This window comes from Stenotrophomonas sp. CASM114 (assembly GCF_049384325.1).
Taxonomy (GTDB): Bacteria; Pseudomonadota; Gammaproteobacteria; order Xanthomonadales; family Xanthomonadaceae; genus Stenotrophomonas; species Stenotrophomonas muris.
This window is the reverse complement of sequence record NZ_JBMRGJ010000011.1, coordinates 1-57,671: the sequence shown is the minus strand read 5'-3', so window position 1 is coordinate 57,671 and position 57,671 is coordinate 1. Positions and strand designations below refer to the sequence as shown.

Sequence of the window (57,671 nt, the reverse complement as noted above, 5' to 3'; positions counted from 1 at the left end):
TGCTCGGGCTGGATGATGGCGTTCAACTTGCCGTGCTTGGTCCAGAAGTGGAAGTGCTCGGTCAGGCGGTAGGTGGTGGCCACATGCGGGAACTCGTCCGGCGAACCGATCTGTGCGCGATCGCTGGCGAATACGCGGGCGGCCGGGTTGTTCAGCGTCAGTGCCTGGCCGGGGCTGAGCGGATTGCTGCGCAGTGGCGTGTCGAATGGCTCGTAGTGCTCCGGGAATGGCCCTTCGGCCATGCCGGCCTTGGCGAAGAAGCGGGCGATGCCTTCCGGGTTCATGATGAACGGGCCCATCCCGCCGGCGGGATCTTCGTCGGCCTTGAAGTCCGGTACGTCCACGCTGCCCCAGTTCTTGCCGTTCCAGGCCAGCAGCGTGCGGCGCGGGTCGAACGGCTGGCCGGCCACGTCGCACGACGCGCGGTTGTACATCACGCGGCGATTGGCCGGCCACGCCCAGGCCCAGCCCAGCGTGTTGCCGATGCCGGTGGGGTCGCTGTTGTCACGCCGCGCCATCATGTTGCCGGTCGGGCCCCAGGCACCGATGTAGATCCAGCAGCCCGACGCGGTGCTGCCATCGTCGCGCAGGTCGCCGAATGCGGCCAGCTGCTCGCCGGCCTTGCGCACCAGCCTGGTCGGATCCTTCGGATCGAACACGTCGGCCAGCGCCTTGCCGTTGTATTCCATCGCCAGCTCTTCCGGCGTCGGCAGCTCCGGGTTGGAATACTTCCAGGCCAGGTCGCGCACCGGCTCCCACCACGCACCGCCGTCCTTCTCGTACATCGCCTTGATGCGATGGAACAGCTCGGACATGATCTCGATGTCGCTGCGCGCTTCACCCGGCGGATTGGCGCCCTTCCAGTGCCACTGCAGCCAGCGCGAGGAGTTCACCACCGCGCCGTTCTCCTCGGCGAAGGACGTGGTGGGCAGGCGGAATACTTCGGTCTGGATCGTGCTCGGGTCGACGTCGTTCAACGCGCCGTGGTTCTGCCAGAAGGCGATGGTCTCGGTTTCCAGCGGGTCCATGCTGACCATGAACTTCAGCTTGGAGAACGCGCTGATCAGCTTGCCCTTGTTAGGCGCCGAGGCCAGCGGGTTGAAACCCTGGCAGATGTAGCCGTGGATCTTGCCCTCGTTCATCAGCTCGTACGCCTGCAGCATGTCGTACGGCTTGTCGAGCTTGGGCAGGTAATCGAAGCACCAGTTGTTGTCGGCGGTGGCGGCATCGCCCCACCACGATTTCATCAGGCTGACGTGGAACTTCGGATAGTTCTGCCAGAACGACATCTGGTTGGCGCGCAGCGGCTTCTGCGTGCGCTTGGCGATGTAGGCGTCGTAGTCCTGCTCGTCCTGCCTCGGCAGCGTCAGGTAGCCGGGCAGCAGGTCGGACATCAGGCCGATGTCGGTCAGGCCCTGGATGTTGGAATGCCCGCGCAGCGCGTTCATGCCGCCACCGGCCACGCCGATGTTGCCCAGCAGCAGCTGCACCATGGTGCCGGCACGCACGTTCTGTGCGCCGATCGAGTGCTGCGTCCATCCCAGCGCGTACAGGATGGTCATCGCCTTGTCCTTGCCGGCGGTGGACGCGATCATGTCCCAGATCTGGCGGATGCTGTCGGCCGGCGTGCCGCAGATGCGCTCGACCATCTCCACGGTGTAGCGCGCGTAGTGTTGTTTCAGCAGGTTGTAGACGCAGCGCGGGTCCTTCAGCGTCGGGTCGCTGCGTACGTAGCCGTCGTCACCGTAGGCGTAGTCCCAGCTGGAACGGTCGTAGCTGCGCTTCTCTTCGTTGTAACCCGAATACAGGCCGTCCTTGAAGGCGAATTCGTCCTTCACCAGGAACGGCATGTCGGTGTAGTTCAGCACGTACTCGTGCTGGATGCGGTCCTCGGTCAGCAGGTAGTTGATCAGGCCGCCCAGGAACACGATATCGGTACCGGTGCGGATCGGCGCGTACACGTCGGCCACCGCGGCCGAGCGGTTGAAGCGCGGATCGACCACGATCAGCCGGGCCTTGTTGTGTGCCTTGGCCTCGGTCACCCATTTGAACCCGCACGGGTGCGCCTCGGCGGCATTGCCACCCATGATCAGGATCAGGTCGGCATTCTTGATGTCGACCCAGTGGTTCGTCATCGCACCACGGCCTAGCGTCGGGGCAAGACCTGCCACCGTCGGGCCGTGTCAGACACGTGCCTGGTTGTCGAATGCCAGCATGCCAAGGGAGCGGACGACCTTGTGGGTCAGCACCGCAGTTTCATTGCTGGTGGCCGAGGCCGCCAGCATGCCGGTGGTCAGCCAGCGGTTGACCGTCTGCCCGGCCTCGTTCTTCTGCACGAAGTTGGCATCGCGGTCTTCCTTCATCAGCCGCGCGATGCGGTCCAGCGCATCGTCCCAGCTCAGCCGCTTCCACTCGTTCGAGCCCGGCGCGCGGTACTCGGGGTAGAGCAGGCGCGACTTGCTGTGGATGATGTCGGCCAGGCCGGCGCCCTTCGGGCACAGCGTGCCGCGGTTCACCGGATGGTCCGGGTCGCCTTCGATATGGAAGATGCTCGGCTCGGCGTTCTTGGCACCATCGCCGAGGCTGTACATCAGGATGCCGCAGGCCACCGAACAGTAGGTACAGGTGTTGCGGGTCTCGGTCGCGCGGGTCAGCTTGTACTGCCTGACCTCCGCGAGCGCGATGCCGGGCGCGAAGCCCATCAATGCCAGGCTGGAGCCGACCAGGGTTGTCCCGGTCACTTTCAGGAACTGGCGGCGGCTCATCGATGGCATGCCGTTCTCCTGGGATGGCGGGGAGGCACGGGCCTCCGGGCTGTCGTTGGGTACGGCCCGGTTATAGCACAGGCCCCCGCACGCCCATGTGGCACAAGGCCCGGCGCCGGCGGGGCGGGCGCGCAACGGGGCCGCTCTGGTAAAGTTGCGTGCCCGCCCCCCGGGGAAGCGTCTGCCGGGCCTGGTTCCAGGATGTTCCGCGCAGCCCCCGCCGTCCTGGCGCGATCCTCCGCGCCGGATCTGGAACACCGAGGAAAAATTTTGCGAAATCAACCCGTTGGATCCCCCGCATGAGCGCCCCGTCGAAGCCGTCGGACGCCGTTGCGCGCGGCACGCTGTACATCGTTGCCGCCCCCTCCGGCGCCGGCAAGAGCAGCATCGTCAATGCCACCCTGGCGCGTGACCCGCAGATCGCGCTGTCGATCTCCTTCACCTCGCGCGCGATGCGCCCGGGTGAGGTGAACGGCCAGCACTACCATTTCGTCTCTGCGGAAAAGTTCGAGGAAATGATCGCCGCTGGCGACTTCTTCGAGCATGCCTGGGTGCACGGCGACTGGAAGGGCACGGCCCGGCAGTCGGTGGAGCCGCAGCTGGCCGCCGGCCAGGACGTGCTGCTGGAAATCGACTGGCAGGGCGCGCAGCAGGTGCGCCAGCTCGTGCCGGGCACGGTCACCGTGTTCATCCTGCCGCCGTCCAGGCAGGCCCTGCAGGATCGCATGCGCAAGCGCGGCCAGGACAGCGAGGCGGTCATCGCCCAGCGCCTGGGCGCGGCGCGCGATGAAATGCTGCACTTCAACGAGTTCGACTACGTCATCGTCAACGAGGTGTTCGACACCGCCGTGGACGAGTTGTGCGCCATCTTCACCGCCAGCCGCCTGCGCCGGGAGGCCCAGAAGGTCCGCCACGCCGGCCTGATCCAGGCCCTGCTGACTCCCGATCCGGGCGCAACTGACTGATTCCAAAAGAATCGGGTAGGGGTTGGCTTGATTTTGTCCAGCCCCTGCCAGTACACTCCGTCCCCTTTCCCTCATTCGACTGAGCGGCCGACCGGTCGCCGGGAGCCCGTATGGCCCGCATCACCGTAGAAGATTGCCTGGAAGTCGTTAACAACCGTTTCGAACTGGTCATGATGGCATCCAAGCGTGCCCGCCAGCTCGCCAACGGCGTGCAGGCCACGCTGGACAACAGCGAGACCGAGGACAAGCCGACCGTGCTGGCGCTGCGCGAAATCGCCGCCCGCAAGATCGACAACGCGCTGATCGACGAAGTCGAGAAGGCCGAGCGTGAGCGCGCCGAGCGCGAAGCGCTGGAGTGGGCTGCCGCCGAAGTGGTCGCTGACGAAGACATGTCCAAGAACGACGATTGATCGCATCGATCAACGTAATCGTTGGATACACCGAACAGCCCGCCCCGTGCGGGCTGTTTCGCATTCAGGATTTGCCGTAAACGTCGCGCTGGAATAGGCTGCGGGCATGAACCCAGGCCCCACTGCCAAGGTCGCCGCAGCCCCCACTGCCGCCGTACCCGACTACGTCCTCCAGCTTGAACGCGCCGCCCATTACCTGCCGCCGGAACAGCTGCCGCTGTTGCGCCGTGCCTGGGAAGTCGGAGCCTCCGCGCACGCTGGGCAGACGCGCAAGTCGGGTGAGCCCTATATCACCCACCCGGTGGCGGTGGCCCAGGTGCTGGCCGAGCTCGGCCTGGACGTGGAAGCGCTGATCGCCGCGATCCTGCACGACACCATCGAAGACACGCCGCTGACCCGCGAGGCGCTGGCCGCCGAGTTCGGCGAAGCCGTGGCCGAACTGGTCGACGGCGTCACCAAGCTGGACAAGCTGAAGTTCCGCGACCGTCAGGAGGCGGCCGCCGAGAGCTTCCGCAAGATGCTGCTGGCGATGTCGCGCGACCTGCGCGTGATCATGATCAAGCTGGCCGACCGCCTGCACAACATGCGCACGCTGGGTGCGCAGAGCCGCGAAGCGCGCGGCCGCATCGCCCGCGAGACGCTGGAGATCTACGCGCCCATCGCCCAGCGCCTGGGCATGAGCCTGGTCAAGAGCGAGCTGCAGAACCTCGGTTTCAAGGCGCTGTACCCGTGGCGCCACGCCATCATCGAGAAACACATCCGCAGCCAGCCGGTGGTGCGTCGCGAGGCGATGGCGCAGGTGGAAGTGCAGCTGTCGCAGCGCCTGGCCAAGGAGGGGATCGAGCATCGGCTGATCAGCCGCATCAAGACCCCGTGGAGCATCTACAACAAGATGCGCGACGAGAACAAATCCTTCGACCAGGTGATGGATGTGTTCGGCTTCCGCCTGGTCGTGCGCAGCGTGCCCAGCTGCTACCACGCGCTGGGTTCGGTGCATGCCACCTTCAAGCCGCTGGATGGCCGCTTCCGCGACTTCATCGCCATTCCCAAGGCCAACGGCTACCAGTCGCTGCACACGGTGCTGTTCGGGCCGTATGGCTCGCCGATCGAAGTGCAGATCCGTACCGAGGAAATGGACCTGATCGCCGAACGCGGCGTGGCCGCGCACTGGACCTACAAGTTCGGCGGCGATTCGCCCAACAGCGCACAGAGCCGTGCCCACGCGTGGATCGTCGAGCTGATCGACTCGCAGCGTGCCGCCGGTTCCTCGCTGGAGTTCCTGGACAACGTCAAGGTCGACCTGTTCCCGGACGAGGTCTACCTGTTCACCCCGAAGGGCAAGATCCTGGCCCTGCCGCGCAATTCCACCGCGCTCGATTTCGCCTACGCCGTGCATACCGACGTCGGCAACATGGCGGTGGCCTCGCGCGTGGACAAGAAACTGGTGCCGCTGCGCACCAAGCTGGTGTCGGGGCAGTCGGTGGAGATCATCACCGCACGCTCGGCCACGCCGAAACCGCAGTGGCTGGAATTCGTGGTTACCAGCAAGGCGCGCACCGCCATCCGCCACCAGCTCAAGCAGCTGGAGCACGAGGATGCCGTGCAGCTGGGCCACCGCATGCTCGACCGTGCGCTGGAGGCGATGGATTCGTCGCTGGAGCGGCTGCCGAAGGGGCGTCTGGATGCGTTCCTGGCCGAACACCGCTTCCCGCGCCTGGAAGCCCTGCTGGCCGAGGTCGCACTGGGCAACTGGATGCCGACCCAGGCCGCGCAGGCGCTGATGGCCTACGCCGAACTGCGTGGCGGCCCGCATTCGCGCCACCACTCGCAGGAAAAGATCCTGATCAACGGCAGCGAGCGTGGCGTGGTCACCTTCGCCGGCTGCTGCCAGCCGATTCCCGGCGACGAGATCATGGGCTACCACACCGCCGGCAAGGGCATCGTGGTGCACCGCATGGACTGCCCGAACCTGGCCGAGCTGCGCAAGTCGCCCGAGCGCTGGGTGCCGATCGGCTGGGACACCACCGTCTCCGGTGACTACGACACCTCGCTGGTGGTGGAAGTGGAGAACGGCACCGGCGTGCTGGCACAGCTGGCCGCTGCCATCGCGCAGAGCCACTCCAACATCGAGCGCGTGGACTACCTGGATCGCGATTTCAACGCCGCCGTGCTGGCGTTCAACATCCAGGTGCGCGACCGCAACCACCTGGCCGAAGTGATGCGCCGCCTGCGCCGCCTGTCGGTCGTGCAGTCGGTACGCCGCCAGTAGGTCCACGCCATGCGTGGATGACGTTCCGCGCACACGACATACGGGGTCGGATCCGGTTACCGCCGGGAAACGGATCCGACCCCCAGCCGATGCCGCGCCCACCCGGTACAATCACCGCTCTGTTTTCCCCCAAAGCACCGGAGCGACCCATGTCCCGCCAGATCATCAACACCGAAAAGGCCCCCGCCGCCATCGGCCCGTACTCGCAGGCCGTGCGCGCCGGCAACACCGTGTACTTCTCCGGCCAGATCCCGCTTGACCCGGCCACCGGCGACATCGTCGGCGCTGGCGACGTCGAAGCGCAGGCCCGTCGCGCCTTCGACAACCTCAAGGCCGTGGCCGAAGCCGCCGGCGGCTCGCTGGACAAGGTCGTGCGTCTGGGCCTGTACCTGACCGACCTGGGCGAGTTCGCCAAGGTCAACGCGGTCATGCAGGACTACTTCCAGGCCCCGTACCCGGCCCGTTCCACCATCGAAGTCTCCGGCCTGCCGAAGGGCGCCAGCTTCGAGGTCGACGCGGTGATGGTCATCGACTGACCACCACGTGGCACGCAAGGCGGCGGTCACCCCGGTCCTGTCACCGTCCGGCGAAGCATCCCTGGCGATGCTCGCCGGCGTCGGTCCGGCCGTGGCCGCCAAACTGCAGGCGCGTGGCCTGGCCACCCTGCAGGATCTCTGGCTTCACCTGCCCCTGCGCTATGAAGACCGGACCCGGCTGACCCGCATCGAAGACCTGCGCAACGGCGTGCCGGCGCAGGTGGAAGGGCGGGTGGTCGCGGTCGAGCGCGGCATGCGCTATCGACCGATGCTGAAGGTCGCGGTGGAGGACGAAGGGCAGGGCACCCTGGTGCTGCGCTTCTTCCATTTCCGCCAGCAGCAGGTCGGCCAGTTCGCGGTCGGCAACCGGCTGCGCTGCTTCGGCACGCCCAAGCCCGGCCACCTCGGCCTGGAAATCGTCCATCCCAGCTACCAGGTGCTGGGCCGCAACGATGATCCCGAACTCGGCGACCGCCTCGACCCGGTGTATCCCACCGTCGAAGGCGTGGGCCCGATGACGATGCGCAAGCTGATCGGCCAGGCCCTGGATCGCCTGCCCGAGGAGAGCACGCTGGAACTGCTGCCCAGCGGTTGGCTCGATGGCCTGGGCCTGCCGTCGCTGCGCAGCGCGCTGCTGACCGTGCACCGGCCACCGCCGGATGCCGACCTCGCCGCGCTGGCCGCCGGCACCCACCCGGCGCAGCGCCGCCTGGCGATGGAAGAACTGCTGGCCCACCACCTCAGCCTGCGTCGCCAGCGCATTGCCTTGCAGGCACACCATGCGCCGCCGCTGGCTGGTCCTGGCAAGTTGGCCAAGGCGCTGCTGAAGCAGCTGCCGTTCGCGCTCACCGGCGCGCAGGCGCGCGTGTTCAAGCAGATCCGTGAAGACCTCGCGCGCCCCAGCCCGATGCTGCGGCTGGTGCAGGGCGACGTCGGTTCCGGCAAGACCGTGGTGGCCGCACTGGCGGCGATGCTGGCGGTGGAGCAGGGCAAGCAGGTCGCATTGGCAGCGCCCACCGAACTGCTGGCCGAACAGCATCTCAACAACCTGCGCGGCTGGCTGGAGCCGCTCGATGTGCGTATCGCCTGGCTGGCCGGCAAGGTCACCGGCAAGGCGCGCGCCAAGGTGATGGAGCAGGTCGCCAGCGGCGAAGCGCAGGTGGTGGTCGGTACCCACGCGCTGATGCAGGAGGCGGTGGTGTTCCAGGATCTGGCCTTGGCCATCGTCGACGAACAGCACCGCTTCGGCGTGCACCAGCGCTTGGCGCTGCGCGACAAGGGCGCGGGCGGCAACAGCGTGCCGCACCAGCTGGTGATGACCGCCACGCCGATTCCGCGCACGCTGGCGATGTCCGAGTACGCGGACCTGGATGTGTCGGCCATCGACGAGCTGCCGCCGGGCCGCACGCCGGTACAGACCGTCGCCCTCAACAATGACCGCCGCCCGGAGCTGATCGAGCGCATCGCGCTGGCCTGCCAGGAAGGGCGGCAGGTCTACTGGGTGTGCACGCTGATCGAGGAAAGCGAAGAGCTGGATGCCACTCCGGCGCAGGCCACCTACGAATCGCTGCAGGCACTGCTGCCCGGCGTGCGCGTGGGGCTGGTGCACGGGCGGCTGAAAGCGGCCGAGAAGCTGGCGACGATGGTGGCCTTCAAGGCCGGCGAGATCGACCTGCTGGTCGCGACCACGGTCATCGAAGTGGGTGTGGACGTACCGAATGCTTCGCTGATGGTGATCGAGAACGCCGAGCGCCTCGGCCTGGCCCAGCTGCACCAGCTGCGCGGCCGCGTCGGCCGTGGTTCGGCGGTGTCGCGCTGCGTGCTGCTGTACCAGGCTCCGCTTTCGCAGATGGCGCGCGAGCGCCTGCAGACCATGCGCGAAACCAACGATGGGTTCGTCATCGCGGAGAAGGATCTGGAACTGCGCGGCCCCGGCGAGCTGCTGGGCACCCGCCAGACCGGCCTGGCCGGTTTCCGCATCGCCGACCTGGCCCGCGACGCCGGGCTGCTGCCCGGCGTGCACGCACTGGCCGAGCGCCTGCTGGAGCAGCAGCCTGCACTGGCCGATCGGGTGGTGCAGCGATGGATCGGCACCGCCGTGCGCTACGCCTCGGCGTAAGCACCCTGGGGTCAGAGCCCTTTGCGCAGCAATGGCCTCTGACCCCATTTCCGGCACGCTCATCCACGCACGGCGTGGATCTACTGTAGAGCCGAGCCCACGCTCGGCTGCCGTGCGCGCTGCGCGCGGGAGTCGAGCATGGCTCGACTCTACAGAGAGCTCTTCCCTGCCATCCGCGGGAAACCCGTTTTCGGCGTTGCTGTTGAAGTTGTCGGCCAGCGGCCGGCACTACCGCGGGTGCAGGTCGCAGCCCTGCCGCCCCCCATACTTGCAACGGTCATCATCCCGGTCCACACTTCGTTGCCGATCTGAAGACGGCAACGATGACCCATAAGATCCCCCTGTTGATCGACACCGACCCCGGTGTGGACGACGCCCTGGCCCTGCTGATGGCCTTTGCCGATGAACGGCATGACGTGGTCGCCCTGACCATCGCCGCCGGCAATGTCGGCCTGCAGTACACCGTCCGCAACGCCCTCAAGCTCTGCGACATCGTCGGCCGCACCGACGTGCCGGTGTTTGCCGGCAGCCCGGATCCGCTGCTGCATCCTTCCGTAGACGCTGCCCACGTGCATGGCCGTGATGGCTATGGCGACGTGGACCTGCCGCCGCCGAGCCGCCAGGCCGAAGCCGAGCATGCTGCGCTGGCCATCCTGCGCCTGTCGCACGCGCATGCCGGCGAACTGATGCTGGTGATGCTTGGCCCGCTGACCAACCTCGCGCTGGCACTGAAGCTGGACCCGACCCTGCCCCAGCGCATCAAGCGCATCGTGGTGATGGGCGGCGCGGTCACCTGCCACGGCAACATCACCCCGGCGGCCGAATTCAACATCGCCTTCGATCCGGAAGCGGCGCATGTGGTGTTCACCTCGTTCAAGCACCTGCTGGTGTCGGACTGGGAGGCCACCGTCGCCCACGGCCTGCCGCTGGAAGAAGCCGAGAAATGGCTGCAGGCCGATTCCGATCGCGCCCGCTTCTACGAGCTGATTTCGCGCAAGACCCGGGGCCTGTCCGAAGACAGCAAGGGCGGCCGCTGGTACACCGCCGACGCGGTTGCCATGGCCTGGGCACTGAACCCGGAAGGGCAGCTGCGGGTCGAGTCGCGTCCGCTGAACGTGGAGCTGAATGGCACGTTCAGCCGCGGCGCCACCATCGTCGACTGGAACCGCCAGACCGGCCAGCCGGACAACTGCGATCTGCTGATGGCCTACGACCAGCAGCGTTTCGAGACCCTGGTACGCCAGGCCCTGGGCGCGGACTGAAGCCGATTGACCGGCACCGGTTGCCCCGGGCGGCAACCGGTGCTTATAATGCCGCTCTTGACCACCAGCCCATTTACGGTGTGAGCCCATGAAGGCCGATATCCATCCGAACTACCGCGACGTCGTCTTCCATGACGTCACCTCCGATTTCAAGATCCTGACCCGCTCGACCATGGCGACGAAGGAAACCATCAAGTGGGAAGACGGCAACGACTACCCGCTGGTGAAGGTTGAAATTTCCTCGGCTTCGCACCCGTTCTACACGGGCAAGCACAAGGTCATCGACACCTCGGGCCGTATCGACAAGTTCCAGAAGCGCTACGCGCGCTGATCTGTCGATCCAGCTTCGAACCGACGGCCGCGCTCTGCGCGGCCGTTTGTTTTTCCCCAACGCCAACCCAACGGGCGTTTGGATGGACAGAACACTGCGTTCGTGTGACAACGCTTTTGCCGATCCGGGCCGCTTGCTGGCCGGGTTCTGGCCGCCTGCCGTCTACGACTTCTGTCTAGCGCCGGGCAAATGCTGCTGTGCGATAATGGCATGATCCCCGGCACAGGCCGAGGACGTCATTCACGTGCCTGACCAATGCGCTTGGGCAGGCGCCTTCCCATGAAGGAGCGCACACAGTGTCCGATCTTGATCAGGTCACGCTCAACGCCGGCGATAAGTCCGTCGTTCTGCCCGTCATCAAACCCACCCTTGGCAACGACTGCGTCGACATCGCGAAGCTGACCAAGGAAACGGGGTTTTTCACCTACGATTCCGGCTTCACCGCGACGGCCAGCTGCAAATCCGCCATCACTTACATCGACGGCGACAAGGGCGTGCTGCTGTATCGCGGCTACCCGATCGAGCAGCTGTCGGAAAAGTCGAGCTACGTCGAAGTGGCCTACCTGCTGATCAACGGCGAGCGCCCGAGCGCCGAGCAGCTGAAGGCCTTCACCGATGAGCTGACTGCCGAAGCCAATGTCGACGACTCGATCAACACCCTGATCGGCAGCTTCGCCAAGGACGCCCACCCGATGGCCATACTGGCTGCTGCGATCGCGCAGCTGTCGGCCATCTACCACGACTCGCTGGACCTGTCCGACGCCGAACAGCGCCGCCAGGCCGCCGTGCGCCTGATCGCCAAGGTGCCGACCCTGTCGGCGCTGATCTACCGCCATGGCAAGGGCCTGCCCGCCAACAAGCCGGACACCTCGCTGGACTACGTCAGCCGCTTCCTGAAGCAGACCTTCGAGTCGGCTGACGGCCAGTACGATCTGAACCCGGACGTGGTCAAGGCGCTGGACCTGCTGTTCATCCTGCACGCCGACCACGAGCAGAACGCCTCGACCTCGACCGTGCGCCTGGTCGGTTCGACCGGTGCCAACCCGTACGCGTCGGTCGCCGCTGGCGTCACCGCGCTGTGGGGTCCGGCCCACGGCGGTGCCAACGAAGCCGTGCTGAAGATGCTGGAAGAGATCGGCAGCGCCGACAACGTCGAGTCCGCCGTGGTCAAGGCCAAGGACAAGACCTCCGGCTTCCGCCTGATGGGCTTCGGCCACCGCGTCTACAAGAACTTCGATCCGCGCGCCAAGGTCATCGGCGAGATGACCAGCAAGGTGCTCAAGCAGCTGGGCGTGCAGGATCCGCTGCTGGACGTGGCCGTGAAGCTGGAACAGGCCGCGCTGCAGGACGAGTACTTCGTCGCGCGCAAGCTGTACCCGAACGTCGATTTCTACAGCGGCATCATCTACAAGGCGCTGCAGATCCCGACCGAAATGTTCACCGTCATGTTCGCCCTGGGCCGTACCTCCGGCTGGGTCTCGCATTGGCTGGAACAGCAGGTCGATCCGGAAATGAAGATCGGCCGTCCGCGCCAGGTCTACACCGGCAGCGACGTGCGCGACTACCAGGGCTGATCGCCCGCGTAGGTTGTGCCGAGAGCGCCCCGCATCCGCGGGGCGTTTTTTTTGGAGCGGACCTGGTAGGTGCGGACCGTTGGTCCGCACGATTTCGGCGCCCACGAAAAATCATCCACGCATGGCGTGGATCTACCACCGCAACCGCCTTCGGTAGGTGCCAACCTTGGTTGGCACGCTCTTCACCGCGCCAAGACCGCGTGATTCAAGGGTCTCGCCAGCTTCACAACCGCTCGCGCAGCCTCAGGACACCAACTGCATCCGCAGCACCTGAAATGGAGCATCCATCCCGATGAGTACCCGATTCGACCCACCCGAGCGCGGCCCGCTCGGCCCAGACGTCGCCACTGTCGTCACCGCCCCCATCGTCGCCCCTCCCAGCGAAAGCGCCGTGTCCTGGGGCGCGATCTTCGCCGGCGCCGCCGCTGCCGCTGCACTCTCCCTCATCCTGCTGATTCTCGGCGTGGGCCTTGGTCTGTCATCGGTGTCACCGTGGTCGTTCGAAGGCGTCAGCAAGGAAACCTTCGGCTGGTCCAGCATCATCTGGCTCACCTTCACCGCGCTGGCCGCTTCCGGCCTGGGCGGTTATCTGGCCGGTCGCCTGCGCACCAAGTGGACGCAGATCCACGGCGATGAAACCTACTTCCGCGATACCGCGCACGGCTTCGTGTCCTGGGCCGTGGCCACCCTGCTCACTGCTGGCCTGTTGACCTCGGCCATCGGTGGCGTGCTGGGCGCTGGCGCAAAGGTTGCCGGCGCCACTGCAGGCGCCGCTGCATCCACGGCCGGCGTTGCCGCCGCGGGTGCCGGTAGCGCCGCTGCGGCCGCACCGGAAGGCGACCTCAACTATTGGGTGGACTCGCTGTTCCGCAACGCCACCCATGCAGACCCCGCAGCTGCGAGCGCGCCGCCGGCCCCGGGCGCCGCCGACGCTACGCCGGGCGTGCCGCCCATGGGCCCGGCCACGCCTTCCCCGGTCGCCAGCGTCGGCCCACGTGACGCCCGCACGGCCCCGCCGCCGCGCCCGATGTTGGGCAATGGCCCGATGGGTGACCGCCGCGAACTCCGTGCCGAAGTGAACCGCATCATCGTCAACAGTCTGCAGGGCGATGGCCTGGATCCGGCCGATACCCAGTACCTGTCGCAGCTGATCGCGCGCGAGACGGGCATGAGCCAGGCTGAAGCGCAGGCCCGTGTGACCGACGTGCAGACCCGCATGCGTGCTGCGCTGGAAAAGGCCAAGAACACCGCCAAGCAAGCTGCCGACGATGCGCGCAAGGCCACGGCCTATGCCGCACTGTGGCTGTTCATCACCCTGCTGATCGGCGCGTTCTTCGCCAGCCTCAGCGCCACCTGGGGCGGCCGTCGCCGCGACCTGTAACCCCATCTGATGCAAGGAGACCTGCCATGAAAACGCTTCTGCTCTGGTTCCTGGGTGTGCCGATTCCGCTGTTGATCCTGTACGCGATCTTCTTCTAGGCACCGCACCGTTCATCGCATCAGGCCGCCGAAAGGCGGCCTGATGCATTTTGGCGTCAGTGCAATGAGGGTTGTTGCAAAGGACTGGTGAGGACAATTGCATAGCCCTCAAACATTGAACGCCTTCAAGGAATCTCCTTAACACGCATCTATTTAGGAAAGCTTGAATGGCCGCAGGGTAGGGCGCTGCCTACCATTCTCTCCGTCGCCCGCCCCCACGCAGGCGGGTGATGCCTCCGCACTGGAGGCCTCATATCCCACCGTCCGAGAGAGACACCATGAACTCCATCCTGAAGAAGGCCGCGCTCGCTGCAGCGCTGGCTACCGTTTCGCTGTCCGCCAATGCATTTGACGCCGACATCAAGGTCTGGGCCAACGTCGATCCGACCCTGGCCCTGCTCAAGGCCGATGGCACGGCGCTGGATTCGGTGGTCAACATGGTCCACAACCCGGTCAGTGGCCTGGTGCCCTGGTCGCAGCAGGTGCGCATCTACTCCAACGATGAAAGCAAGGACATCGAAGTGCGTGTTGGCAGCACCCCGCAGCTGCTCAACACCGATGGTGGCGGTACGCCGGTGCCGCTGACCGTCAGCCTCAACGGCAGGGCGCTGACCGTGGCGGCGCAGGATTTCACTGCATCCGATCTGTTCGATGGCGCCATGCCCGGTGCGTCGATCCCGATGGCGCTGCGTATCGCGCAGACCAGCCCGGCGCCGATCACCCGCGGTGGCCGCTACGAAGGCATCGTCACCATCGCCATGCAGCAGAAGACCACCAGCCCGTAAGGCACCCGCGCCGGCCCGCTTGCCGGGCCGGCTGCTTCCGGTAATCCCCATGAATGCTCCCGCACCCGCCGTCACCCGGCTGGCGGTCGCGCTCGCCCTGTCGCTGGCCACACCCCTGGTCGCGGCGCGCGGCGTTCCCGCCGGTTTCGAGGATCTGGTCGAAGGCCAGACCGAACAACTGGAGATCCGTCTGTTCGGTCGTTCGACCGGGCTGGTGCCGGTGCGCGTGACCCTGGAACACGTGCAGCTGGAAACCCCGGCCGAGGCGCTGCAGGCATTGCAGCTGTCCGCCGAAGCGCAGGCAGCGCTGCTGCCGGCGTTGTCGAAGCCGCTGCCGCGCAACAGTCATCTGGCATGCCGTTACGGCGGTGCCAGTGCCGGTTGCGGGTACATCGATCCTCCCCAGGAGCCCACTGCCGTGCGCGCGCTGTATGACGAAGGCGAGGGCGCTGTGCGCCTGTTTGTCGCCCGCCAATGGATCCCCGGCGAGCCGGCCGCCGAGCGCTACCACCAGGTCAGTGCCAATGCCGAGAACGCCTTCCTGCACCAGCACACCTTCAATGTCAGCGGTGGCCGCGGCTACCAGGCGCTGGCCGCGCAGGGCATGGGTGCACTGGGCGTGTTCCAGCGCGGGCACCTGTCCGCCGACTGGACCTTCAGCCAGCAGCACTACCGCGGCGGTCTTGCCAGCCGCCGTTTCCAGCTCGACAACGCCTACTACCGCCATGACCTGGGCCAGCAGCACTACCTGCAGGCCGGGCGCATGGACCGCCGCAACCTGAGCAGCCCGCAGGGCGGCACCTTCAGTTTCAGCATGCTGCCGATGGATCGCTTCCAGGGCCTGCGGCTGGGCACCACGCAGGCCTACGTGGACTCCGCCGCCGCCGTGCAGGCCACGCCGCTCACCGTGCTGCTGGCGCGCGATGCGCGTGTGGATGCGTTCGATGGCGAGCGCCTGTTGCAGACCTTCTACCTGCAGGCAGGCATCAACCAGCTCGATACGCGCCGGTTCCCCATGGGCAACTACACCGTCAGCCTGCGCATCTACGAAGACGGCGTGCTGGTACGCAACGAGGACGCGCCGTTCGACAAGGGCGGTGACTGGACCGACAGCAGCGTGCAGTGGTTCCTGCAGGGCGGCCGCCGCAACGAGCGCCGCAGCGACCGCTTCAACGACGAACTGGCGGCCATGGGCGGTCTGCGCGTGCCGATGGGGCGCAACGTGGCCATGACCGCTGGCATCGCTGATCTGGGCGGTTTCAGCTACGGCGAACTGCGGGTGGACCTGCGCCATGTGTTTGCCACCCAGGAAGTCCGCGCCACCTTCAGTGGCATGCACGGCAGCGATGGCAGCCGTGGCCAGCAGCATCAGCTTTCCTACCGTCGCCGTGCTTCGTGGAATGTGTACCACCAGCGCATGCGCGGCCGTGCCTGCCAGTTCGAGGATGACGCGCGCGACCGGCTCGGCTGCGCCGATTCGCTCAGCGCCTCGATGGCGCTGCCGGTGGCCGGCGGCAACGCCTACGTGGCCTATACGCGCCGCCAGACCTGGCGTGCAGGCACCGTGCGGCCGGGGCTGGATGATGATCCGCTGGCCGGACTTGACCCGCTGCTGCCGCCGTGGATGCCACAGCCCACGCGCATACCGCAGCTCAGCCGCACCTGGCAGGCCAGCTACAGCCGCAGCCAGCGCTGGGGCGAGTTCAGTGTCTCCAGCCGCATCGGCGTGTGGCAGCAGACCAGCGGCGGTGGGCTGCGCGACGGCCGTGACCGCGGCATCTACCTCAATTTCAGCCTCAACCGCCTGCAGCACGATGACCGCGGCAGTTCGCAGCGACGCTATGGCGTGGACGTGCGGCAACCACAGCATGCGCGCCCGGACATCAACTACAGCGCCGGGCAGACGCTGCGCCAGGAATACGAGGATCAGTACCGCGAGGTATCGGGCGAACTGCGCGGCAACAACAACGAGCGCTACAGCGCCACGCTGAGTACCCAGCTGCAGAACCGCATCGGCCAGACCGGTGCCACGGTGTCGCGCTACCAGCACCAGGGTGGCAACGAAGTGGCGTACAGCGCCACGCACAGTTCCGGCCTGGCCATCGGCAAGCGCGGCGTGTACTGGGGCGCTGGCGTTGGCGCCGACGCGGGGCTGGCGGTGCAGGTGGATGACACCGACGACCTGGACCTGACCGGCGTTGCCGCCGAGCTGCAGGTGGGCGGGCTGCGCCGGCAGCGGCTAAAGCTGGGCGAGCGCCGGCTGCTGCCGATATCCGCCTACCAGTCGCACCGCGCTGAAGTGCAGGACGCCAGCGCCCTGGACAGCATCGCCGCCGTGCGGGTGAGCGGTGTGGGCGGCGCGCGTCCGTTGTTTCTGTCACCGGGCCGGCTGGTGCGCATGCCGGTGCCGATTGAAGTGACCTACACCTTCATCGGCAATGCCCAGGACATCGCCGGCGCACCGCTGCGCGGTGCCCGCATTCTCAACGCGCCGGTGCCCGGCACCGGCAGCAATGGAGGTTTCGTGGCCGACTTCCCACGACGCGAGAAGATCCTGTACCTGCTGCAGGACGACCGGTTGCTGCACTGCCCGCTGCAGGTGCGAGAGCGCCGCAGCGTGGTGATGCTGGTAGGCGCCGTGCAGTGCGAGCCGCTGGCCGTGGCCCAGCTGCCCGCCGACATCCGCCACCAGGCACGGGTGACGCGGTTGCTGCAGGAGCAGGCGCTGATCGCCGCCACGCCACAGACCGCAGCAGCGGGAGGTGCGAAGTGAGCCGTCGGTTGTGGTGGGTGATGGCGGTGTTGTGTGGGCTGGTGCTGTTGGTGCCACGGGCGACGGCGCAACAGCCGCCGGAGACCGACCCCAGCCCGATAGTCCAGCAGGTCACCCGCGCATGGGATCGATCATCCATGCCCGGTGATCTCGAGATTTGGCCAGACCGGACTGTTCTGGGTTTCAGTCGCGACGTCTCCCGCAAGTTCGGACAAATACATCTGACCTGCCGATCCAACATCGACCCGTCGGAAGGTAGCTGCAATATCTCTGGCGATGAGAGTGTTTCATTCAGGCCGTCAGACATCGTACTTCGGATGGTCGAACAGCGATCTGGTCTTCCAACAGAAGTGAGGTTGAACGGATGGCTACGACGGATTGTGTCCGGTCGCGCATGCTCTGGCGATTTTTGGACCCCACACGTGTATCCGCTTTATTCGGCTGCTTGGGACCAGTGCAATGTCGATTCCCCACTAGGTACCGGGGTGAGGCTTGTACTTCCCCAAGAAGAACTGAGCCGATTGGTCGCCGGCCATTGGCGGGGCGAACTCCTCCTCGATCTCAGAGTGGATCCAAAGCAGGCCGCAGTGCTCACCAACACGGTCTCCTTCGATTTCACCATCACCGACCACAACGCGGTCTCCATCTACTTCCCGCTTTTCGATCAGGTCACCCCGCACGTCGGTCTGAACCTGCAATACGACCCGATCGCGCAGACCATCGGTGGCCGTACCCAGCTCGACATGTGTCTGTACGACGGACTTGGTTCGCAGAGTGCCTACCTAGGCGTCACCGTGCGTGACAGCGGCGCGCAACCTCCCGGGCCCTCGGGCTATTCGGTATGGCACGTCGATGGCGGCAGTGATGCCACCCAGCGCGTGGACTACACCGTCACCCTGGATCACAACGGTGGCGCGCTGCCCATGCGCAATGGTGTGGAGCAGTTGCTGCACGGCATCGATACCGCACGGCTGCGGCTGGTGTTGCTGCCCGGCATGACGCAGCCGGTGTTCTGCGTGCCTACGCCATTGACGCTGGAAACACCGCGCGTGCCGGTCAGCACCAAGCGCCCCGGCTACTACAGCGGCGATCTCAAGGTGGAACTACGTGTTCCCACCGTCACGCCCTGAACCCCACATGGAGTCCCCGATGAAACCCCTAGTCCGCTGCCTGCTGCCGCTGTCGCTGCTGATGGCGTTGCCTGCCCATGCCAATCTCACCGTGCACCCCATGCGTACGTCGGTGGACGCGAAGAAAGGCGCACAGATACGCATCTACTCGCAGTCCACCCAACCGCAGTATGTGCAGGCATCGATCAAGCGCATCGTCGACCCGGCGGGGGAAGGTGAACAGGAGGTTGAGGTGGAGCCGAATGAGGCCGCCATCGCCATCACGCCGGGAAAGTTCGCCCTCGCCGGTGGCGGCAACCGGCTGATCCGTGTGATTCCGCTGCAGCCGGTCGAAAAGGAAACGGCATACCGCGTGTACTTCGAGGGCGTGCGCGGCCCCGAACGTGCGGACCCGGCAGGCGAGGGTGAGAAGGCTCAGGCCAACGTCGGCGTCAGCCTGGTATGGGGCGCGCTGGTCAATGTACTGCCCGCGCAATCGACGATGGACGTGCAGGTGGAGGGAAACCAGCTGCGCAACACCGGCACGGTACGCGTGGGCATCACCAGTATCGCTGACTGCGATGGCGCGCGCTGCACCGCGCATGACGTCTCGCGCAGCCTGTATCCCGGCAGCGCGCTGGAACTGCCATTTGCCCTGCAGCCGGGCCACACGCTGCAGCTGCGCTATCGGCTGACCCGCGATGGCTATCGCGAGCACGTGCACAACGTCGCGCTCTGAGTGCATCTCGCCGCTGTGGCTTGGTGCCACAGCGGTTCCTTCTGTTCCGTTTGTTAAGGAGAATCCATGAACAAGATCCATCGTCGTATCTGGTCTACTGCACGGCAGTGCTGGGTGGTGGCAAGTGAGCTGACCCGAAGGAAGGGACGCAGCGCGGGAGGTGTCCAAGGCGGCTTGCTGGCATCCATTCTGATTGGCTCACTTTCCACCACTGCGAGCGCGGCGGTTTTCTATGGCTGTGACAGCGGTGCGTCCGGAATTGTCCGCTGCGCTCCGTTCATCGGGCATGAGGATGTGGGAAATGCGAACGCTTCGCTGCGTAGCTCCTACTATCTTTCCATGGGAGGGGGCGCATGGACCGACGGTCTCTACTCCACCAGTTTTGGAAACCGAACGTCTGCCGAGGGCGACAAGAACGCAGTCTTTGGCTACGGAGCAGTAGCGAAAAAGGGATATGCCTCGGTATTTGGTGCGCATGCGGTGGGCGATGGTGTTGGTGCAACCGCGTTCGGCCACAACGCGAAGGCTTACACCGAGAATTCCATCGCAGTCGGCAGCGGCTCAAGGACAAATGAGGGCGCAGGCGTGTCGAAGATTGCCATCGGCGGCGATGCCTATGCAGGAACCGGTGGTTGGACCGGCGCCATAGCGCTTGGCGGCAAGGCACGTGCCGAGTTCGACGGCCTGGCCATGGGCTACGAGGCCAGGGCTACCGCGAATGGCACGGTGGCACTCGGGCGTGGCTCGGTCGCCAACGAAGGCAATACGATATCGGTTGGCAACAGCAACACCAAGCGCCGTATCGTCAATGTGGGCGATGCACGACTGAATGCCACCAGCACAGATGCGGTAACGGGAAAGCAGCTGTATCAGTTGTCGACTGCGACCAGTGGCTTGATCAGCCAGGCGAGCACGGGCGGGGCGGTTCGCATTGGTGCGGAGAACACCGGCACGACACTGACGGTCAGCAATAAGAGTGGTGCTGCCCGCTATCTCAACGGTGTCCGCAACGGAACGCTGAGCGCAACCAGTACCGACGCGGTTACCGGGCAGCAGCTGTTTGCCACCAATCAGAACGTGACGACGGCGACCAATCGCATCAATGCGAGAGCACTGTCATTGGGTGAAGGTGCAACCGCCGAATCGGTTGCGTACGGGGTGAGTACAGCGCTTGGGTACAATGCCAAAAGCTACAACGGCCAGAGTGTGGCCGTCGGTTTCGACGCCCGTGCTGGTGTGGATGCCGCTGGCAACAAGGTGGCCAACTTGAACGCAGGTGTCTCGCTGGGGTCGCGCAGCCGCAGCGGCAATGGGGCGGTGGCGGCGGGACTGCAGGCGAGCGCGGTGGGAGATCGTGCCATTGCCATTGGCCATGAGGCGTCGGCGGACGTAATTCACGCCACCGCGATCGGATATCAGAGCAAGGCCAGCGCCGGGCACGCCACCGCACTCGGGCGCGGTACCCACGCAAGCGGCCTCTACGCGACGGCCATGGGCAATCTGGCCAGGGCCTCGGCCGAAAGTGCTGTGGCCATTGGTGATCGCTCCCTGGCTCAGCACAATGGTTCGGTGGCGTTGGGCAATGGTTCGCAGACCAGCGCCGCCAATCAGATTTCCGTCGGCAGCAGCGCCATCAAGCGCAAGCTGGTCAATCTGGCCGACGGTACGCTCAGTACATCCAGCACCGAGGCCGTGACCGGCAAGCAGCTCAACGCTACCAATGCCAACGTGGTCACTGCACAGAATACGGCCAATGCCGCGCAGGTGGCCGCTACCGGGGCGAAGACCGCAGCCGACAGCGCGCTTGCCAAAGCCACCACCCTGGCCGGCCTGGTGAGCCAGGTGTCCACCACGGGCAATGTGCGTTTGGGCAGCGAAAATACCGGTACTGTGTTGGACGTGCGCAACAAGGCCAATGCCAACCGCAATATCAGCGGGGTTGCCGACGCGACGCTGAGCAACAGCAGCACCGAGGCTGTCACTGGCCGACAGCTTGCGGCTACCAACAGCAACGTAACCACGGCGCAGAACACCGCCAACGCCGCACAGACGGCGGCGACTGCAGCCAAGACTACTGCTGACAATGCGCTGGGCAGGGCAACTGCATTGAGTGGTCTGGTCAGCCAGGTATCGGCTACGGGCAATGTGCGCCTGGGCGCAGACAATGCGGGCACCGTAGTGGATGTGGCCAACAAGGACGGCGCGAAGCGGCGCGTCAACAACGTTGCCAACGGCGTGCTGAGCGGTACCAGTACCGATGTCGTGACCGGGCAGCAGCTTCATGCCACCAACCAGTCTGTTTCCACGCAGGGCCAGTCACTGGTGCTGCACGGCCAGCAGCTGGCAACGCATACCCAGGCTCTCGCGGCACAGGACCAGCGCGTCGCGGCCAACCGCGCCGACATCGATCAGCTTCGTACGGACGTGGACAACTTCGATCCGGATCTGGATGGGGTGGTGAAGTTCAGTGCCGATCGCCTGCTTGTGGACATGGAAGGTGCGCGCGTATCTGGAGTGGCGGCGGGAGATGTCAGTTCGGCGGCCAGCACCGATGCCGTGAATGGTGGGCAGTTGTTTGCGACCAACGAGCGTATAGCGGAGATTGAAAGCGCTGGACGATTCCTGAGCATCGGAACGGATAGCCTCAGTGAGGCGGCAAGGTCGGGCTCTTTTGGTGTGGCCATTGGTGATTCCGCACAGGCAAGCACTGACCATGAGGGAGGAACAGCGGTCGGGGCCTTTGCTGTCGCGGGCGGTAAGAATTCTGTGGCCCTTGGCAGAGGGGCGCTTGTGGAGAAGGGGGCAGAAGGCTCTTTTGCCCTAGGTACTGGCTCACGCGTAGCGGGAGTCGAGGCGACTGCGATTGGCGCGAACAGTAGAGCTGAACCAAGTGCTGTCAGAGCGGTCGCCGTAGGAGCTGGATCAGTCGCAAGGGAATCAGACACCGTTTCATTCGGCACTGATGTTTACCAGCGACGCTTGGTTAACGTCAGTCGGGGCATAGGGAAGGGGGACGTATCAACAATCGCGCAGCTCGAGGAGGCTCTTGCTGCATTAGGTGGCGGATCCGGTCTGGACGGTAGTGGTTCAGTCATTGCTCCAACCTATAACGTGCAGGGCGGAAAGCAGAATAATGTTGGTGAAGCCTTGGCTGTGCTCGATGGCGCAGTGATCAAGGCCGGCAGTCGCGTAGATGGCGTTGAAGGCCAGTTGCGCGCGACGTTCCAACAGTCGCCATCAATCAGCGCAGATGGAATCGGCCAACTGAGCCTGGCTGGCGCGCGTGGCATGGTTCTGTCGAATCTCGCCGATGGGCGTATTGATGCGGGTAGTCGTGATGCGGTGACTGGTAGTCAGCTGTATGCCACAGAGCAGAAGATCGAGCGTAATAGACGCGACCTTGATGCAATGCAGCGCGACTGGAGCTCGGATCAGAAGAGTCCGCTGACTGAGGCGAGAGATGGAAACCTCATCGACTTCGGCGGTGCACGCCTGACTGGTGTTGCCGATGCGCACCTCTCCGCTGATAGTTCGGATGTGGTACGTGGGAGCCAGCTGTATGCAACAAACCAGAGACTGAACTCTATCGAGGACCACAGCGGCAACATCGCATTTGGCTGGATTCCAGAGGATTGGCGGTATCCAGCTGAAGCGGGCCCAGCTGGGGTAGCCATTGGCAGGAACGCAAAGGCGTCGTTGCTTTCAGAAGGTGGCGTCGCTGTCGGTGCATGGGCCACAGCTGCAGGAAGAAATTCGGTGGCTTTGGGGCGCGCCTCCTACGTCCATGAACAAGCGGAAGAAGGCTTTGCTGTGGGTGTCCGGACGCAGGTCGCTGCTAAAGGCGGCATTGCTCTGGGTGCAGGGAGTGAGGTCCGTTCTAATGCCAGTAATTCCGTTGCCATCGGCTATCAATCCATCGCCAATGATGCAGACACTGTGTCCTTCGGACATGGCTGGCTGAAGCGCCGCCTCGTCAACGTAGCCAACGGCCGCAACGCCAACGACGCCGCCACCATCGGCCAGCTCCGTGGCGCACTGTCTGCCCTCGGCGGCAACATAGACGCCAACGGCAACGTCACAAGCCCCGGCTTCAACGTCCAGGGCCAGCACCAGAACACCATCAACGAAGCCCTCGCCACGCTCGACTCGGCCGTAGTCACCACCGGCTTCCGTGTCGACCGTGTGGAAACCCAGCTCCGCTCGGTGTTCCAGGAATCTCCGTCCATCCGCAGCGACGGCACCGCCCAGCTCACCCTGGCGGGTGCCAACGGCATGGTCATCTCCAACGTCGCCAACGGCTTGATCGCCGCCGGCAGTCGCGAGGCGGTCAACGGTGGCCAGTTGCATGCCGCGCAGCAGCAGCTCAACGGTCGCATCGATGGCCTGGAGCAGCGCGTGGACGGCCAGCCGCAGGCGCGTGCAATGACCACGGCGTCGGCAGCGCCGACCGAAGAGATCATGCCAAGCCCGGAAGCCAGCGGTTCGCCGCAGGTCGCTTCGGCAGGCGAGGGCGCTTCGCCTGCACCGCAGCCGAAGTCGAAGAAGGACGATTCGCCCGCGCCCACGCCGCAGGTCGACACCGCCGATCTGGAGAAGATGCTGGCCCGCGCCAACGAGTACACCGATGGGGCGATCAGCAATTTCGAACGCCGCCTGGACAAGATGGACAAGCGCTTCAACCGCATGGCGGCAATGAGCAGCGCGCAGACGGCCATGGCCATGAACACCGCCGGCCTGGCCACCTACAACCGCCTTGGCGCGGGCGTGGGCTACGCCGAGGGCGAGTCGGCCATGGCGGTGGGTTACCAGCGCGTGCTCAACGACAAGGGCTCAGCCACCTTCAGCCTCAATGGGGCGTTCACCAACAGCGGTGAGCGCAGCATGGGCGTCGGTGTGGGCATCGGCTGGTAAGCCATGGAGCCCTGGCGTGACGCGCGTAATTCACCCCGTCGCGCCGGGGTCCTTGCCGAGGAGATGGCCATGTACCGATGGGTAAGCCGGTTCATCAGCTACCGCACGTTCTATCTGTGGCGGGCGCGGTACTTCTACTACACCCGCAATCTGGACAGCTGGGTGCTGTTCACCCTGCTGTGCCTGACCGGCATGGTGCTGGTGCTCTGGTACCACTGGCGGGTGGTGAGCGTCCCGCCGCCGCGCGTGCACCCGGAGGTGGCAGCGCTGCGCGTGGAGAACATCACCGGCGAGGCGATCCATCGCATCGTGCTGGTGCAGCATGGCGGCACCACGCCCGGCGAGCCGTTCACCACGCCGGAAGAAGTCCGGGCCGGTACGCTGCGCACGATGCGGGTGCGGGAGCTGCTGGACAGTTCGATGGTGTGGCAGCTGAAAGCTCACATGCTGGCCGACATGGCGTCGTACATCGAAGCCACGGGCAGCTGCTTCCCGTACCCGTGCTGGCAGCTGAAGCATCGGCTGTCACTGCTCCGCGCAGCCCAGGCGGAAAACACGGCCATCAACGAGGCGCTGGCGCCGGTGCTGGAGGTGCCGCTGGACAGGATGCCCAACCTCAATGGGGGGGAGCGCGCGCGGATACAGACGGCCTGGTCCGACACGTTCGGCGACGTCTACAACCAGACCTGGCTGTTGGCTGACCTGCAGGACATGCACGCCCGGATGATGGTGGAGTACCCACGGCGCGCGGGTGCGCCGTGGCTGGCACGCCTGCTGACCGGCGATGCCAAGGAGCCGCATGAGCTGCGGTAGGCGGGCTTGAGCCAGGCTCGACTGCTCTTCGGTCAGGTATCCGGACGACTGAAGGACCGTGCGGACCAACGGTCCGCACCTACCAAAGGCGAGCGCGGACCAACGGTCCGCACCCACCAAGAGACCGTAGCTACCGTCACCCGCCGACGTACGCGGTGATCTCTGCCTCGGCCAGCACTTGCCGCAACTGCGCCACCGACGCGCGCCGCATCGGCTTCTCATCCACCGGTGACAGCGGCGCCTGGCGCAGGGCGTCATAGGGCAGCACGGCCAGGTCGAAGGTCAGCTCTTCGGCACTGAACACCCACACCGGCACGTCCAGGCTGCGCTCGCGATCCATGCGCAGGCGACGTGTCCTCGATTCGGCGGGGATGCCGTGTTCGTCCAGGAAGCGGTGCACGGCTTCCGGGTCATCGCTGTGCAGGTGCAGCTGCACGGGACTGTTGGCGTCGGCGGTGCCCTCCAGCACCGGGCCAGCCAGGCGCGGGGCGAAGCCGTGCAGGAACTCCAGTGCGCGCATGGCGGCTTCGCGGCGGCGCTGCAGTTCGTTGCCATGCTGGGGCCCGGAGAACAGCCGCTGGTACTCGCGCAGGGCGTCTTCGATCTCGGTGTTGCGGGGCAGGGAGGCATCGTCGTGGATGCCGAGCCGGCTGGCGGCCTTCAACTTGGCCTGGTGGTAGTCGCGGATGCCGCCTTCGGCCATCAGGCGGGCGGCTTCGTGGGCGAGGCGATGGCGCCGCTCGCGGGTCTGGCTGGCAGCATGCTGACGGGCGCGATGCATGCGATGACTCCTGTTGCGACCTGGCTACAGACTAGCGCACGGATGTGACATCTGCGTGGGTATTTCGCGGAGGCGCCAGCCAACGGTTGGCACCCACCAACGCTCTGGTAGGTGCCGACCTTGTTCGGCACGGGGCGCCAACCAAGGTTGGCATCTACCAGGGCAGCATCGGTGCCAACCCACGGTTGGCACCCATCACACTCTTCCTCAGAAGATATCGAACGCGGCGGCGTCGGCCTGCGGCGTATTGAGGTTCAGGTCGTAGTCGGTCAGGCGGTCCATGTCTTCCACCTTCACCCACTCGGTCGCGCCGTTGAGGGTGGCCTGGACCATGCCGCTGGGCGGGTCGTTCTGCGCGATCGGGGTGTCCTTCAGCGCGGTGCGCATGTAGTCGATCCAGATCGGCAGGGCGGCCTTGCCACCGTATTCGCGGTAGCCCAGCGAGCGGAAGTCGTCGCGGCCCACCCACACGGTGGTCACGTACGGGCCGCCGAAGCCGGAGAACCAGGCATCGCGGTGGTCGTTGGTGGAGCCGGTCTTGCCGCCTACGTCCTCGCGGCCGAGTACCTTGGCCTGGGCACCGGTACCGCGCTGGACCACGTCGCGCATCATCGACACCAGCTGGTAGGCGGTGCGGGCGTCGATCGCGCGCGGGGCGGTGCGGGCATCCGGGTTGGCCGGAGCCGCCGGGGTTTCGGTCTTGGCTTCGGCCTTGGCGGCAGCAGCCGGGTCCACCTTCGGGGCCGGAGCGCCGAAGTTGAAGCCGTCCACCACCTGGTTGACCGGCTGGTCACTGCTGCCGGCGCAGTCGCGGCAGGCCAGCGCCGGGTTTTCCTTGAACACCAGGTTGCCGTCGCGGTCATTGACCTGGTCGATCAGCCAGGTGTCCACGCGCGAGCCGCCGTTGGCGAACACGGCGTAGCCACGGGCCACCGACAGCGGGGTGAGCGAGGCGGTACCCAGCGACATCGACAGGTTCGGCGGCAGTTCCGATTCGGCGAAACCAAATTCGCTGATGTACTTGCGCGCGTAGTCCACGCCCATGCCATCGAGCAGACGCACCGAGACCAGGTTGCGCGACTGCACCAGCGCTTCGCGCAGGCGCATCGGGCCGCGGAAACCGCCGCCGTCGTTCTGCGGGGCCCAGGTCTTGCCGCGGCGGTCGCGGAACACGACCGGGGCGTCGAGCACGATCGAGGCCGGGTTGTAGCCCTTGTCGAAGGCAGCTGCGTAGACGAACGGCTTGAAGCTCGAACCCGGCTGGCGGCGGGCCTGGGTGGCGCGGTTGAACTTGTTGCCGGAGAAGCTGAAGCCACCCACCAGCGCCTTCAGCGCGCCGCTGTGGGCATCCAGCGAGACCAGCGCGGACTGGCCGCGCGGGATCTGGTCCAGCAGCCACTCGCCCTCCTTGGCACCGGCGCGCACGCGCACGATGTCGCCGCGCTGCACCAGCTTGCCCGGGGTCTTGTTGGTCCACTTGGCGGCACCGGCCGGCAGCACGATCTCGCTGCGGTTGGCCAGCACCACGGTGGCGCTGCCGTCGGCGCCGGTGCTGGCGACGATCGCCGGCAGCAGGCCGGCCTGGCCGTACATGCCGCGCAGGTGCTCGGCCAGGGCGGCGGCGTTTTCGCCAGCACCCACCTGCACCTGTTTCTCCACGCCGTGCCAGCCGTGGCGGTGGTCGTACAGCAGCAGGCCGTCGCGCACCGACTGGTTCGCGGCGGTCTGCAGGGTGGAGTCGATGGTAGTGGTGACGTGATAGCCCTTGTTGACCACGTCGCCGCCGAAGCGGGCGATCATCTCCTGGCGCACCAGCTCGGCCACGTACGGGGCATCGACCTGCACCGGCGGCTCATGCGCGGTGGCGTGCATCGGCACGGCCTTGGCCGCGTCGGCCTCGGCCTGGCTGACGAACTTCAGGTCGGCCATGCGCTGCAGCACGTAGTTGTCGCGGCGCTGGCGGGCACGCTCCGGGTTGGAGATCGGGTTGCCCGACGAGGGGAACTTGGGGATGCCGGCCAGCGAGGCCATCTCGTCCAGGTCCAGCTCGTTCAGTTTCTTGCCGTAATAGAACTCGGCGGCAGCGGCCACGCCGTAGGCGCGGTTGCCGAAGAAACTCTTGTTCAGGTACAGCTCGAAGATCTCGTCCTTGCTCAGCTCGGACTCGATCTTGCGCGCCAGCAGGATCTCGGCCAGCTTGCGGGTGTAGCTGTACTCGGAGCTGAGGAAGAACTGGCGGGCCACCTGCTGGGTGATGGTGGAGCCACCCGGCACGCGCTTGTCGCTGGTGGTGGCCAGCAGCCAGACCGCCCGGCCGATGCCCATGTAGTCCACGCCGCCGTGCTCGTAGAAGCGGGCGTCCTCGGTCGCCAGGAAGGCCTGCTTCAGCTTCTCCGGCACGTCCTTCATGGTGATCGGGGTACGCCGGGTCTCGCCGAACACCGCCATCAGCTTGCCATCGGCAGCATAGACGTACATCGGCTCCTGCATTTCCACGTCGCGCAGGGTCTGCACGTCGGGAAGCTTGGAGGAAACGGCATAGTACAGACCGCCCACGGCGGCCGCGCCGATCAGCGCCAGGACCAGGACAATCAGGAAGATCCAGCGCAGCCAGCGGCGGAGTCGAGTCATCGGGTTCAGATTCCGATTGCGAATTTCGTGGTCGCAGAGTATAGATTACGCAAGGTGCCGGCTGGGGTCGGCACCGGGGAGCGCAAGGGGAACAGTCAGGGGCTGCATGGTGAATCCGTGAAGGAATTCACAGCAGGGCCGTTGCCATTTGCTAAGAATACGTTATTAATGCTTGGGCGCAGGTCTTGCGTCCAAGTGCCCGTCGGCAGGGGAGAAACCGTGGGGCTCATCCCAAAAAGTCAGTCGCCGCTCGTAGGCGTCGACATCAGTTCGACTGCGGTAAAGCTTTTGCAGCTGTCCCGCAGCGGCAATCGTTTCCGCGTGGAACATTACGCTGTGGAACCTCTGCCGCCCAATGCGGTGGTGGAGAAGAACATCGTTGAAGTGGAGGCCGTGGGTGAGGCCATCCGTCGGGCGATGAACCGTTCAGGCAGCAAGGCCAAATTGGCCGCTGCCGCCGTCGCGGGGTCGGCAGTGATCACCAAGGTGATCCCGATGCCGGCCGATCTCGACGAAAACGACATGGAAGCCCAGATCGAGCTGGAAGCGGTCAACTACATTCCGTATCCGATCGAGGAAGTGAACCTGGACTTCGAGGTGATCGGGTCGATCCCGAACAACCCGGAGATGGTCCAGGTGCTGCTGGCCGCGTCGCGTTCGGAGAATGTCGAGCTGCGCCAGTCGGCGCTGGAACTCGGTGGCCTGCAGGCCAAGGTGATGGACGTGGAGGCCTTCGCGGTCGAGAACGCCTACGCCCTGGTCGCCAGCGAGCTGCCGGTATCCATCGACGGCGTGGTCGCGCTGGTCGATATCGGCGCCACCATGACCACCCTCAATGTCCTGCGCGGCGGCCGCAGCCTCTACAGCCGCGAGCAGGTGTTCGGTGGCAAGCAGCTGACCGACGAGATCATGCGCCGCTACGGGCTGAGCTACGAGGAAGCCGGGCTGGCCAAGCGCCAGGGCGGCCTGCCGGAAAGCTACGAGATGGAAGTGCTGGAGCCGTTCAAGGAAGCCACGGTCCAGCAGATCAGCCGCCTGCTGCAGTTCTTCTACGCAGGCAGCGAGTTCAACCGCGTCGATCACATCGTGCTGGCCGGCGGCTGCGCCGTGCTCGGTGGCCTGCCGGAGATGGTCGAGGAACAGCTGGGTGTGCCGACCGTGGTCGCCAACCCGCTGGCGCAGATGACCCTGGGGCCGAAGGTGAACGCACATGCGTTGGCCCAGGATGCCCCCGCGCTGATGATCGCGACCGGTCTGGCGCTGAGGAGCTTTGACTGATGGCACGCATCAATCTATTGCCCTGGCGCGCCGAGCGGCGCAAGCAACGCCAGCGCGAGTTCTACGCAATGCTGGGCATGGCCGCTGTCGGTGGCCTGCTGCTGTCGCTGATGATCTGGTTCTATTACGACCGCCAGGTGAGCGGCCAGATGGACCGCAACGCCTATCTGGAAGCCGAGATCGAGAAGGTCAAGGAACAGAACAAGGAGATTGATCGCCTCGACGCGCAGAAGGAACGCCTGCTGGCCCGCAAGAAGGTGATCGAGGAGCTGCAGGCCAAGCGCTCGCAGATGGTCCACCTGTTCGACGCGCTGGTGCGCACCATCCCCGACGGCGTGGTGCTGACCGCGCTGAAGCAGGAAGGGGATGTGCTGACGCTGGAAGGCCGCACCCAGTCCAACGCCCGCGTTTCGGCCTACATGCGCAACCTGGAGACCTCCGGCTGGATGACCAACCCGGAGCTGTCGATCATCGAAGCGCGTGACCCGGAGAAGGACAAGGACGGCAAGGCCGGCCCGCTGGCCGACATCAAGGCGCTGCCCTACGTGTTCGTGGTCAAGGTGAAACTGCCGGCACAGAGCGAAGAGGTGTCGGCGACGCCGGGCCTGAACGCCGATGGCTCGGTGGCGACGGCTGCCCCGGCACCGGTGGCACCGTTGGCCGCAGGTCCGGATGCCGCGACGCCTGCGGCCCCGGCAGCGGGCCAGCCGGCAGCGGCTCCCGCCGCACCGGCTGCTGCACCGTCGGCCGCTCCGGCCAAGCCGAACCAACCGGCCGCTCCGGCCCCGGCACCTGCCCCGAAGCCTGAGGGCAGCCGCCTGGCGCAGCCGCCGCAGGCCTTCAATGCGCTGCTGCAGGGGGACCGCGCATGAGCCAGAAGATCGACATCAAGAACCTGGATTTCAACGACATCGGCAACTGGCCGCAGAAGGCCAAGATCGTCTTCTGCTCGTTGCTGGCGCTGGTCATCATGTTCGTGGCGTGGATGCTGCTGATCAGCGGCAAGCGCGAAGAACTGGCCGGCCTGGAATCGAAGGAAGTCGAGCTGCGCACCGAGTTCACCAAGCAGCAGGAACGCGCGGTGAACCTGGGGCCGCTGAAGCAGCAGCTGGCGCAGATGGAGCAGGTGCTGCAGCAGATGCTGCGGCAGCTGCCGAGCAAGACCGAAATGCCCGACCTGATCATCGACATCTCGCAGACCGCGCTGTCCAGCGGCCTGACCAACGAGCTGTTCGAGCCGGAGCAGGAGCAGATCAAGGAGTTCTACGCCGAGAAGCCGATCAAGCTGCGCATGGTGGGCAGTTACCACCAGTTCGGCGCGTTCGTCAGCGGCGTGGCCTCGCTGCCGCGGGTGGTGATCCTGACCATGCACGACATCAACCTCAAGCCCAAGGAAAAGACCGGCGGCAACGTCCGCAGCGGTGCACTGGAACTGTCCGGTACGGTCAAGACCTATCGCTACCTGGACGAGACCGAGGTGCAGGCGCAGCAGGCGGCCGACGCTGGCAAGGAGGGCAAGAAGTGATGCGCGCGCAGACCGTACGTGGTGCGATGGTGCTGGCTGTGCTGCTGCTGGCTGGTTGCGGCCGTGGCGTGACCAGCACGCCCGGTGACGCACCGAACCTTGAGAAGTGGGTGGAAGGCGAGCGCGCGCGACCGGCGCAACCGCTGGAGCCGCTGCCGGTGATGCAGCAGTTCGAGACCTTTGAATACTCCGCGCAGGGCATGCGCGATCCGTTCACCGATGCCTGGACCAATCCGCAGCAGGGGAATGGCGGATTGCGACCGGACCCGAACCGGCGCAAGGAGCCGCTGGAAGGCTTCCCGCTGGATGCGCTGGACATGGTCGGCACCATCGGTACCGGCGCAGGTACCGTGGCGCTGGTGATGGGGCCGGACAAGGTCACCTACCGGGTTCGCCCGGGCGGTTACCTGGGGCAGAGCGACGGGCGGGTCACGGCGGTCTTCGAAGACCGCGTGGAGCTGATCGAACTGGTGCCGGATGGCGCGGGTGGCTGGCTGGAACGGCCGGCAACGCTCTCGCTTGAAGATCAATGATCGTTTACTGGGGATAGCACGATGACCTTTCACCAAGCCAAGGGGCTGCGTCCCATCCGGCGCTCTACCTTGAACCGTGTCAGCGCGCTGGGAGTCGCGCTGATGCTGGCCTGCGCTCCGGCGCTGGCTGCCGCACCGGCGGAAAAGCCGGTGGGCGCCACCGTGGCACCGGCCGCCGCGCCGGCGGGCCTGTCGGTGGCCAAGATCGATTTCAAGCGTGGCGATGACGGCGCCGGTCGCCTGATCGTGCAGTTCGACGGGCAGGGCGCGATCCCTGACCTGCGCACGCAGGGCAACAGCGTCGTGGTCGACGTCGGCAATGCCCGGCTGCCGGCCAACCTGCAGAAGCCGATGAACGTCACCGACTTCGCCACGCCGGTACAGCGCATCGACGCCAAGCCGTCGGGCGCCGGCACCCAGCTGGTGCTGAGCACCGGTGGCGCGGTGGAGTCGCTGGCCTACCAGAGCGGCAACGAATACGTGGTCGAGATCAGCCCGCGCCAGGCCCAGGCCGCCGTGGGTGCGGTCACCGCCGGCAGCGTCACCCAGGCGGCCAAGGCCGTCGGCCAGCGTGGTTTCACCGGCAAGCCGGTGACCTTCAACTTCCAGGACGTGCCGGTGCGCACCGTGCTGCAGTTGATCGCCGAGGAGTCCAACCTGAACGTGGTGGCGTCCGACTCGGTGCAGGGCAACGTGACCCTGCGCCTGGTCAATGTGCCGTGGGACCAGGCGCTGGACATCGTCCTGCGCGCCAAGGGCCTGGACAAGCGTCGCGACGGCAGCGTGATCTGGGTGGCGCCGCAGGCTGAACTGGCCAAGTTCGAGCAGGAGAAGGAAGATGCGCGCATCGCCATCGAGAACCGCGAAGACCTGCAGACCGACTACATCCAGATCAACTACCACAGCGCCACGCAGATCTTCAAAGCGCTGACCGAGGCCAAGGGCATCGGCGGCGGCGGTGGTGGTGGCAGTGGTGGTGGTTCGGGCAGCTCCTCGCAGGAAGACAGTGGCTTCCTGTCCTCGCGTGGTCGCATCGTGGCCGACGAGCGTACCAACACGCTGATGATCAGCGACATCCCGAAGAAGATCGCGCGCATGCGCGAGCTGATCAACGTGATCGACCGCCCGGTCGACCAGGTGCTGATCGAAAGCCGCATCGTCATCGCCACCGACACCTTCGCCCGCGAGCTGGGCGCGAAGTTCGGTGTCAGCGGCAGCCGCGACAATGTCTATTTCAGCGGCAATCTCGAGGCCAACCGCTTGACCCGGGAATCGCAGGTCAAGTCCGCGCAGGACAACGCCAAGGCCGAGCGCGACTGGATCGCCGGTGGCCGGGTGGGCCCGGCTCCTGTCCCGGTGGGCTCGACCATCACCCGTGGCCTGAACTGGAACCTGCCGGTGGCTGCCGCAAGCAACCCGGGTTCGCTGGCACTGTCCATCCTCAATGCCGGTTACCTGCTGGACGTGGAGCTGTCGGCCATGCAGCAGGAGTCGCGAGGCGAGGTGATCTCCAACCCGCGCGTGGTCACCACCAACCAGCGCGAAGCGATGATCAAGCAGGGCAAGGAAATCGGCTACGTCACCATCAGCGGTGGTGGCGCTGGCGGCGTCGCGACCCCGAACGTCCAGTTCAAGGAAGTGGTGCTGGAGCTGAAGGTCACCCCGACCATCACCAACGACAACCGCGTGTTCCTCAACATGCAGGTGAAGAAGGACGAAGTCGACCAGCTGATCCAGCTGGAGGGCTACGGCACCGTGCCGTCGATCAACCGACGCGAAGTCAACACCGCGGTGCTGGTCGAGGATGGGCAGACCGTGGTGATCGGTGGCGTCTACGAGTTCACCGATCGCAACAGCATCAGCAAGGTGCCGTTCCTGGGCGACGTGCCGTTCCTGGGCAACCTGTTCAAGAAGCGCGGTCGCAACAAGGACAAGGCCGAGCTGCTGGTGTTCGTCACCCCGAAGGTGCTGCGCGTGGCCAAGCAGAACTGAGCCGTCGCACCGGAGTCTTCGAAGAAGGGCCGCCCCGTGCGGCCCTTCTTCGTTTGGGCTGGCGGCATGCACGAAGCAGATCCATGCCCAGCGTGGACGGCTGTTCAGCGGTTCTTGATGCCAATCGCAGGGCACCCTGCGATGATGTCGGGAACCCGTGCCGTCCTGCGCCGGTCAAAGGCCCCCATGAACCTGCCACCGCCGATGCCCGAAACCGTCTCGCCGCCGCCCGCGCCGGCCACCTCCCGCCTGCATGCGGCGTTCACCCAGCTGCGCGACGCGCTGTCGGCCGAGATCGTCGGCCAGGCGGCACTGGTCGAACGCCTGCTGATTGCATTGTTGGCCGACGGCCATCTGCTGGTGGAGGGCGCGCCGGGCCTGGCCAAGACCACGGCGATCCGTGCACTGGCCTCGCGCCTGGAAGCAGACTTTGCCCGCGTGCAGTTCACCCCCGACCTGCTGCCGGCCGACCTCACCGGCACCGAGATCTGGCGCCCGCAGGAGGGCCGCTTCGAGTTCGTGCCCGGCCCGATCTTCCACCCGATCCTGCTGGCCGACGAGATCAACCGGGCACCGGCCAAAGTGCAGTCGGCGCTGCTGGAGGCCATGGGCGAGCGCCAGGTCACGGTTGGCCGCCATACCTATGCGCTGCCGCCGCTGTTCCTGGTGATGGCCACGCAGAACCCGATCGAGCAGGAGGGCACCTTCCCGCTGCCGGAAGCGCAGCTGGACCGTTTCCTGATGCATGTGCGCATCGGTTACCCGGACCAGGCCGCTGAATCGGAAATCCTGCGGCTGGCCCGTGAGCGTGCCCGTGGTGCATTGGGCGAGGCTGCGCCGGCGCCGGACAAGATGCCGATGCAGGACGTGTTCGACGCCCGCCGCGAAGTGCTGGACCTGCACATGGCACCGGCACTGGAGCGCTACCTGATCGAACTGGTGCTGGCCTCGCGCGATCCCGCGCGCTACGACGCCGGCCTCGGCCGCCGCATCGCCTGGGGGGCAAGCCCGCGCGGTTCCATCGCACTGGAGCGCTGTGCCCGTGCGCGGGCGTGGCTGGCCGGCCGTGACTTCGTCACGCCCGACGACGTGCGTGCAGTCGCCGCCGACGTGCTGCGCCATCGCGTGCTGCCCAGCTATGAAGCCACCGCCGAGGGCTGGGACGGCGAGCGCCTGGTGCAGGAGCTGCTGGCCCGGGTGCCGGCACCCTGAGCCTGCGCATGACCGATCCATCCCTGGAACAGGCACCGTCCGCGCTCGAAGGTGACGGGCTGCGCCCGCAGCTGGCCGAACTGGTCGCGCTACGGCGGCTGGCACAGCGTCCGCCGCCGCCGCGCCGTGGCCGCACCGGCAACGCGGGCCAGGCACCGTCCCAACTGCGCGGCCGCGGCATGGAATACGCCGAGTCGCGCGAATATGTGGCTGGCGACGACGCGCGCCACATCGATTGGCGCGTGACTGCGCGCACCGGCCGCGCCCATACCAAATTGTTCCAGGCCGAGCGCGAGCGGGTCAGCCTGATCGTGGCCGATACGTCGCCGGCGCTGTACTTCGGCACGCGCGTGCGCTTCAAATCGGTGCAGGCCGCCCGTGCCGGTGCGGTTGCCGCGTGGTCGGCGCAGCGCCGCTGCGACCGCGTGGGTGCGCTGCGCGGCAGCGATCGCGAAGCGCCGATTGCCCCCGCGGGCGGGCCACGCGGCGTGCTGCGCGTGCTCGACGCGCTGACCCGCTGGTATGCACAGCCGCCGGCCGACGATCTGGGCCTGGCGCGCGCACTGGATCATGCCGGTCGCGTGCTGCGCCCGGGGGCACGCATGCTGGTGCTGGCCGATCCGCAGCAGGCCATCCGTATTCCTCCCGCGCGCTGGAGCGCGCTGGCCCAGCATCACGATCTCAGCCTGGTGCTGCTGGTTGATCCGCTGGAACTGCATCCCCCCTCGGCGGCGCTGCAGTTCCAGACCGCACAGCAGCGCATCGGCCTCGACCTGCGCCGCAGTGAAGTGCAGGCGCATTGGCAGGCACACTTCGTCGAACCGCTGCAGGAACTGCGGCGCCAGCTCGGCGCACGCCGTGTCGATGTGCAGGTGCTGTCCACGGATGCGCCCAGCGACGCGTGGCTGGCGCCATCACCGACCGAGGTGCCGGCGTGAGCGCCGCGCTGCCGCTGCGCGATGTGCAGTTGCCACCGGCACCTTCATGGTGGCCGCCTGCCCCCGGTTACCTGATGGTCGGCGCGGCGGTTGTGCTGGTGCTGTTGGTGATCGCCGTGCTGATGTGGCGGCGTCGCCGTCGCCGCCAGCGTTGGTTGCAGCTGTTCGATAGCGAACTGGCAGCCACCACCGACGCTGCGGCCGAACTGGCGGCCATTGCCGGATTGCTGCGCCGTGCCGCACGCCATGCAAAGCCGGGCAGTGAATCGCTGCGCGATGATGCCTGGTGGCAGCGTGTAGACCCGCAGGGCACGTTGCCCGATGCGCGTCGCAGCCTGCTGGCCGAAGGCGCGTATCGCCCACGCGTCGACAGCAACGACGTGGCGGCCGTGCGCAGCTGGGCCCGCGAGCGCTATCTGGCGATGCTGCTGGAGCGCCGCCGATGAACCTCTGGACGACCTATTGGCCATGGCCGGACCTGCAGCTGGCATGGCCACTGGCATTGCTCGCGCTACCGTTGCCGTTGTTGATGCGCTGGTGGAAGCGCCGTGCAGAACCGGGCGCCGCGCTGCGTGTGCCCTACGCCGCCGCCGAGCTCGAAGCGCTGTCCGGTGGGGGCCGCGTCGACGTGTCGTGGCTGCGCACGCTGCTGCTATGGCTGGGCTGGTGCGCGCTGTGCATCGCGCTGGCACGGCCGCAGCAGCTGGGCGAAGCCATCACGCCGCCGCAGCAGGGCCGGCAGATGATGCTGGCGATGGACGTGTCCGGCAGCATGGGCGAGGGTGACATGGTGCTGGGAGCCCAGGCGGTTGATCGCCTCACCGCGGCCAAGGCCGTGCTGGCCGACTTCCTGGATCGTCGTGCCGGCGACCGCGTCGGCCTTCTGATTTTCGGTGATCGCGCCTACACGCTTACGCCGCTTACCGCAGACCTGGCCAGCGTGCGCGATCAGCTGCGCGACAGCGTGGTCGGCCTGGCCGGGCGCGAGACCGCCATCGGTGATGCCATCGGCCTGGCAGTGAAGCGCCTGCGCAGCCAGCCGGAGGGACAGCGCGTGCTGATCCTGTTGACCGATGGTGTCAGCAACGCCGGGGTGCTGGAGCCGCTGCGCGCCGCGGAAGTCGCGCGCGCCGAAGGCGTGCGCATCCACACGGTTGCATTCGGCGGCGATGGCAGCATGCGCCTGTTTGGTATCCCGATTTCCACCGACCAGGACCCGGTCGATGAGGCCACCCTGAAGAAGATCGCCAGCATGACCGGTGGCCAGTTCTTCCGCGCGCGTGACACCGCGCAGCTGGCCGGGATCTACGCCGAGCTCGATCGCCTGGAGCCGGTCGCCGCGAAGGGGCCGAGCCTGCGTCCGCGCGAAGAACGCTATGCCTGGCCGTTGGGGCTGGCGTTGCTGCTGGGCGTGCTGGCCTGGCTGTGGCCGGAGCGTCGCCGATGATCGCGTTTGCTTCGAATCTCCCCGATTGGAGCGCATTGCACTTCCTGCGACCGGCGTGGTTGTGGGCGCTGCTGGCGTTGCCCCTGATCCTCGCGCTCGCGGTGTACCGGCAGCGACGCAGTGATGCGTGGCGGCAGGCGGTGGACGCACACCTGTTGCCACATCTGCTGGCCGCGGGCGCGAAGCGGCGAGTGCGCCTGCCATGGGCGCTGCTGCTGGGCTGGACACTGGCATCGCTGGCCATGGCCGGGCCGAGCTGGCGCCAGCAGGCACAACCGATGTTCCAGCCCAGCGCACCGTTGCTGGTGGTGCTGGACCTGTCCAGCCGGATCACGGCAACCGATCTTCCGCCGTCGCGCCTGCTGCAGGCGCGGGCGAAAGTGGGCGAGCTGCTGCGCGCGCGCCAGGGCGGGCAGGTGGGGCTGGTGGTGTATGCCGATGATGCCTACACCGTGGCGCCGCTGACCGACGACGGCAGCAATGTTGCGTTGTATCTGGATGCGCTGTCGCCGGACGTGATGCCGCGTGATGGCCAGCGTGCCGACCGCGGCATCGACTGGGCGACACGCTTGATGCGGCAGATCGGCGCGTTGCAGGGGCAGATCCTGCTGGTCAGCGATCAGGCGGACAGCGAAGCTGCACTGGCGGCGGCGCAGGCACGCAGCCTGGGCCTGCAGGTGTCGGTGCTGGGCCTGGGCACGCCTGCCGGTGCGGCCTACCGCGATGGCAATGGGCAGATCCGCCAGGCCGCGCTGGATGAGGGCAGCCTGCGTGCAGTCGCCACTGCCGGTGGCGGCCGCTATGCGCGCATCTCTGCCGATGACAGCGATCTGCGTGTGCTCGGTGTACTCGACGCGCGCGACGGCACGGCGGCGCAGCGGCCGGGCGAAGGCAAGCAGTGGCGTGACGAAGGCTTCTGGTTGCTGCCGCCGGTGATGCTGCTGGCATTGCTGGCCTTCCGCCGTCGCGCGGTGCTGGCCGCGGTGCTCGCGGTGGGTCTGCTGCCATGGATGAATGACGCGCAGGCGCAGGCCCCTGCGACGCCTGTCTCGCAGCCGGCGCAGGGCACGCTGTGGAAGCGCAGCGACCAGCTGCAGCATCAACGCCTGGCCGAGGGGGTTCAGGCCTACCGCAAGGGCGACTTCGCCACTGCACGCAGACAGTTCGAAGGCATCGACAGCGATGCCGGTTGGTACAACCTGGCCAACACGCTTGCACGCGAAGGCAACTACGACGAAGCGATCGCCGCCTACGACCGCGCACTGGCGCTGCATCCGGGCATGGCCGATGCAGTGGCCAACCGCGCCGTGGTCGATGCCGCACGCAAGCGCAGGCCATCCGGGGGCGGCCAAGGCCAGGATCAACAGAAGCCACCGCAGAACGGGCAGCAGAAGCAACCGCAGGGCCCGCAGGGCCAACAGAACCCACAGGGACAGCCGAAGCAGGGCCAGCAGCAACCCGGCCAGGGCCAGCCGCCGTCGGGCCAGCAGGGCCAGCCCAAGGCGGGTGACAACAACGCGCAGTCGGAGCCTCAGCCTGGCGAACGTGGCCGCGATGGCCAGCAGGCACCGCCGCAGGTGGAAGATGCCAAGGCGCAGGCGCAGGCCGATGAACAGCAGCGCCAGCGCATGCAGCAGGCGATGCAGCAGGCACGCGAGGGTGAGGCCGGCAAGGACGGCAAACCGGTACCGGGCAGTGAGGGCCGCACGCCGCGCCAGCGCGAGGAGCAACAGGCGGTGGAGGCATGGATGCGGCGTGTGCCGGATGATCCGGGCGCATTGCTGCGGGCCAAGTTCCAGCTGGAAAACGAACGCAGGAAGAGGGAAGGGCGATGACGCGGTCGATCAACATGCACGGGCACCGGCCTCGACAGGTACTGGCGGCGCTGCTGTTGTGGCTGCCGCTGCTGGCCTGGGCGCAGCCGCGCGCGTGGCTGGACCGCGACCGCATCGCGATGGGCGACACGGTCACGCTCAATATCGAGAGCGACCAGGGCGCCCCTGACTTCACGCCATTGCGCACCGACTTCGACCTGAGCGGGCAGACCAGCAGCCGCCAGGTGGAATGGAGCAATGGCAGCATGCAGCAGCGCAACCTGTATGGCGTGGCGCTGACACCACGACGTAGTGGTTCGCTGGTGGTACCGGGCCTGCAGGTGGGCAGTGTGCGCACCGCACCGCTGACGCTGCAGGTCGATGCGGCCGCCGTGGCGGGGCCCGACAGCAATGCGATGGCCTTCATCGAAACCGTTGTCGATGACGATACGCCGTATGTGCAGCAGAGCGTGGGCGTGGTGGTGCGGCTGTACTTCGCCTCGCAGCTGGCCTCCGGCGAGCTGGTGCTGGATACCCCGGCGGGCGCGTCGTTGCAGCGTGTGGGCGACGACCGCACCGATGTACGCCAGGTCAACGGGCGCCGCTACAACGTGGTCGAACGGCGTTTCCTGCTGATCCCCGAGCGCAGCGGCGCGTTGCGCCTGGCCGGTGCCCGTTTCAGTGGGCGCAGTGCGGGTGGCTTCTTCGACGACTTCTTCGGCGGTGGCGATGGCCGCATGAATGCCACCGGCGCAGACCGCACGCTGCAGGTGCAGGCCCAGCCGGCGCAGGCCCCGCAGCCGTGGCTGCCACTGCAGAGCCTGCAGCTGCGCTACACCAGTGCGCCGACCAGTGCCCGCACCGGTGAGGCCGCCAACGTGGTGGTCGAAGCGGTTGCCGAAGGCGCGACGCGCGCGCAGTTCACCGACCTGCCGGTGCCGGATGTCGGCACCAATGCGCAGGTGTTCGCCGAACCGGCACAGTACGAAGAGACCTTCAACGGCAGCACGCCGCGCCTGAAGATCACCCGCCGCTATTCGATCGTGCCGCGCCAGCCGGGTTCGCTGGTGGTGCCGGGGCCGCGCCTGCCCTGGTGGGATGTGCGTAACGGCAAGGCGCAGGAGGCGAAGCTGCCGGACCTGACGCTGGCCGTCGCGGCCGGCACCGGCACCGGCACTGCCTCACCGGCGCCATTGCCGCCGATCGACACCGATGCCGCGCTGCCGGGCGCCGATGGCCGGGACAGCCGCATCGCCGCGACCGATCCGCGTGCCAGCGGCCTGTCCGAGCGTCCGTGGCCGTGGATGGCGGCGGCCATCGGCCTGGCGTTGCTGTGGCTGCTGACTCTCCTGTGGGGCTGGCAGCGAGGTCGGCGCCCGCGCGCAGTGGCGCCAGTAGCGGGCAAGGCCTCTGTGCCGACTGCGGCGGGCGGGCGTGCCGGCCTGGCAGAACTGCGCCGCGCGCTGGATGGCGAGGGCTTCGACCAGGTGGAAGCACAGCTGTGTGCGATGGCTGGTGTGGAACGCATCGAGCAGGTCATCGCGCGGCTTGGGGATGCAGCCCAGCGTCAAGTGCTACAGGACCTGCAGCAGGCGCGGTGGGGCGGGCAGGGGGATCTGGCGCCGCTGCGCACGCGCCTGCGCGAGGTCTTCCGTGACGGACCGCACTGGTCGGCGGCTGCGGGCACCGCCGACACTGACCTGGCGCCGCTGTATCCGCCGCGGCGAACCTGAACCGGCGCCGCTTGCGCGCTTTGTTAGAGTGCATTCATTTTTCGAGGAAACCCGCGTATGACAGCAGCTGCTGCCGACAAGAAGAAGTTGCCCCTGCATTGGAAGATGGGCATCGGCTTTGCGATCGGCCTGGTCCTGGGACTGATCGTGCACGCCCTGGGCGGCAGCGTCGATGGTCTGCAGGCTGGTGCCAAGTGGGTAATGGACTACGTCACCACCCCGGCGTCGGGCCTGTTCCTCAACCTGATCTTCATGCTGATCGTGCCGCTGATCTTCTCGGCGCTGATCATGGGCGTGTCGGAGATGGGCGACATCCGCGCCCTCGGCCGCATCGGCTGGAAGACCCTGGCCTACACCGTGCTGCTGTCCGGCATCGCGGTGGGCATCGGCCTGGTGCTGGTCAACCTGCTCAAGCCGGGCGCGGGCGTCGATCCGCAGACTGCGGCACTGATGCTCTCGGAGAACGCCGAGCGCAGCAAGGAAATCGTCGCTGGCATCCACGGCACGCCGAAGGGCATGGACATGCTGCTGTCGATCGTGCCGAGCAACGTGCTGCAGGCCGCGTCGGACAACGGCGCGATCCTGTCGCTGATGTTCTTCGCGCTGATGTTCGGCATCGGCATGGTGCTGACCGACAATGAAAAGGTTGCCCCGCTGCGCCGCGCCATCGAAGGCGTGTTCGAAATCTCGATGACCCTGATCAACCTGGTCATCCGCCTGGCCCCTTATGCGGTGGCCTGCTTCATGTTCAACCTGGCCGCGCTGTTCGGCTTCGAGTTGATCATCCGCCTGGGTGCCTATGTGGGCGTGGTGGTGCTGGCGCTGGGCCTGCACATGATCGTGACCTACGGTACCGCGGTGTGGCTGTCCGGCCGCTCGCCGCTGTCGTTCTTCCGCGATACCCAGGAAGCAACGGTGATGGCGTTCTCCACCGCCTCCAGCAATGCCACCCTGCCGACCGCGCTGCGCGTGGCCGACCAGATGGGCTTGCCGCAGCGCGTGTCGCGCTTCGTGCTGACCGTGGGTGCCACCGCCAACCAGAACGGCACCGCGCTGTTCGAGGGCGTGACGGTGATCTTCCTGGCCCAGTTCTTCGGCGTGGACCTGAGCATCGGCCAGCAGATCATGGTGATGGCGGTCTGCATCCTCGGTGGCATCGGTACCGCCGGCGTGCCGTCGGGATCGCTGCCGGTGGTGGCGATGATCTGCGCGATGGTCGGTGTGAATCCGCTGGGCATCGGCCTGATCCTGGGCGTGAATCACTTCCTGGACATGTGCCGTACCGCGCTGAACGTGACCGGCGACCTGGCCCTGACCACGCTGGTGGCCAAGGGCGAGTCGCACGATGGCCCGGCGCTGGGTCCGCAGCAGGACTGAGTCCAACGCCACTGCTGGCGACCTGATCGGGGTCGGATTCCTTTCCGCAGGGGAAAGGGCTCCGGCCCCTTTCACATGCGGAATCCGGCGGAGATCATGACGTGCCGGCCAGCGGCCGGCACGACCGGGCAAGGTGAACTGACCCCCCGCCCGGCGACTATGGGACAATAGGCCGCCCGCACGTCCGCGGCCGCCTCCCGATTCCGACAGAACCATGACGCAGCCTACCCGTCGCCAGTTGGCCAACGCCATCCGCTTCCTTGCCGCCGATGCGGTTGAAACCGCAAAGTCCGGCCACCCCGGCATGCCCATGGGCATGGCCGACATCGCCGAAGTCCTCTGGAACGACTACCTCCGCCATAACCCGAGCAACCCGCACTGGTTCAACCGCGACCGTTTCGTGCTGTCCAACGGCCACGGTTCGATGCTGCAGTACGCGCTGCTGCACCTGAGCGGCTACGACCTGCCGATCGAGCAGCTGAAGCTGTTCCGCCAGCTGGGCAGCCACACCGCCGGTCACCCGGAACGCCACGAGACCCCGGGCGTGGAGACCACCACCGGCCCGCTGGGCCAGGGTTTCGCCAACGCCGTGGGCTTCGCCCTGGCCGAGAAGCTGCTGGCACAGCGCTTCAACCGTCCGGAGCTGGAAGTGGTCGACCACCGCACCTGGGTGTTCATGGGCGATGGCTGCCTGATGGAAGGCGTGTCGCATGAAGCGGCCTCACTGGCCGGTACCTGGGGCCTGCACAAGCTGGTCTGCTTCTGGGACAACAACCACATCTCCATCGACGGCAATGTCGAGGGCTGGTTCACCGACAACACCCCGGAGCGTTTCGAGGCCTATGGCTGGAACGTGGTCCGCGACGTCGATGGCCATGACCCGGACAGCATCAAGGCCGGCATCGAGGCCGCGCTGTCGCAGAGCGACAAGCCGACCCTGATCTGCTGCCGCACTACCATTGGTTTTGGTTCGCCGAACAAGGCGGGCAAGGAATCCAGCCACGGTGCACCGCTGGGCAAGGACGAGCTGGAAGCCACCCGCAAGCAGCTGGGCTGGGAATACGGCCCGTTCGAGATCCCGCAGGCGATCTACGACGGTTGGCGCGCCAATGGCGCCGGCACCCTGCGCCAGGCCGAGTGGGAACAGCTGTTCGACAAGTACGCCAGCCAGTACCCGGCTGAAGCAGCCGAACTGACCCGCCGCTCGCATGGCGAACTGCCGGCCGACTTCGTTGCCAAGGCCGATGCGTACATCGCCCAGGTGGCCGCGGAAGGCCCGACGATCGCCTCGCGCAAGGCCTCGCAGCTGGCCATCGAAGCCTATGCCCCGCTGCTGCCGGAAATCGTCGGCGGCTCGGCCGACCTGGCGCACTCCAACCTGACCCTCTGGAAGGGCAGCAAATCGGTTGCCAGCGACGACGCCAACGCCAACTACGTGTACTACGGCGTGCGCGAGTTCGGCATGACCGCCATTGCCAACGGCCTGGCCCTGCACGGTGGCTTCATTCCGTTCGACGCCACCTTCCTGGTGTTCAGCGATTACGCCCGCAATGGCGTGCGCATGAGCGCGCTGATCCCGGCGCACGCCATCCACGTCTACACCCACGACTCGATCGGCCTGGGCGAAGACGGCCCGACCCACCAGCCGGTGGAGCACCTGGCCTCGCTTCGCTACATCCCGAACAACGACGTGTGGCGTCCGTGCGATGCGGTCGAGTCGGCGGTGAGCTGGAAGGCCGCGATCACCCGCCAGGACGGCCCGAGCTGCCTGGTGTTCAGCCGCCAGAACCTGCCGCACCAGCCGCGCAGCGCCGAGCAGATCGCGCAGATCGAGCGCGGCGGTTACGTGCTGGCCGATGCCGCCGGCACCCCGGATGTGATCCTGATCGCCACCGGTTCGGAAGTCTCGCTGGCCACCGAAGCCAAGGCCCAGCTGGACGCGGCTGGTCTCAAGACCCGCGTGGTCTCGATGCCGTCCACCGACGTGTTCCTGCGCCAGGATGCGGCCTACCGTGAATCGGTGCTGCCGAACGCCGTGCGCAAGCGCGTGGCCGTGGAAGCCGGCGTCACCGGTTTCTGGCGCCAGTTCGTCGGCCTGGACGGTGCCGTGATCGGTATCGACACCTTCGGTGCCTCCGCCCCGGCCGACCAGCTGTACAAGCACTTCGGCATCACCACCGCGCACGTGGTGGAAGCCGCCAAGGCGCTGTAAGCAGCATCGCGACGTAATGAGGAAAGGCCGGCGCACGCCGGCCTTTTCTTTGCCGCAGGAAAAAGGGGACGGAGGGGATTAAGTCGTTTGTGCACAAACGACTTAATCCCCTCCGTCCCCTTTTCTCAGGCGGTGCGCGCCAGTGCCAGCCGCAGCAGGCGCGCGTCCAGGCGTTCGGCGAAATCCTTCGGTGCCTGCAGGCCCATGCGCTGCAGGTACACCGCATCGCCGTCGCCGGCCGGTTGCCGTAGTGCTGCCCAGACGGTACGCAGCTTGTCGCCGCGGGTCTGCGTATTGGCCTTCAGCCACGCCAGCGCTTTCACCAGCACCTGCTCGATCTCGTTGAAGTCACTGCCCAGCGGATAGTCCGGCAGGCTGCCATCGGCGCGGAACGGGGCCAGCGCCGCTGTCAGCGCCTGCGGCGTATTGCGCTGCTGCCGCTGCGGATCCGGTTGCGCGACCGCCAGCAGTTTGCGCGAAGCGTGCGCCTGCTGCAGCAGGCCGCCCTGGAACGGGGCCTCGGTGATTGCGGTCATCGCATGCACGCAGTCCTCGTCGGTCAGTCCGCGCAGGTCGGCAATGCCGTATTCGTTGAGGTAGATGTCGCGCAGGTGGCGCGGAATGGTGGTGTGCCCGTAGTTCCAGCGCACGTTGGATTCGCGTCGGCCCTTGTCATCGCGCGCGGCGCGGAACATCAGCACGCTGCGGGCTTCCGGCAGGGCATGTGCCATCGCCACGAAGTTGTACTGGCCGCCCACACCGGATACCACGCGTCCATCGTCCAGCGCGTCGGACACCGCCGCGCCCAGCGCGGTGGCCATCATGCAGGAGTTGAAGAAGCGCGCATGGCGGCGCTGCAGGCGTTCCAGCGTTTCGTTGCCGCCGTACAGCTGGTTGATCTCGCTGATGCGGCGCATGCCGATCGCACGGCACTCGTCCTCTGGCAGCGTGCGCAGCCACTCGTAGAATTCCGGCGAGCCCAGGTAGAACGCGCCGTGCAGGTACTCACCTTCGGCCGCCAGTGTGGCGTGGTCGATCGACAGCGTGCTGCCGTTCTCGATGCGCTGCATCAGCGCCAGGTCATCGTGTACCTTGCGCTTGATCACCCCGGTCTGCACCAGCCTGCGGAAGCCCTCGTTGAGCATCTCGCTGCAGCCGTACAGGCCCACTTCGAACGGGTCCACGCCGCCGATCTCCTGCACCAGCGGGTGGCTGGCCAGCTGCGGATCCAGCGCGTGCAGCACGCGGCGGTAGCGCGCGTTGTCGGTGTGGCGCAGCACCAGCGCATGGCTGAGCGCGTCGGCCAGCGTACCGATGCCGATCTGCAGCGTGCCGCCATCGCGCACCAGCGTGCTGGCGTACAGGCCGATGGCGTAGTCGACATCGCCGACCGGCTGCCGCGGCAGCCCGAACAGCGCCGGGTACGGCGGCGGTGGGGTGATCACCAGATCGAAGAACGAGACATCGACCGTGGCCGAGCCGCCCAGGTAGGGCAACTGGGGATCGATCTCGGCAATCAGCAGCGGACGCGGCAGGCCACGCGCGGTCATCGCGTCCAGCGTGTCCTGGGTGATGTCGTTGTTGCACGACAGGGAAAGCCGGCGGTCGTTCGGGCGCATCGCCACTTTCTGCACGATCACCTGTGGCGCGCGCTGCGCCACCGCATCGGCGGCGTGGGTGTAGTTCAGGCTGGTATAGCTGGACTGCGCCTGGCGCGACCCGAGCAGGGCGCCGGATTGCATGTAGAACTCTTCCACCTGCACATGTGCCGGCAACGCGTCGCGTGCGATCGCATCGGCATAGGCCAGGCGCGGGAAGTCGTCGCCGAAATGGCGCTGCGCGAACGGCGCCAGGAAGCGCGCCTCCAGGCCGTTGCCCCGCGCCTTCGGCGGATTCAGCGACAGCGCGGTATACAGCTGCAGCGGCCGCGACGGATCGTGCTCGACGCGCGCGTAGAGGGCATTGAGCAGCCGATGCGGCTTGCCCAGTGCCAGCGGTGCCCCGATCCGCAGCGGCCCGTCCACGCGCGCAAACAACCAGTCGACGGCGGCGTCCAGGTCGGTGAGGTGTTCGGTCATGCGCGGCGGTCCTGCGTCGGGGGAGTGCGGGCATTACAGCATGTCGGGCTTGAACCGCCGTCGACGCGAGACTTCCGCGCCGGCCACCATGAACTGCCCATCGCCGCGGTAATGCACCGTGCGCGGCAGTTTCGGCCGGGGCGCAACATGGGCATGCACGATTTCCCAGATGAACAGATTGCTCGCTGCCACCTGGCTGTCGTCGTACAGGCGGCATTCGAAGCACGAATGGCATTGGCCGACCAGTGGCGCGCCGACCTCACGCGCGGGCAGTGCGTCGAGCCCGAAACGGGCGAACTTGTCGACCTCGCGGCCGCTGCAGTTGCCGATGTCCACCACGGTATCGAGCAGCTCCACCCCGGGCACGTTGATCACGCACTCGCCGCTGCCGCGCGCCAACGCGTGGCTGTGGTTTGCGTCCCACAGGTAGGTGGCGACCAGTGAAGGCGATAAGCCCATGACCATGTGCCAGCCCATCGTCATCAGGTTGCGCTGGCCGTGCCATGCCGTGCTGACCAGCACGATCGGGCCGGGTTCGAGGAAGCGGCGGGCCTGCTCGACCGGGAAATCCTTCTTCGGCAGTGCTTTCATCCGGGGCCAGGGGCGGGAGGAACCGATGCTGGCGCAGCCGGGATGAACCCGGAGTCGAGGGGCTTGACAGGCAGTTCGATTACGCGCGTAATCAACCCGTCGATTACGGATGTAAACAATGACCCCGATCAGCGAAGCCGAAGCCGTCGTGATGGAGGTGCTGTGGCAGCAGGCACCGCGTAGTGCCGATGACGTGGTGGCCGCGCTGGCCCATCGCGACTGGGCCGAGCCGACCATCAAGACCCTGCTCAACCGCCTGCTGACCAAGGGCGCGATCACTGCCGAGCGCGATGGACGGCGTTACCTGTACCGGCCGCTGCTGCAGCGACAGGCGTGGGTGGAGGCGCAGAGCCAGGACTTCATCGGCCGTGTCTTCGAAGGGCGCGTGGCGCCGCTGGTCGCGCACTTCAGTGAACGGGGCCAGCTGAGCGCGCAGGACATCGCCGAACTGAAGAAGCTGATCCAGGAGCTGGACCATGACTGAGCTGCTCGACGGACTGTGGCGGGCCAGCCTGTGGCTGGCCGTGGGTGTGGTCCTGCTGGCGGTGCTGCGACCGCTGCTGGTGCGGTTGGGGGGCGCTGGGCTGGCCTACCGCAGCTGGTGGCTGCTGCCGCTGCTGCTGGTCGCCCTGACGCTGCCATTGCCACAGGTTGCGGTGTTGCAGCAGGTACCCACGCTGCCGCTGAAAGTGATGCCCGGTGCCCTCGATGCCATGAGCGGGCCCTCGTTGCCATGGGCCGGGCTGTTGTTCGCGCTGTGGGCATTGGGTGCGGGCATCCGCCTGTTGCGCGACCTGCACGCACAACATCGTTTCGAACGGAGCATGGGCCCACTGACGCCGCGCACCGATGGCAGCTGGCAGGCCAGCGGCGATCCCGGCTTGCCCGCGCTGGTTGGCCTGTGGCGCCCACGCATCGTGGTTGGTCCCGACTTCGACCTGCAGTTCACCGCACAGGAACAGAGCTTGATCCTGCAGCACGAGCGCAGCCATCACCGTCATGGCGATCACTGGGCCAACGGTGCGCTGCTGCTGGTGCGCGCGGTGTTCTGGTTCCACCCGCTTCTGCCGTGGGCTGCGGGCCGCTTCCTGCGCGACCAGGAACTGGCCTGCGATGCCCGCACCATGGCTCCGCAGCCGGCGCTGCGCGGCCTCTACGCCAGCACGCTGCTGAAGGCGCAGCTGGTCCACCCGGTTGCGCCCGCGGTCTGCCATTGGCGCAGCCAACCCGTGTTGAAGGAGCGTATCGCCATGTTGAAGCAGTCCAAGCGGAAGGCATTGCCGTGGGTGTCCGGGCAGGTGCTGGTGGTCGGGTTGTGTGTGGGCATGGGCGCGGTGGCATGGGCCAGCCAGGGCGGCGCGGCCGGGAGCCCGGGGATCGGTGTCGAGCCGTTCGAGCACGCTGAGGAAGATGCGGCCAAGGCTGGGCTGGACCGTCCGATCCAGATCGACAGGATGCCACCGCCGTCCTATCCGAAATCCGCGTTCGAGCAGCGCCAGGTAGGTGTGGTGAACCTGCGCGTGGAGGTGGATGCGCAGGGGCGTCCCAGCGATGTCCGCGTGCTCAGTGCCACCAATCCGGGCGTGTTCGATGCGGTGTCGATCGCTGCGGCACGCAGCTGGACCTATCGGCCGGCGATGAAGAACGGTAAGCCGGTTGCAGCGGCGGTGAAGATTCCGATCACGTTCGCCATGGACAACACCGAGGACACCCAATGAAGTCCGCTGCGCTGATCATGGTGGCAGCGCTGCTGGTGGGGTGTGCGAGCCAGGACCGCCTGACCACGGTGGATACCCGCAGCGAAAATGTCGGCCACCAGCGCCTGCAGCCGCAGGCGGGCAGCGGCGGTGGACAGTCGCAGGTGTATTCGCTGGGTGCGACCGAAGGCTACCGGATGCCGCAGCTGTACGCGGCACCGGACCCGGAGGTTGGCGATCGTGACCCGCGCGCGGAACTGGCGCCGACCACGATCTGCCTGCAGGTCGTGGTTGATGCCAATGGCGCCGTGGAGCGAAGCCTGCCATTGACCGATCGTCCGGAGTGCGCGGCAGGTGCTGCGGGCGAGAATGCGCCCCTGCTGCAGGCTGCCCAGGAAGCCGTGGCGATGTGGAAGTACTCGTCCGCAGCGGTCTGCCACTTCGCGGCGGGCAAGGTGCCTGCCGACCGCGGTGACTGCCGGGGCGCCGAGCGCGTCGAGCCGGTAGCGGTCACCCTGCAGTACGCCTTCACGTTCGAGATCGTGAAGGGCCAGCACGTGGTGCGGATGCAGGGAAAATGAACGCTCGCGGTCCGTGATGGAAACCGATGGCGCCGGGCTCTGCCCGGCGTACGTCAGGCCCCGCCCTGGATATTGGCCTTTACCGCAGGCTGCATCAGCTTCGGTTCTTCCAACGTCGCATCGCGGGCCTGGCGCACGCTGACGAACTCCGCCTCGGCCACGCCGTCGTGCACGTGGATGTTGTGCGCGCGCTGTTCACCGATGGTGGTTTCGTTGGCGAAGTCGCGGCCGCCCGGGCCGTAGTCGTGGCAGACGAACACGCGGGTGGCATCCGGCAGGGCCAGCAGGCGCTGGATCGAGCGGTACAGCTGTGCGGCATCACCGCCGGGGAAGTCGCAGCGGGCAGTGCCGCCGTCGGGCATGAACAGCGAGTCGCCAGTGAACAGCGCATCGTCGATCAGGTAGGCGATGCTGTCGCTGGTGTGGCCAGGCACGGCGATCACCTGGCAGCGCAGTTCGCCCAAAGTGAAGGTCTCGCCGTCACTGAACAGGTGGTCGAAGATTTCATCGGCGCCCGGAAGCTGCAGGCCATAGCGTGGCGCAAACGTCGCCTGCACCGCACGGATGCCTTCACCGATAGCCAGCGTGGCCTGCGGAAAGCGCTGCTTGAGTCGGCGCCCGGCCGACACATGGTCGGCGTGGGCATGCGTCTCCAGCAGCCAGCGCAGCTGCAGGCCCTGTTGTTCGATGGCCTGCAATGCCGCGCGCAGCGGTGATTCGCTGCTGGCGTCGGTGTCCGGGTCGTAGTCCAGGACCGGATCGATCAGCGCCGCCTCGCCGCTGGCCGGGTCGCTGACCAGGTAGCTGAAGGTGTTGCTGTCACGGTGGAAGAACGACTGCACCTGGACCGGCATTGGAGCTCTCCTCAGCGCGTGCCGAGCACGCGGTTCAGCAACTGCGCCAGGTTTTCACCGGCCAGCCGCAGCTGCGCTTCGGCCAGCGGCCGGTAGCGCTCGGTGTACTCGTCACCGATTTTACGCGAGGCCGGATAAACGCCAGGTTGCATGGAGATGCGGCAGCTGGCCTCGGCCCAGGCCTGCGGGTCGCGCTGCGGGTTGGACTGGCGTGCCAGCTTCGGTACGCGCTGGCTCTGCAGCACCGGCAGGTAGCCGGTATCGTCCAGCTTGCGGGTGTTGAGCATGCCGCTGTCCCACAGCGAGTGCAGGTTGGTACCGCGGTTGCCGAACTGCAGCTGGAAATCATTGCCGCCCTTGTCGTGGGCGTAGCCGGCGTGCATCGGCTGGTGGATGTCGCCGACCAGGTGCACGACGAACTTCAGCGCCTGCAGGCGCTCGCCGTCAGTCAGGCTGCGGTCGCCCAGAATGGCGCTCTGCGCCTTGAGGGCTTCGACGATGCAGTTGCCGTTCCTGCAGTGCTTCGGTGCTTCGTAGTGGCAGTCGTCTTCGGCAATGTTGACGTAGTGCCAGCCGGCCGAGCGACGGCCCAGGCCCGGGTCCTTGGCGCGCAGCTGGTCGGCCCAGGGCGCGATGCTGGCCAGGGTGGCGTCCGGTTCGGTGGCCAGCAGGCGGTCCACTTCGGCGCGGGCGGCGGGGGTGAGGCGGGCGTCGGCGACTTCGGCGACAAGGCGGTGGCCTTGCGCGCCCCAGGCATGGGCAGGGGCGGAGACGGACAGCAGGGCCGGCGCCAGGGCGGCGGCGAGGAACAGGGAGTGCAGGGCTTTCATGCGCCCATTCTAGCGGGGTAGGTGGATTGAAGAGCGGCGCGTTCCTGTTCCGAAGTGGAAGCGTAGAGGGAGGGGCGGCGGGACACGCCGTAAATCCGTCCCTGGGGGCTCGATGGCGCCATCCATGGCGCCAACGGTCCCGCCGCCCCTCCCTCTGCGCTCCCCTCCAAACATGGCCGCGGAGGCGGATGCAAACGTCAAATGCAACATCAAAAACAAATGCAGGATCAAAATCGGCCTCCTGCAATTACAGGCAATCACTGCGCCTCGGATGCACGGGTTCTGCTCTTGCCTTTGCTTGAGCTGGTACGCACGCGGTGATGGGAAGGGGCAAGGCGGGGAGCGGAGCCGGGACCGTTGGCGCCATGGATGGCGCCATCGAGCCCCCAGGGATGGGTTTACGGCGTGTCCCGGCTCCGCTCCCTGCCTTGCCCCAGCTCCGGAACCGCTTCAGTCCCAGGCACAAAAAAGCCCCGGCAATTACCGGGGCAACATGCTGCGAGGGTTCTGCGTGTAGCGGGGGAGCGGGGGCGAAGCCCCCGCGCCCAATACACCGCTTTAGAACTTGAAGACGTACGAAGCGCCGTAGACCAGCGGATCGATGTTGACCGTGCCGATCTTCTCGCCGTTCAACTTCACCTTGCTGTCGATGTCGATCCAGCGCATGTCCACGCGCAGGGCGCCCTTCTCGCCGATCGCGAAGTCCACGCCGGCGTGTGCGGCCAGGCCCCACGAATCCTGCAGCTTCAGCTTGCTGCCGGCCAGCGCACCCGTAGTGTCTTCGCTGAAGAAGGTGGTGTAGTTCAGGCCGGCGCCGACGAACGGCGACACCTTGCCCTTGCTGTTGAAGTGGTACTGCAGGGTGACCACCGGCGGCAGCTGCTTGGTGCTGCCGACGCGGCCCAGGCCGTTGATGTTGATGTCGTGCTTGAACGGCAGCGCGGCCAGCACTTCGATGCCCAGGTTGTCGGCGATGAAGTACTCGCCGGTGATGGTCGGCTTGACGTCATTGTCGACGTCGACCTTCAGGGTGCCGCCGGCCAGCCAGCCGTTGTTCGACTTCGGCGCCACCTGGTGCACGCCGGCCGAGACGGTCCAGTCGCCCTTGGACTGGGCCATGGCCGGGGCGGCGGCGAGCGACAGGGCGGCGGCCAGGCTGGCCACGATCAGGGGGGAGGTCTTGCGCATGGGGGTGTTCTCGTTGCTGGGTGGATGGCGACAGTCTCGGCCTCACGCCGCGCTAACGCTTTGATCCGGATCAAATCCTGTCCGTGGGCCGGCCGGCGGTCCCGGCTGGCCCACGGTGGCCAGCGGCGGTTTGCTAGACTTGTGGGCCCTATCCATCCCGCCGCACCTGTCGCGGCCGCAGGAGCTTGAGAAATGGCAATCAAGGTTGGTATCAACGGTTTCGGTCGCATCGGGCGTAACGTCCTGCGCTCGGCGGTGCTGAACTTCGGCGACGACATCGAAATCGTGGCCATCAACGATCTGCTGGAGCCGGACTACCTGGCGTACATGCTCAAGTACGACTCCGTGCACGGCCGCTTCAAGGCCGACGTGGCGGTGCAGGGCAACGACCTGCTGGTCAACGGCAAGAAGATCCGCCTGACCCAGGAACGCGACCCGGCCAACCTGAAGTGGGATGAAGTCGGCGCTGATGTGGTGCTGGAAGCCACCGGCCTGTTCCTGACCAAGGAAACCGCGCAGAAGCACATCGATGCCGGCGCCAAGAAGGTCATCATGTCGGCCCCGTCGAAGGACGACACGCCGATGTTCGTGTACGGCGTGAACGACAAGACCTACGCCGGCCAGGCGATCATCTCCAACGCCTCGTGCACCACCAACTGCCTGGCCCCGCTGGCCAAGGTCATCAATGACAAGTGGGGCATCAAGCGCGGCCTGATGACCACCGTGCATGCGGCCACCGCCACCCAGAAGACCGTCGATGGCCCGTCCAACAAGGACTGGCGCGGCGGCCGTGGCATCCTGGAAAACATCATTCCCTCGTCCACCGGTGCGGCCAAGGCCGTCGGCGTGGTCATTCCGGAACTGAACAAGAAGCTGACCGGCATGAGCTTCCGCGTGCCGACCTCGGACGTGTCGGTGGTCGACCTGACCGTCGAGCTGGAAAAGGAAGCCACCTACGCCGAGATCTGCGCCGAAGTGAAGGCACAGAGCGAAGGCCCGCTGAAGGGCATCCTGGGCTACACCGAAGACAAGGTGGTGGCCACCGATTTCCGCGGCGAAACCTGCACCTCGGTGTTCGACGCCGATGCCGGCATCGCCCTGGACGGCACCTTCGTCAAGCTGGTGACCTGGTACGACAACGAGTGGGGCTACTCGAACAAGTGCCTGGAAATGGCCAAGGTCATCGCCGCCAAGTAAGGCCGGCGTAGATCGCAGACGAACCCCGGCCTGGCCGGGGTTCGTCGTTTAAGGGGCCCACCCTGTCGTAGCATGGGGCGGTCGACCGCTGCCGCTGTGGCGCGGGAACGCAATGGAAGCACGCAATGGAAGCACTGATCGCACTGGTCGTATTGGTCCTGTTGGCCATCCCCCTGCTGCTGGTGGTGGCGCTGGTGATGATCTCCGGCCTGCGCCGCCGCGTCGCGGCGCTGGAAAGCGCGATGGCCGCCGCGCCTGCCACCGCCAGGCCGGCCGCCAGCGCGCCCACGCCTGAACGGGCTGCGGCCACGCCCGCGGCCAGTGCCGATCCACCGTTCCTGCGGCCGGTCGCCGCTGCTGCGCCGCACCCCACGCAGCCACCGGTGCGCGAAGCAGCGCCGACCGAGGCGCCTGTTCCCCGACCTGCTGCGCCACCGCCGGTGCCACCGGTGCCGGTGCAGCCACCGCTGCCTTCCGAGCCGGCACTGCCCAACGTCATCGAGCGCGGCATCAGTGCGGTCAAGCGCTGGTTCACCGAAGGCAACGTGCCGGTCAAGATCGGCATGCTGGTGCTGCTTGCCGGTGTCGCTGCGCTGCTGAAGTACGTCAGCGACCAGGGCTGGCTGGTGTTGCCGATCGAGCTGCGCCTGGCCGGCATCACTGTGGGCGCGCTGGGCCTGCTGGCCTTTGGTTGGCACCAGCGCGAGCGCCGGCGCCTGTTTGCGCTGGCCTTGCAGGGCGGTGCCATCGGCGTGCTGCTGCTGACCATCTTCGCGGCCTTCAAGCGCTTCGACCTGATTCCCCCGGGCTTCGCCTTCGCCAGCTCCATTGCCCTGGTGGCCGGCCTGTGCGTGCTGGCGGTGGTGCAGAACTCGCGCACGCTGGCCGTGCTGGGGATCCTGGCCGGTTTCATGGCACCGCTGTGGCTGTCCACCGGCAGCGGCAATCACGTGGGGCTGTTCAGCTATTACGCGGTGCTCAACGCAGGCATTTTCGCCATCGCCTGGTTCCGCCCTTGGCGCGCGCTGAACCTGCTGGGCTTCGCCTTCACTTTCGGCATCGGCACCTTCTGGGGCGTGCTGCAGTACGTACCGGACAAGTTCAGCAGCACTGAGCCGTTCCTGCTGTTGTTCTTCGTGTTCTACCTGTTGATTCCGCTGCTGTACGCGCGCCGCCAGCCGGCCGGCCGGCGTGACCTGGTCGATGGCAGCCTGGTGTTCGGCACGCCGCTGGTCGCGTTCTCGCTGCAAGCGGGCATGCTGCACGCGCAACCGATGACGCTGGCACTGTGCGCGCTGGGCCTGGCCGCGATCTACGCGGTATTGGCCCGGGCGCTGATCGCACGCGCCTCCTATACCGTGCTGGCGCAGTCGCATGCCGTACTTGCGGTGGGTTTCGCCACGCTGGCGGTACCGCTGGCCTTGTCGGCGCGCGCCACCGGTGCGGTGTTTGCGCTGGAAGGTGCCGGGCTGGTGTGGCTGGGGCTGCGCCAGAAGCGCTGGCTGCCGCAGGCATCCGGCGCGTTGCTGCAGATCGGCGCCGCATTCGCCTTCGTTGCCGGTGGCGACCACTGGCACGAAGACCTGCGCTTCCTGATCAACCCGACCGCCATCGGCGCGCTGTTGCTGGCCCTGGCCGGCTTCGCGTCGGCGTGGAGCTACCAGCGCAGGCCACGTCATGAGGTCGCACTGGTGTACTACCTGTGGGGCCTGCTGTGGTGGCTGGGCGGCCTGGTCCATGAGATCACCCGCTTCTTCCCGTACCGCACCGAAGTGGACGCGTTGCTGGTGCTGGCCGCGGTCACTGCCTGGCTGGTGGCCGAAGTGCAGCGTCGCCGGCCGGCACGTGCACTGGGCGTGACCGCACTGGCCATGCTCGCGCTGGGCTTCCCGCTGGCCCTGATGCAGGGCGATGCACACCACCAGCCGTTCGCCGGTTATGGCGCGCTGGCCTGGGCGGTGTTCGCGGTGCTGGGCGTGCGGACCCTGCTGTGCCTGCGCCAGGGCGGCGATACCGTGGCCCGCATCGCGCAGTTCCTGTGGTGGCTGCTGTGGCCGTCGCTGCTTTCGCTGCTGGCCCTGTGGGGCGGTGGCGAAGCCGATCTGGCGCAGGGCTGGACGACCCTGCTGGTGACCTTGCCATGGCTGCTGATGGCGGCACTGTCGCTGTGGCGCTGGAATGCGCTGCGCTGGCCATTGGGACAGGCCTTCGACAGCGTGCGCGTCCCGCTGCAGTGCGTGCTGTTCGGCCTGCTGTCGATCGGCTGGCTGTTGGGCCAGCTGCTGCCGGGCGACGCCGCACCGCTGTTGTGGCTGCCGGTGCTGAATCCGGCCGAGATCGGCCAATGGTTGAGCCTGTTGCTGCTGGCGCGCTGGCTGTACAGCAATCAGGGATCGCAGGCCCCGCAGGCATTGCTGAACATCCGCATGCCGCTGCTGGCACTGGCGGCCTTCGTCGCGCTGACCAGCCTGGTGCTGCATGGCGTGCACCAGTGGGGTGGGCTGGCGTGGAACGCGTCGATGATGCGCTTCAGCCTGGCCCAGACCAGCCTGACCGTGTTGTGGAGCGTGCTGGGCGTGATTGCCTGGGTGTGGGGTTCGCGTCGTGGCCAGCGTGTGCTGTGGATGGTCGGTGCCGTGCTGATGGGCGTGGTACTGGCCAAGCTGGTTATTGTCGATCGCCATCACCTGGGCAACCTGCTGGGCATCGCATCGTTCATCGCCTACGGCCTGCTGTGCACGGTCGTGGGTTATCTGGCACCGGCTCCGCCGAGCGTGGCGCCGACCGTGGAGGAAAAGCAATGAGGAAGTGGAGCAGGGCGCTGCTGCCGGCGATGTTCGGCATGCTGGCCGCCGTCGTGGTGCAGGCGGCTGATTACCGCACGCAGTATGCCGAGCAATGGCCGCTCACATTGTCCAGCGCGCAGTCCGGTGCCTACCGCATCGTGCTGGAGCCGGCGATCTACCGCCGTGCCGTGAGCCCCGACCTCAGCGACCTGCAGGTGTTCAATGCAGCCAGCCAGCTGCTGCTGTCGGCACTGCTGGCGCCGGACCAGCCGCTGGCGCAACCGCCGGTGCAGCGTGAACTGCCGTGGTTCGTGCTGCCGCCGCTGGCCGATGCCCAGCGCAACGATCTGCAGCTGCTGACCGAGCGTGATACCGATGGGCGCGTGCGCCGGGTCGAAGCACGGGTGAGTGGCGGGGCGACGGCGAACGGGCAGGGCGGCTGGCTGATCGACGCCAGCATGCTCGACCAGCAGCCGCTGGCGGCGCTGGTGCTGGACTGGGCCGACAGCGGCCAGCCGCTGCAGGCGCAGGTTCAGCTGGATGCCAGTGATGACCTGCAGCACTGGCGATCGATGGGTCGCGACGTGCCGCTGGTGGATCTGCAGCGCGCCGGCAAGCGCCTGCTGCAGCGCCGCCTGCAGGTGGACGGCACTGCACGCTACCTGCGCATCCTGGCGCAGGGCGACTCGCGGCTGCCGACCCTGCGCGGCGTGTTGGCGGAACTGCCGCCAGCGCCGGCCACGCTGCCGTGGGAATGGCTGTCGCTGGAGCCGACGTCGAAGGGCAAGGGCGAATACACCTTCGAGATGGATGGCCGGTTCCCGGTGGCGCGCGCCGATGTGGCCAGCACCGATAACAGCCTGGTGCAATGGACGCTGTTCAGTCGTGATGACGAGAGTGCCGAGTGGCAGCGCCGCAGCGCGCCGTGGATCGCCTACCAGGTGCAACAGGGCACGCAGGGCCAGCGCCAGCAGTCGGCGGCGCAGCCGCTGGGCGGCGTGCACCGCGACCGCTACTGGAAGCTGGTGGCCAATCCGGCGGAATCTGCCACTGCGCCGACGCTGCGCCTGGGCTACCAACCGGAAGTGCTGGTGTTCCTGAGCCAGGGTGCGGCGCCCTACGCACTGGCGGTGGGCAGCGCGACCGCGCGCCGCACGGACGCGCCGATCGGGGTGTTGATCGAGGAACTTCGGCAGCGCAACGATCCGTCGTGGCAGCCGACGCTGGCGCGACTGGAAGGCAGCCCGGAGCCGCTGGCGGGCGATGCGGCGCTGAAGCCGCAGCATGACTGGAAGTCGTGGCTGTTGTGGGCGCTGCTGGGTCTGGGCGTGCTGGTGGTGGGTGGTCTGGCGCTCAGCCTGCTTCGGCAGAAGCCGACGCCTTCGGCGTAGGTTCCGGCGAACGGCGCAGCCCCTCGTGGGTGGCTGCAAAGCAGCTGGCCTCGCGTGATCGTCGTCGGCGTTGGCGCCTGATCGCGGCCTCGACCCTGCACGGCCTGGTGGCGGGGCTGGGCCTGGTGGCGATGCTGGCGTTGGCCCTGCACGCCGCCGAACAGC

General features: G+C 66.8%; 42 protein-coding genes (1 of these 42 running past the window's edge). 34 read left to right on the top strand and 8 right to left on the bottom strand.

All coding sequences use genetic code 11. The annotated features are described in order from the left end of the window. A protein-coding gene (gene fdnG / locus VG566_RS12395) for a formate dehydrogenase-N subunit alpha (protein WP_152906956.1) crosses the window boundary here: on the bottom strand, nucleotides 1-2,774 show its 5' portion. Its footprint begins 295 nt before the window's first position; only the first 2,774 of its 3,069 coding nucleotides appear in the window; the start codon lies at nucleotides 2,772-2,774; its stop codon lies off the left edge, out of view. A 290-nt stretch (nucleotides 2,775-3,064) separates the two neighbouring features. Here fdnG and gmk point away from each other — a divergent pair, with 290 nt between their 5' ends. The 15 genes from gmk to VG566_RS12320 all read left to right on the top strand — a co-directional run bounded on the left by gmk (nucleotide 3,065) and on the right by VG566_RS12320 (nucleotide 24,840). After that, on the top strand, nucleotides 3,065-3,730 hold the full coding sequence (gmk, locus tag VG566_RS12390; RefSeq protein WP_057499642.1) for a guanylate kinase: 666 nt from the start codon (nucleotides 3,065-3,067) through the stop codon (nucleotides 3,728-3,730). A gap of 110 nt (nucleotides 3,731-3,840) precedes the next feature. Further along, nucleotides 3,841-4,140: a DNA-directed RNA polymerase subunit omega gene (rpoZ, locus tag VG566_RS12385; RefSeq protein WP_005410877.1), complete on the top strand. Its 300-nt coding sequence runs from the start codon at nucleotides 3,841-3,843 to the stop codon at nucleotides 4,138-4,140. A 106-nt stretch (nucleotides 4,141-4,246) separates the two neighbouring features. Then, on the top strand, nucleotides 4,247-6,409 hold the full coding sequence (locus VG566_RS12380; RefSeq protein WP_005418955.1) for a RelA/SpoT family protein: 2,163 nt from the start codon (nucleotides 4,247-4,249) through the stop codon (nucleotides 6,407-6,409). A 149-nt stretch (nucleotides 6,410-6,558) separates the two neighbouring features. Continuing rightward, nucleotides 6,559-6,945 carry a RidA family protein gene (locus tag VG566_RS12375; RefSeq protein ID WP_005418954.1) on the top strand — a complete coding sequence of 129 codons (387 nt, stop codon included), beginning with the start codon at nucleotides 6,559-6,561 and terminating at the stop codon, nucleotides 6,943-6,945. A 7-nt stretch (nucleotides 6,946-6,952) separates the two neighbouring features. Next, the gene (recG, locus tag VG566_RS12370; protein ID WP_241884255.1) at nucleotides 6,953-9,064 is read left to right on the top strand and encodes an ATP-dependent DNA helicase RecG; all 2,112 of its coding nucleotides are present in this window, start codon (nucleotides 6,953-6,955) and stop codon (nucleotides 9,062-9,064) included. 323 nt (nucleotides 9,065-9,387) lie between these two features. After that, nucleotides 9,388-10,326, top strand: coding sequence for a nucleoside hydrolase (locus VG566_RS12365; RefSeq protein WP_032956077.1), 939 nt, complete (start codon nucleotides 9,388-9,390; stop codon nucleotides 10,324-10,326). Nucleotides 10,327-10,414: 88 nt separating this feature from the next. After that, on the top strand, nucleotides 10,415-10,657 hold the full coding sequence (locus VG566_RS12360; protein ID WP_010484049.1) for a type B 50S ribosomal protein L31: 243 nt from the start codon (nucleotides 10,415-10,417) through the stop codon (nucleotides 10,655-10,657). A gap of 296 nt (nucleotides 10,658-10,953) precedes the next feature. After that, a complete protein-coding gene (locus VG566_RS12355) occupies nucleotides 10,954-12,231 on the top strand; it encodes a citrate synthase (protein WP_014038331.1) in 1,278 nt (425 codons plus the stop codon). A gap of 292 nt (nucleotides 12,232-12,523) precedes the next feature. Next, complete coding sequence (locus tag VG566_RS12350) at nucleotides 12,524-13,612, top strand: hypothetical protein (protein ID WP_197561502.1); 1,089 nt, start codon at nucleotides 12,524-12,526, stop codon at nucleotides 13,610-13,612. A 376-nt stretch (nucleotides 13,613-13,988) separates the two neighbouring features. Further along, complete coding sequence (locus tag VG566_RS12345) at nucleotides 13,989-14,495, top strand: CS1 type fimbrial major subunit (protein WP_046984294.1); 507 nt, start codon at nucleotides 13,989-13,991, stop codon at nucleotides 14,493-14,495. A 49-nt stretch (nucleotides 14,496-14,544) separates the two neighbouring features. After that, nucleotides 14,545-17,268 carry a TcfC E-set like domain-containing protein gene (locus VG566_RS12340; RefSeq protein WP_164110386.1) on the top strand — a complete coding sequence of 908 codons (2,724 nt, stop codon included), beginning with the start codon at nucleotides 14,545-14,547 and terminating at the stop codon, nucleotides 17,266-17,268. Between the two features lie 20 nt (nucleotides 17,269-17,288). Continuing rightward, nucleotides 17,289-18,398, top strand: coding sequence for a CfaE/CblD family pilus tip adhesin (locus VG566_RS12335; RefSeq protein ID WP_414614103.1), 1,110 nt, complete (start codon nucleotides 17,289-17,291; stop codon nucleotides 18,396-18,398). Between the two features lie 19 nt (nucleotides 18,399-18,417). Then, a complete protein-coding gene (locus tag VG566_RS12330; RefSeq protein WP_164110384.1) occupies nucleotides 18,418-19,116 on the top strand; it encodes a pilus assembly protein in 699 nt (232 codons plus the stop codon). 66 nt (nucleotides 19,117-19,182) lie between these two features. Further along, entirely contained in the window at nucleotides 19,183-24,027 is a 4,845-nt protein-coding gene (locus VG566_RS12325; protein ID WP_241884256.1) for an ESPR-type extended signal peptide-containing protein, read from the top strand. A 69-nt stretch (nucleotides 24,028-24,096) separates the two neighbouring features. Further along, nucleotides 24,097-24,840 (top strand): hypothetical protein, encoded by a 744-nt coding sequence (locus VG566_RS12320; protein WP_164110380.1) that lies wholly within the window; start codon nucleotides 24,097-24,099, stop codon nucleotides 24,838-24,840. Nucleotides 24,841-24,976: 136 nt separating this feature from the next. Here VG566_RS12320 and VG566_RS12315 read toward each other — a convergent pair whose 3' ends face one another. Together VG566_RS12315 and VG566_RS12310 are read right to left on the bottom strand one after the other, a co-directional pair. Beyond that, nucleotides 24,977-25,621 (bottom strand): hypothetical protein, encoded by a 645-nt coding sequence (locus VG566_RS12315; RefSeq protein WP_164110378.1) that lies wholly within the window; start codon nucleotides 25,619-25,621, stop codon nucleotides 24,977-24,979. 207 nt (nucleotides 25,622-25,828) lie between these two features. Then, nucleotides 25,829-28,252, bottom strand: a complete 2,424-nt coding sequence (locus VG566_RS12310) for a penicillin-binding protein 1A (RefSeq protein WP_241884257.1) — start codon at nucleotides 28,250-28,252, stop codon at nucleotides 25,829-25,831. 219 nt (nucleotides 28,253-28,471) lie between these two features. Between VG566_RS12310 and VG566_RS12305 the strand changes: the two genes are divergently transcribed. The 13 genes from VG566_RS12305 (at nucleotide 28,472) to tkt (ending at nucleotide 44,313) form a co-directional block, all read left to right on the top strand. Beyond that, nucleotides 28,472-29,530 carry a pilus assembly protein PilM gene (locus tag VG566_RS12305; protein ID WP_014038321.1) on the top strand — a complete coding sequence of 353 codons (1,059 nt, stop codon included), beginning with the start codon at nucleotides 28,472-28,474 and terminating at the stop codon, nucleotides 29,528-29,530. Then, nucleotides 29,530-30,402 (top strand): PilN domain-containing protein, encoded by an 873-nt coding sequence (locus VG566_RS12300; RefSeq protein WP_075075999.1) that lies wholly within the window; start codon nucleotides 29,530-29,532, stop codon nucleotides 30,400-30,402. Before VG566_RS12305 ends, VG566_RS12300 begins: the two co-directional genes overlap by 1 nt. Further along, entirely contained in the window at nucleotides 30,399-31,055 is a 657-nt protein-coding gene (locus VG566_RS12295; protein ID WP_005418916.1) for a type 4a pilus biogenesis protein PilO, read from the top strand. The genes VG566_RS12300 and VG566_RS12295 overlap by 4 nt, the downstream gene beginning before the upstream one ends. Then, nucleotides 31,055-31,588 (top strand): pilus assembly protein PilP, encoded by a 534-nt coding sequence (locus tag VG566_RS12290; protein ID WP_005418914.1) that lies wholly within the window; start codon nucleotides 31,055-31,057, stop codon nucleotides 31,586-31,588. The genes VG566_RS12295 and VG566_RS12290 overlap by 1 nt, the downstream gene beginning before the upstream one ends. 21 nt (nucleotides 31,589-31,609) lie before the next feature. Then, on the top strand, nucleotides 31,610-33,580 hold the full coding sequence (locus VG566_RS12285; protein ID WP_241884258.1) for a type IV pilus secretin PilQ family protein: 1,971 nt from the start codon (nucleotides 31,610-31,612) through the stop codon (nucleotides 33,578-33,580). Nucleotides 33,581-33,766: 186 nt separating this feature from the next. Beyond that, nucleotides 33,767-34,792, top strand: a complete 1,026-nt coding sequence (locus tag VG566_RS12280; protein ID WP_014648255.1) for an AAA family ATPase — start codon at nucleotides 33,767-33,769, stop codon at nucleotides 34,790-34,792. Nucleotides 34,793-34,800: 8 nt separating this feature from the next. Further along, on the top strand, nucleotides 34,801-35,730 hold the full coding sequence (locus tag VG566_RS12275) for a DUF58 domain-containing protein (RefSeq protein ID WP_241884259.1): 930 nt from the start codon (nucleotides 34,801-34,803) through the stop codon (nucleotides 35,728-35,730). Then, the gene (locus VG566_RS12270; RefSeq protein ID WP_069118378.1) at nucleotides 35,727-36,176 is read left to right on the top strand and encodes a DUF4381 family protein; all 450 of its coding nucleotides are present in this window, start codon (nucleotides 35,727-35,729) and stop codon (nucleotides 36,174-36,176) included. Before VG566_RS12275 ends, VG566_RS12270 begins: the two co-directional genes overlap by 4 nt. Continuing rightward, a complete protein-coding gene (locus tag VG566_RS12265) occupies nucleotides 36,173-37,177 on the top strand; it encodes a vWA domain-containing protein (protein ID WP_014648252.1) in 1,005 nt (334 codons plus the stop codon). The genes VG566_RS12270 and VG566_RS12265 overlap by 4 nt, the downstream gene beginning before the upstream one ends. Continuing rightward, nucleotides 37,174-39,012 carry a VWA domain-containing protein gene (locus VG566_RS12260; RefSeq protein ID WP_241884260.1) on the top strand — a complete coding sequence of 613 codons (1,839 nt, stop codon included), beginning with the start codon at nucleotides 37,174-37,176 and terminating at the stop codon, nucleotides 39,010-39,012. The genes VG566_RS12265 and VG566_RS12260 overlap by 4 nt, the downstream gene beginning before the upstream one ends. Next, nucleotides 39,009-40,724, top strand: coding sequence for a BatD family protein (locus tag VG566_RS12255; protein WP_241884261.1), 1,716 nt, complete (start codon nucleotides 39,009-39,011; stop codon nucleotides 40,722-40,724). The genes VG566_RS12260 and VG566_RS12255 overlap by 4 nt, the downstream gene beginning before the upstream one ends. Before the next feature lie 57 nt (nucleotides 40,725-40,781). Continuing rightward, nucleotides 40,782-42,101, top strand: coding sequence for a dicarboxylate/amino acid:cation symporter (locus VG566_RS12250; protein ID WP_014648249.1), 1,320 nt, complete (start codon nucleotides 40,782-40,784; stop codon nucleotides 42,099-42,101). A 214-nt stretch (nucleotides 42,102-42,315) separates the two neighbouring features. Beyond that, on the top strand, nucleotides 42,316-44,313 hold the full coding sequence (tkt, locus tag VG566_RS12245) for a transketolase (RefSeq protein ID WP_014648248.1): 1,998 nt from the start codon (nucleotides 42,316-42,318) through the stop codon (nucleotides 44,311-44,313). 125 nt (nucleotides 44,314-44,438) lie between these two features. Here tkt and VG566_RS12240 read toward each other — a convergent pair whose 3' ends face one another. Together VG566_RS12240 and VG566_RS12235 are read right to left on the bottom strand one after the other, a co-directional pair. Then, nucleotides 44,439-46,391, bottom strand: coding sequence for an acetyl-CoA hydrolase/transferase C-terminal domain-containing protein (locus VG566_RS12240; RefSeq protein ID WP_049406588.1), 1,953 nt, complete (start codon nucleotides 46,389-46,391; stop codon nucleotides 44,439-44,441). A gap of 33 nt (nucleotides 46,392-46,424) precedes the next feature. Continuing rightward, the gene (locus tag VG566_RS12235) at nucleotides 46,425-46,982 is read right to left on the bottom strand and encodes a flavin reductase family protein (protein WP_241884262.1); all 558 of its coding nucleotides are present in this window, start codon (nucleotides 46,980-46,982) and stop codon (nucleotides 46,425-46,427) included. Between the two features lie 118 nt (nucleotides 46,983-47,100). On the opposite strand from VG566_RS12235, the gene VG566_RS12230 reads away from it, so the two are divergent. The 3 genes from VG566_RS12230 to VG566_RS12220 are packed head-to-tail and all read left to right on the top strand — an operon-like array spanning nucleotide 47,101 to nucleotide 49,260. After that, a complete protein-coding gene (locus VG566_RS12230; protein WP_014648244.1) occupies nucleotides 47,101-47,466 on the top strand; it encodes a BlaI/MecI/CopY family transcriptional regulator in 366 nt (121 codons plus the stop codon). Further along, entirely contained in the window at nucleotides 47,459-48,700 is a 1,242-nt protein-coding gene (locus VG566_RS12225; protein ID WP_134967047.1) for a M56 family metallopeptidase, read from the top strand. The genes VG566_RS12230 and VG566_RS12225 overlap by 8 nt, the downstream gene beginning before the upstream one ends. Continuing rightward, nucleotides 48,697-49,260 carry a hypothetical protein gene (locus tag VG566_RS12220; protein WP_241884263.1) on the top strand — a complete coding sequence of 188 codons (564 nt, stop codon included), beginning with the start codon at nucleotides 48,697-48,699 and terminating at the stop codon, nucleotides 49,258-49,260. The genes VG566_RS12225 and VG566_RS12220 overlap by 4 nt, the downstream gene beginning before the upstream one ends. Before the next feature lie 53 nt (nucleotides 49,261-49,313). Here VG566_RS12220 and VG566_RS12215 read toward each other — a convergent pair whose 3' ends face one another. The 3 genes from VG566_RS12215 to VG566_RS12205 form a co-directional block, all read right to left on the bottom strand. Continuing rightward, nucleotides 49,314-50,114, bottom strand: a complete 801-nt coding sequence (locus VG566_RS12215) for an MBL fold metallo-hydrolase (protein WP_014648241.1) — start codon at nucleotides 50,112-50,114, stop codon at nucleotides 49,314-49,316. 11 nt (nucleotides 50,115-50,125) lie between these two features. Further along, nucleotides 50,126-50,944, bottom strand: a complete 819-nt coding sequence (locus VG566_RS12210; RefSeq protein WP_241884264.1) for a S1/P1 nuclease — start codon at nucleotides 50,942-50,944, stop codon at nucleotides 50,126-50,128. A 558-nt stretch (nucleotides 50,945-51,502) separates the two neighbouring features. After that, nucleotides 51,503-52,132, bottom strand: coding sequence for an OmpW/AlkL family protein (locus tag VG566_RS12205; RefSeq protein ID WP_014648239.1), 630 nt, complete (start codon nucleotides 52,130-52,132; stop codon nucleotides 51,503-51,505). Nucleotides 52,133-52,324: 192 nt separating this feature from the next. On the opposite strand from VG566_RS12205, the gene gap reads away from it, so the two are divergent. The 3 genes from gap (at nucleotide 52,325) to VG566_RS12190 (ending at nucleotide 57,506) form a co-directional block, all read left to right on the top strand. Then, on the top strand, nucleotides 52,325-53,329 hold the full coding sequence (gap, locus tag VG566_RS12200) for a type I glyceraldehyde-3-phosphate dehydrogenase (protein WP_005414333.1): 1,005 nt from the start codon (nucleotides 52,325-52,327) through the stop codon (nucleotides 53,327-53,329). Nucleotides 53,330-53,454: 125 nt separating this feature from the next. Next, nucleotides 53,455-56,133, top strand: a complete 2,679-nt coding sequence (locus VG566_RS12195) for a DUF2339 domain-containing protein (protein ID WP_241884265.1) — start codon at nucleotides 53,455-53,457, stop codon at nucleotides 56,131-56,133. Continuing rightward, on the top strand, nucleotides 56,130-57,506 hold the full coding sequence (locus VG566_RS12190) for a DUF3999 domain-containing protein (protein WP_241884266.1): 1,377 nt from the start codon (nucleotides 56,130-56,132) through the stop codon (nucleotides 57,504-57,506). Before VG566_RS12195 ends, VG566_RS12190 begins: the two co-directional genes overlap by 4 nt. Nucleotides 57,507-57,671: the final 165 nt, after the last annotated feature.

Excerpts from the sequence above, each read along its gene's own strand:
- VG566_RS12335 (WP_414614103.1), top strand. The coding sequence starts at position 17,289 with ATGGCGGTGTTGTGTGGGCTGGTGCTGTTGGTGCCACGGGCGACGGCG.
- VG566_RS12295 (WP_005418916.1), top strand. The coding sequence starts at position 30,399 with ATGAGCCAGAAGATCGACATCAAGAACCTGGATTTCAACGACATCGGC.
- VG566_RS12240 (WP_049406588.1), bottom strand. The coding sequence starts at position 46,391 with ATGACCGAACACCTCACCGACCTGGACGCCGCCGTCGACTGGTTGTTT.
- VG566_RS12195 (WP_241884265.1), top strand. The coding sequence starts at position 53,455 with ATGGAAGCACTGATCGCACTGGTCGTATTGGTCCTGTTGGCCATCCCC.
- VG566_RS12190 (WP_241884266.1), top strand. The coding sequence starts at position 56,130 with ATGAGGAAGTGGAGCAGGGCGCTGCTGCCGGCGATGTTCGGCATGCTG.
- VG566_RS12380 (WP_005418955.1), top strand. The coding sequence starts at position 4,247 with ATGAACCCAGGCCCCACTGCCAAGGTCGCCGCAGCCCCCACTGCCGCC.
- VG566_RS12375 (WP_005418954.1), top strand. The coding sequence starts at position 6,559 with ATGTCCCGCCAGATCATCAACACCGAAAAGGCCCCCGCCGCCATCGGC.
- gmk (WP_057499642.1), top strand. The coding sequence starts at position 3,065 with ATGAGCGCCCCGTCGAAGCCGTCGGACGCCGTTGCGCGCGGCACGCTG.
- VG566_RS12275 (WP_241884259.1), top strand. The coding sequence starts at position 34,801 with ATGACCGATCCATCCCTGGAACAGGCACCGTCCGCGCTCGAAGGTGAC.
- VG566_RS12315 (WP_164110378.1), bottom strand. The coding sequence starts at position 25,621 with ATGCATCGCGCCCGTCAGCATGCTGCCAGCCAGACCCGCGAGCGGCGC.
- VG566_RS12205 (WP_014648239.1), bottom strand. The coding sequence starts at position 52,132 with ATGCGCAAGACCTCCCCCCTGATCGTGGCCAGCCTGGCCGCCGCCCTG.
- VG566_RS12280 (WP_014648255.1), top strand. The coding sequence starts at position 33,767 with ATGAACCTGCCACCGCCGATGCCCGAAACCGTCTCGCCGCCGCCCGCG.
- VG566_RS12360 (WP_010484049.1), top strand. The coding sequence starts at position 10,415 with ATGAAGGCCGATATCCATCCGAACTACCGCGACGTCGTCTTCCATGAC.
- VG566_RS12265 (WP_014648252.1), top strand. The coding sequence starts at position 36,173 with ATGAACCTCTGGACGACCTATTGGCCATGGCCGGACCTGCAGCTGGCA.
- tkt (WP_014648248.1), top strand. The coding sequence starts at position 42,316 with ATGACGCAGCCTACCCGTCGCCAGTTGGCCAACGCCATCCGCTTCCTT.
- VG566_RS12225 (WP_134967047.1), top strand. The coding sequence starts at position 47,459 with ATGACTGAGCTGCTCGACGGACTGTGGCGGGCCAGCCTGTGGCTGGCC.
- VG566_RS12320 (WP_164110380.1), top strand. The coding sequence starts at position 24,097 with ATGTACCGATGGGTAAGCCGGTTCATCAGCTACCGCACGTTCTATCTG.
- VG566_RS12325 (WP_241884256.1), top strand. The coding sequence starts at position 19,183 with ATGAACAAGATCCATCGTCGTATCTGGTCTACTGCACGGCAGTGCTGG.
- VG566_RS12310 (WP_241884257.1), bottom strand. The coding sequence starts at position 28,252 with ATGACTCGACTCCGCCGCTGGCTGCGCTGGATCTTCCTGATTGTCCTG.
- VG566_RS12350 (WP_197561502.1), top strand. The coding sequence starts at position 12,524 with ATGAGTACCCGATTCGACCCACCCGAGCGCGGCCCGCTCGGCCCAGAC.
- VG566_RS12290 (WP_005418914.1), top strand. The coding sequence starts at position 31,055 with ATGCGCGCGCAGACCGTACGTGGTGCGATGGTGCTGGCTGTGCTGCTG.
- VG566_RS12340 (WP_164110386.1), top strand. The coding sequence starts at position 14,545 with ATGAATGCTCCCGCACCCGCCGTCACCCGGCTGGCGGTCGCGCTCGCC.
- VG566_RS12330 (WP_164110384.1), top strand. The coding sequence starts at position 18,418 with ATGAAACCCCTAGTCCGCTGCCTGCTGCCGCTGTCGCTGCTGATGGCG.
- gap (WP_005414333.1), top strand. The coding sequence starts at position 52,325 with ATGGCAATCAAGGTTGGTATCAACGGTTTCGGTCGCATCGGGCGTAAC.
- VG566_RS12220 (WP_241884263.1), top strand. The coding sequence starts at position 48,697 with ATGAAGTCCGCTGCGCTGATCATGGTGGCAGCGCTGCTGGTGGGGTGT.
- VG566_RS12285 (WP_241884258.1), top strand. The coding sequence starts at position 31,610 with ATGACCTTTCACCAAGCCAAGGGGCTGCGTCCCATCCGGCGCTCTACC.
- VG566_RS12260 (WP_241884260.1), top strand. The coding sequence starts at position 37,174 with ATGATCGCGTTTGCTTCGAATCTCCCCGATTGGAGCGCATTGCACTTC.
- VG566_RS12250 (WP_014648249.1), top strand. The coding sequence starts at position 40,782 with ATGACAGCAGCTGCTGCCGACAAGAAGAAGTTGCCCCTGCATTGGAAG.
- rpoZ (WP_005410877.1), top strand. The coding sequence starts at position 3,841 with ATGGCCCGCATCACCGTAGAAGATTGCCTGGAAGTCGTTAACAACCGT.
- VG566_RS12210 (WP_241884264.1), bottom strand. The coding sequence starts at position 50,944 with ATGAAAGCCCTGCACTCCCTGTTCCTCGCCGCCGCCCTGGCGCCGGCC.
- VG566_RS12215 (WP_014648241.1), bottom strand. The coding sequence starts at position 50,114 with ATGCCGGTCCAGGTGCAGTCGTTCTTCCACCGTGACAGCAACACCTTC.
- VG566_RS12300 (WP_075075999.1), top strand. The coding sequence starts at position 29,530 with ATGGCACGCATCAATCTATTGCCCTGGCGCGCCGAGCGGCGCAAGCAA.
- VG566_RS12235 (WP_241884262.1), bottom strand. The coding sequence starts at position 46,982 with ATGAAAGCACTGCCGAAGAAGGATTTCCCGGTCGAGCAGGCCCGCCGC.
- VG566_RS12230 (WP_014648244.1), top strand. The coding sequence starts at position 47,101 with ATGACCCCGATCAGCGAAGCCGAAGCCGTCGTGATGGAGGTGCTGTGG.
- VG566_RS12345 (WP_046984294.1), top strand. The coding sequence starts at position 13,989 with ATGAACTCCATCCTGAAGAAGGCCGCGCTCGCTGCAGCGCTGGCTACC.
- VG566_RS12255 (WP_241884261.1), top strand. The coding sequence starts at position 39,009 with ATGACGCGGTCGATCAACATGCACGGGCACCGGCCTCGACAGGTACTG.
- VG566_RS12365 (WP_032956077.1), top strand. The coding sequence starts at position 9,388 with ATGACCCATAAGATCCCCCTGTTGATCGACACCGACCCCGGTGTGGAC.